The 57,671-nt window shown below is 47.4% G+C and carries 50 protein-coding genes and 1 pseudogene (1 of these 51 running past the window's edge); 28 read left to right on the plus strand and 23 right to left on the minus strand.

Going from position 1 to position 57,671, the window contains the following annotated elements; all coding sequences use genetic code 11:
- Together Q0174_RS02270 and Q0174_RS02275 are read left to right on the plus strand one after the other, a co-directional pair.
- Nucleotides 1-249, plus strand: a pseudogene (locus tag Q0174_RS02270) (hypothetical protein); the annotation flags it as partial.
- A 62-nt stretch (nt 250-311) separates the two neighbouring features.
- Nucleotides 312-515 (plus strand): hypothetical protein, encoded by a 204-nt coding sequence (locus Q0174_RS02275; RefSeq protein ID WP_298041417.1) that lies wholly within the window; start codon nt 312-314, stop codon nt 513-515.
- 245 nt (nt 516-760) lie between these two features.
- On the opposite strand, the gene Q0174_RS02280 is transcribed toward Q0174_RS02275, so the two are convergent.
- A complete protein-coding gene (locus tag Q0174_RS02280; RefSeq protein ID WP_295153100.1) occupies nt 761-1,180 on the minus strand; it encodes an acyl-CoA thioesterase in 420 nt (139 codons plus the stop codon).
- Between the two features lie 185 nt (nt 1,181-1,365).
- On the opposite strand from Q0174_RS02280, the gene ciaB reads away from it, so the two are divergent.
- Entirely contained in the window at nt 1,366-3,180 is a 1,815-nt protein-coding gene (gene ciaB, locus Q0174_RS02285) for an invasion protein CiaB (protein ID WP_298041419.1), read from the plus strand.
- Between the two features lie 194 nt (nt 3,181-3,374).
- Nucleotides 3,375-4,052: a hypothetical protein gene (locus Q0174_RS02290; RefSeq protein ID WP_298041421.1), complete on the plus strand. Its 678-nt coding sequence runs from the start codon at nt 3,375-3,377 to the stop codon at nt 4,050-4,052.
- A 705-nt stretch (nt 4,053-4,757) separates the two neighbouring features.
- Here Q0174_RS02290 and Q0174_RS02295 read toward each other — a convergent pair.
- Entirely contained in the window at nt 4,758-5,285 is a 528-nt protein-coding gene (locus Q0174_RS02295; RefSeq protein WP_298041422.1) for a hypothetical protein, read from the minus strand.
- A gap of 97 nt (nt 5,286-5,382) precedes the next feature.
- On the opposite strand from Q0174_RS02295, the gene Q0174_RS02300 reads away from it, so the two are divergent.
- Complete coding sequence (locus Q0174_RS02300) at nt 5,383-8,826, plus strand: acyl-[ACP]--phospholipid O-acyltransferase (protein WP_298041424.1); 3,444 nt, start codon at nt 5,383-5,385, stop codon at nt 8,824-8,826.
- Between the two features lie 744 nt (nt 8,827-9,570).
- Here Q0174_RS02300 and fldA read toward each other — a convergent pair.
- The 6 genes from fldA to nifJ all read right to left on the minus strand — a co-directional run bounded on the left by fldA (nt 9,571) and on the right by nifJ (nt 17,774).
- Entirely contained in the window at nt 9,571-10,062 is a 492-nt protein-coding gene (fldA, locus tag Q0174_RS02305; protein ID WP_177389208.1) for a flavodoxin FldA, read from the minus strand.
- An 11-nt stretch (nt 10,063-10,073) separates the two neighbouring features.
- The gene (locus Q0174_RS02310) at nt 10,074-11,300 is read right to left on the minus strand and encodes a hypothetical protein (RefSeq protein WP_298041425.1); all 1,227 of its coding nucleotides are present in this window, start codon (nt 11,298-11,300) and stop codon (nt 10,074-10,076) included.
- Nucleotides 11,293-11,616, minus strand: a complete 324-nt coding sequence (locus Q0174_RS02315; protein ID WP_005870807.1) for a DUF2325 domain-containing protein — start codon at nt 11,614-11,616, stop codon at nt 11,293-11,295. Before Q0174_RS02315 ends, Q0174_RS02310 begins: the two co-directional genes overlap by 8 nt.
- 118 nt (nt 11,617-11,734) lie before the next feature.
- Complete coding sequence (locus Q0174_RS02320) at nt 11,735-12,400, minus strand: aspartate/glutamate racemase family protein (RefSeq protein WP_298041428.1); 666 nt, start codon at nt 12,398-12,400, stop codon at nt 11,735-11,737.
- Nucleotides 12,401-12,408: 8 nt separating this feature from the next.
- Complete coding sequence (locus Q0174_RS02325; RefSeq protein WP_298041430.1) at nt 12,409-14,112, minus strand: RNA-directed DNA polymerase; 1,704 nt, start codon at nt 14,110-14,112, stop codon at nt 12,409-12,411.
- A gap of 92 nt (nt 14,113-14,204) precedes the next feature.
- A complete protein-coding gene (nifJ, locus tag Q0174_RS02330; RefSeq protein ID WP_298041432.1) occupies nt 14,205-17,774 on the minus strand; it encodes a pyruvate:ferredoxin (flavodoxin) oxidoreductase in 3,570 nt (1,189 codons plus the stop codon).
- A 790-nt stretch (nt 17,775-18,564) separates the two neighbouring features.
- On the opposite strand from nifJ, the gene Q0174_RS02335 reads away from it, so the two are divergent.
- Nucleotides 18,565-19,728 carry a sugar transporter gene (locus tag Q0174_RS02335; protein ID WP_298041433.1) on the plus strand — a complete coding sequence of 388 codons (1,164 nt, stop codon included), beginning with the start codon at nt 18,565-18,567 and terminating at the stop codon, nt 19,726-19,728.
- Between the two features lie 122 nt (nt 19,729-19,850).
- Here the strand turns inward: Q0174_RS02335 and Q0174_RS02340 are convergent, their stop codons facing one another.
- The 10 genes from Q0174_RS02340 to Q0174_RS02385 form a co-directional block, all read right to left on the minus strand.
- Nucleotides 19,851-21,671: a P-loop NTPase fold protein gene (locus tag Q0174_RS02340; RefSeq protein WP_298041435.1), complete on the minus strand. Its 1,821-nt coding sequence runs from the start codon at nt 21,669-21,671 to the stop codon at nt 19,851-19,853.
- Between the two features lie 100 nt (nt 21,672-21,771).
- The gene (locus Q0174_RS02345; RefSeq protein ID WP_298041438.1) at nt 21,772-22,401 is read right to left on the minus strand and encodes a GDSL-type esterase/lipase family protein; all 630 of its coding nucleotides are present in this window, start codon (nt 22,399-22,401) and stop codon (nt 21,772-21,774) included.
- A gap of 287 nt (nt 22,402-22,688) precedes the next feature.
- Nucleotides 22,689-23,300, minus strand: coding sequence for a L(+)-tartrate dehydratase subunit beta (gene ttdB, locus Q0174_RS02350; RefSeq protein ID WP_298041440.1), 612 nt, complete (start codon nt 23,298-23,300; stop codon nt 22,689-22,691).
- Entirely contained in the window at nt 23,297-24,196 is a 900-nt protein-coding gene (ttdA, locus tag Q0174_RS02355; protein WP_298041443.1) for a L(+)-tartrate dehydratase subunit alpha, read from the minus strand. The genes ttdB and ttdA overlap by 4 nt, the downstream gene beginning before the upstream one ends.
- An 11-nt stretch (nt 24,197-24,207) precedes the next feature.
- On the minus strand, nt 24,208-25,521 hold the full coding sequence (locus Q0174_RS02360) for a DUF2809 domain-containing protein (protein WP_298041445.1): 1,314 nt from the start codon (nt 25,519-25,521) through the stop codon (nt 24,208-24,210).
- Between the two features lie 30 nt (nt 25,522-25,551).
- Complete coding sequence (gene larB / locus Q0174_RS02365; RefSeq protein ID WP_298041540.1) at nt 25,552-26,298, minus strand: nickel pincer cofactor biosynthesis protein LarB; 747 nt, start codon at nt 26,296-26,298, stop codon at nt 25,552-25,554.
- Entirely contained in the window at nt 26,285-27,067 is a 783-nt protein-coding gene (gene larE / locus Q0174_RS02370; RefSeq protein WP_298041448.1) for an ATP-dependent sacrificial sulfur transferase LarE, read from the minus strand. Before larE ends, larB begins: the two co-directional genes overlap by 14 nt.
- Nucleotides 27,039-28,283: a nickel pincer cofactor biosynthesis protein LarC gene (gene larC, locus Q0174_RS02375; protein ID WP_298041450.1), complete on the minus strand. Its 1,245-nt coding sequence runs from the start codon at nt 28,281-28,283 to the stop codon at nt 27,039-27,041. The genes larE and larC overlap by 29 nt, the downstream gene beginning before the upstream one ends.
- A 2-nt stretch (nt 28,284-28,285) precedes the next feature.
- Nucleotides 28,286-29,536, minus strand: coding sequence for a nickel-dependent lactate racemase (gene larA / locus Q0174_RS02380; RefSeq protein ID WP_298041452.1), 1,251 nt, complete (start codon nt 29,534-29,536; stop codon nt 28,286-28,288).
- 209 nt (nt 29,537-29,745) lie between these two features.
- The gene (locus Q0174_RS02385; protein WP_298028947.1) at nt 29,746-31,413 is read right to left on the minus strand and encodes an anaerobic C4-dicarboxylate transporter; all 1,668 of its coding nucleotides are present in this window, start codon (nt 31,411-31,413) and stop codon (nt 29,746-29,748) included.
- A 299-nt stretch (nt 31,414-31,712) separates the two neighbouring features.
- Here Q0174_RS02385 and Q0174_RS02390 point away from each other — a divergent pair, with 299 nt between their 5' ends.
- The 14 genes from Q0174_RS02390 to Q0174_RS02455 all read left to right on the plus strand — a co-directional run bounded on the left by Q0174_RS02390 (nt 31,713) and on the right by Q0174_RS02455 (nt 46,660).
- Nucleotides 31,713-32,870 (plus strand): hypothetical protein, encoded by a 1,158-nt coding sequence (locus tag Q0174_RS02390; RefSeq protein WP_298041455.1) that lies wholly within the window; start codon nt 31,713-31,715, stop codon nt 32,868-32,870.
- Nucleotides 32,871-32,882: 12 nt separating this feature from the next.
- Nucleotides 32,883-35,474 carry a Sec-dependent nitrous-oxide reductase gene (gene nosZ / locus Q0174_RS02395; RefSeq protein WP_005870833.1) on the plus strand — a complete coding sequence of 864 codons (2,592 nt, stop codon included), beginning with the start codon at nt 32,883-32,885 and terminating at the stop codon, nt 35,472-35,474.
- A gap of 42 nt (nt 35,475-35,516) precedes the next feature.
- Complete coding sequence (locus Q0174_RS02400; protein ID WP_005870834.1) at nt 35,517-36,293, plus strand: hypothetical protein; 777 nt, start codon at nt 35,517-35,519, stop codon at nt 36,291-36,293.
- Complete coding sequence (locus tag Q0174_RS02405) at nt 36,290-37,495, plus strand: nitrous oxide reductase family maturation protein NosD (protein ID WP_298041457.1); 1,206 nt, start codon at nt 36,290-36,292, stop codon at nt 37,493-37,495. Before Q0174_RS02400 ends, Q0174_RS02405 begins: the two co-directional genes overlap by 4 nt.
- Entirely contained in the window at nt 37,492-38,316 is an 825-nt protein-coding gene (locus Q0174_RS02410) for a 4Fe-4S dicluster domain-containing protein (protein ID WP_298041459.1), read from the plus strand. The genes Q0174_RS02405 and Q0174_RS02410 overlap by 4 nt, the downstream gene beginning before the upstream one ends.
- Nucleotides 38,313-38,960, plus strand: a complete 648-nt coding sequence (locus tag Q0174_RS02415; protein ID WP_298041461.1) for a hypothetical protein — start codon at nt 38,313-38,315, stop codon at nt 38,958-38,960. Before Q0174_RS02410 ends, Q0174_RS02415 begins: the two co-directional genes overlap by 4 nt.
- Nucleotides 38,957-39,403: a cytochrome C gene (locus Q0174_RS02420; RefSeq protein ID WP_298041463.1), complete on the plus strand. Its 447-nt coding sequence runs from the start codon at nt 38,957-38,959 to the stop codon at nt 39,401-39,403. Before Q0174_RS02415 ends, Q0174_RS02420 begins: the two co-directional genes overlap by 4 nt.
- A 3-nt stretch (nt 39,404-39,406) precedes the next feature.
- On the plus strand, nt 39,407-40,309 hold the full coding sequence (locus Q0174_RS02425) for a NapH/MauN family ferredoxin-type protein (protein ID WP_298041465.1): 903 nt from the start codon (nt 39,407-39,409) through the stop codon (nt 40,307-40,309).
- Nucleotides 40,310-40,317: 8 nt separating this feature from the next.
- A complete protein-coding gene (locus tag Q0174_RS02430; RefSeq protein WP_298041467.1) occupies nt 40,318-40,956 on the plus strand; it encodes an ABC transporter ATP-binding protein in 639 nt (212 codons plus the stop codon).
- A complete protein-coding gene (locus tag Q0174_RS02435; protein WP_298041469.1) occupies nt 40,940-41,605 on the plus strand; it encodes a hypothetical protein in 666 nt (221 codons plus the stop codon). Before Q0174_RS02430 ends, Q0174_RS02435 begins: the two co-directional genes overlap by 17 nt.
- A 7-nt stretch (nt 41,606-41,612) precedes the next feature.
- Nucleotides 41,613-41,783, plus strand: coding sequence for a hypothetical protein (locus Q0174_RS02440; protein ID WP_298041471.1), 171 nt, complete (start codon nt 41,613-41,615; stop codon nt 41,781-41,783).
- A 476-nt stretch (nt 41,784-42,259) separates the two neighbouring features.
- A complete protein-coding gene (locus Q0174_RS02445) occupies nt 42,260-43,087 on the plus strand; it encodes an ABC transporter permease subunit (protein ID WP_005870848.1) in 828 nt (275 codons plus the stop codon).
- Nucleotides 43,084-43,722: a nitrous oxide reductase accessory protein NosL gene (locus Q0174_RS02450; protein WP_298041473.1), complete on the plus strand. Its 639-nt coding sequence runs from the start codon at nt 43,084-43,086 to the stop codon at nt 43,720-43,722. The genes Q0174_RS02445 and Q0174_RS02450 overlap by 4 nt, the downstream gene beginning before the upstream one ends.
- A gap of 217 nt (nt 43,723-43,939) precedes the next feature.
- Entirely contained in the window at nt 43,940-46,660 is a 2,721-nt protein-coding gene (locus Q0174_RS02455; protein WP_298041475.1) for a carbon monoxide dehydrogenase, read from the plus strand.
- A gap of 382 nt (nt 46,661-47,042) precedes the next feature.
- Here Q0174_RS02455 and Q0174_RS02460 read toward each other — a convergent pair whose 3' ends face one another.
- Nucleotides 47,043-47,360, minus strand: coding sequence for a hypothetical protein (locus tag Q0174_RS02460; protein WP_298041477.1), 318 nt, complete (start codon nt 47,358-47,360; stop codon nt 47,043-47,045).
- A 175-nt stretch (nt 47,361-47,535) separates the two neighbouring features.
- On the opposite strand from Q0174_RS02460, the gene Q0174_RS02465 reads away from it, so the two are divergent.
- The 8 genes from Q0174_RS02465 to Q0174_RS02500 all read left to right on the plus strand — a co-directional run bounded on the left by Q0174_RS02465 (nt 47,536) and on the right by Q0174_RS02500 (nt 53,790).
- The gene (locus Q0174_RS02465) at nt 47,536-48,528 is read left to right on the plus strand and encodes an iron ABC transporter permease (RefSeq protein ID WP_298041479.1); all 993 of its coding nucleotides are present in this window, start codon (nt 47,536-47,538) and stop codon (nt 48,526-48,528) included.
- Nucleotides 48,521-49,297: an ABC transporter ATP-binding protein gene (locus tag Q0174_RS02470; RefSeq protein ID WP_298041481.1), complete on the plus strand. Its 777-nt coding sequence runs from the start codon at nt 48,521-48,523 to the stop codon at nt 49,295-49,297. The genes Q0174_RS02465 and Q0174_RS02470 overlap by 8 nt, the downstream gene beginning before the upstream one ends.
- A 331-nt stretch (nt 49,298-49,628) precedes the next feature.
- Nucleotides 49,629-51,065: a DUF4139 domain-containing protein gene (locus Q0174_RS02475; RefSeq protein WP_298041483.1), complete on the plus strand. Its 1,437-nt coding sequence runs from the start codon at nt 49,629-49,631 to the stop codon at nt 51,063-51,065.
- A gap of 322 nt (nt 51,066-51,387) precedes the next feature.
- A complete protein-coding gene (locus Q0174_RS02480; protein WP_298041485.1) occupies nt 51,388-51,549 on the plus strand; it encodes a hypothetical protein in 162 nt (53 codons plus the stop codon).
- Nucleotides 51,546-52,346 (plus strand): hypothetical protein, encoded by an 801-nt coding sequence (locus Q0174_RS02485; RefSeq protein ID WP_298041487.1) that lies wholly within the window; start codon nt 51,546-51,548, stop codon nt 52,344-52,346. Before Q0174_RS02480 ends, Q0174_RS02485 begins: the two co-directional genes overlap by 4 nt.
- 49 nt (nt 52,347-52,395) lie before the next feature.
- Complete coding sequence (locus tag Q0174_RS02490) at nt 52,396-52,545, plus strand: hypothetical protein (RefSeq protein ID WP_298041489.1); 150 nt, start codon at nt 52,396-52,398, stop codon at nt 52,543-52,545.
- On the plus strand, nt 52,542-53,306 hold the full coding sequence (locus tag Q0174_RS02495) for a hypothetical protein (RefSeq protein WP_298041491.1): 765 nt from the start codon (nt 52,542-52,544) through the stop codon (nt 53,304-53,306). Before Q0174_RS02490 ends, Q0174_RS02495 begins: the two co-directional genes overlap by 4 nt.
- 115 nt (nt 53,307-53,421) lie before the next feature.
- On the plus strand, nt 53,422-53,790 hold the full coding sequence (locus Q0174_RS02500) for a hypothetical protein (RefSeq protein WP_298041493.1): 369 nt from the start codon (nt 53,422-53,424) through the stop codon (nt 53,788-53,790).
- Nucleotides 53,791-54,241: 451 nt separating this feature from the next.
- Here the strand turns inward: Q0174_RS02500 and Q0174_RS02505 are convergent, their stop codons facing one another.
- From Q0174_RS02505 to Q0174_RS02520, 4 genes are all read right to left on the minus strand, one after another.
- Nucleotides 54,242-54,925: an alpha/beta hydrolase gene (locus Q0174_RS02505; protein WP_298041495.1), complete on the minus strand. Its 684-nt coding sequence runs from the start codon at nt 54,923-54,925 to the stop codon at nt 54,242-54,244.
- 135 nt (nt 54,926-55,060) lie between these two features.
- Entirely contained in the window at nt 55,061-55,882 is an 822-nt protein-coding gene (locus tag Q0174_RS02510; protein WP_298041497.1) for a DUF364 domain-containing protein, read from the minus strand.
- A 518-nt stretch (nt 55,883-56,400) separates the two neighbouring features.
- Nucleotides 56,401-56,910, minus strand: coding sequence for a hypothetical protein (locus Q0174_RS02515; protein ID WP_005870878.1), 510 nt, complete (start codon nt 56,908-56,910; stop codon nt 56,401-56,403).
- Nucleotides 56,907-57,671, minus strand: the 3' portion of a protein-coding gene (locus Q0174_RS02520) for a hypothetical protein (RefSeq protein ID WP_298041499.1). 189 nt of this gene lie beyond the right edge of the window; only the last 765 of its 954 coding nucleotides appear in the window; its start codon lies beyond the right edge, outside the window; its stop codon occupies nt 56,907-56,909. Before Q0174_RS02520 ends, Q0174_RS02515 begins: the two co-directional genes overlap by 4 nt.

Genomic DNA, 57,671 nt, shown 5'->3' on the forward strand with positions numbered 1-57,671 from the left:
CTCGCCCTGCACCCGGCGTTTTTTTATCTTTATTATTCGCTGCTTTTCATCGACGTCGCGCCAAACGCCCTCTCGCGGCACAAATTCGAGCTTTATTTGCTGGACTACGGCGGATATAAATTTAAAGCCGCCGCATTATGCTTTTACCTGCTATGTTTGGTGCCTATTTTCGGGCTTTTTTTGCAGGTTTTTTTCGTTATTTATTTTTCGCATTTTTTCTTTTTACGCGAGACTTCGCGCTTGACGTAAATCATTTCAAATCGGCGAAAAACTAAATAAAATACGCCCGAATTTTTTACGAAGGAAGCCAAATGAGAACTGAAAATATCGTAGTTTGCAACGTCTGCGGACAAAAAAGTACGGAAAACGAAAACGCCGTGTTCGTCCGCGCTCACAAAAACGGCGAAGAGGTCGATATCTGTACGGCATGCATCCCTAGCGTCATCCACGGCTCAGGCATGGTCGTAAAAAGCAACTCCGAGATCGAAGAAGAGCTTCAAGACGCTGCAAACTAGCTGCTAGCACGACTTACCGCGGCGCGTTTTAATTTGTTTATTAATCTGCGCGCCGCAAAATTCCAAAATTCCAAAATTCCGTCTGCGAGGTTTTCCGCTAAAATACTGTACAGCAAAATTCCGCGCTTAAAATTATAAAATTTTATGCAGTAAATTCTGCGCACTAAGCTTATCCCACATAAAAATTTTCGCGTTATAAGCTTGATACTAAAATTCCTTGAGCTAAAACTAAAGTCTGAGAAATTTTAAAATCCATGCAGCCGCTTGATCTCTGCGCTGATCGGCTTTTTTTGGCCTGATTTGGTCACGCTTACGTAGGTTGCGATCGCGCTGGTTACGTGCAGACACTCGCGAAATCCATCCTCACCAAGCCGCAACGCTGCGACCTCAATCTGCACGCGGATAGAGGTATTTCCTACGCTTAATACTTTTGCGTAGCAGCTGATGACATCGCCGATAAATACGGGCTGCTTGAAAGTTACCTCCTGCATCGAGATCGTCACGACCCGCTCGGGCGCTATCTCGCGCGCCGCCGTCGCGCCCGCTAAATCGATCTGCGCTAGTATCCAGCCGCCGAAAATATTGCCCGAGCTATTCGTATCCTTAGGCAGCGCTACGACCTTTATGCGCGGCTCGCCGAAATCGTCTAAGTTTAAATCGCTCATTTTTACTCCTTAAATTTAAAAATCTCGCATTTTAACCGCGCAAATTTAACACTTTTTCGATACAATCGGCAAAAATCTATGCCGAAATTTTAAAATTTTAAGCGGGCGTGAGGATAAAATTTAGCTCGCGAAGCAGACACATTCCACTCGTAAAAAGACGATAAAAACGGCAAAAAGGATACGCGATGAACGATTTTGCAAAACTTAGCGAGATGGCAGCCGCCGCCAAAGCGCGACTAAACGCCCTCTACGACGAGCCGCACGCCGAGCTGATCGCGCGCGGGCTGGAGATCTGCGGCTTTGAGTCTGGCGATACTGCGCGTATCGCCGTACTGCGCCGCATCGTGGATCTCAAAGAGGATCCGCTACTGCAAGAATTTCGCCGCTTGGGCTACGATGAGGCGCGCCAGCGTGAGCTAAAGAGCAAAATGTATGATTTCACGCGCGAAATACATGAGGGCATGCACGAAGCGCTCATCGCCGAGGCGGGCGCGCAGGGGATTTTGCAGCCCTTTTATCTGGAGCTTTTAAAGGGCGTGCACCGCATCGGGCTCGTGCTAAGCGATATGCAAAAAAGCTGGCAAGCCCTAATCATCGAAGGCACGAACAAGCGCTGGGAAAAGGAATTTAGCTCGCTTGCGCAGGCGAAGGAATTTTTACTGCAAGAGGAGCTGTTTATGCGCACGCCTCACGGCGAGATCTGCGAGCGCTGCTACGGCGCGATAGTGCAGCGCGATGGCGAATCCCAAATGGTGCCCTACGCCGTGGCATTTGCGGATGAGACGGCGAAGCTGCAGAGCGAATTTAGCGATCTTTTGGAGCGCCTTGTGACGCTTGCCGAAGATGAGAGCGAGCTAGCCTACATCGCGTATCTAAGCAAGCTCAAACAGGCCTTTTGCGAAAAGGACGCTAGTGCCGTGATCGGCGCGTGGCGGGATGCGGAGATCGCGTGGATGGATATAAAAACGCCGCTTCAGATCGGTCATCCGCTTGAGTACTACGAGGATGCCTACACGCACGCAGTCGCGCTGGAATGGGACGTCAGGCTTGCAGGCGCGTATGAGTTTAGCGCGGAGGAATTTAAAGCGCGCGTAAGCGAGAGCTTTGAGCGCGCGTATGAAAAAATAGACGCGAACAACGCCGTCATGCACTCGCTCGTGCTCTCAAACATCGCCAAAACCCAGCTTTACGTCTGCGCGCCGCTGATCTACTACGGCGCCGATCTGAACGGACTCTTTTCGGCTCAGGTCGTACCCAACGACGAGTTTGTAAGCACCAACTGCGGCAAGAAAATTTTCGCCTTCGTAAATTTCGTCTATGAAAGCGCCAAGGCTAGACCTTTTATGCGGCTAAGCGGCGAAATTTTTGAGCCTCACTATCTAAATTTCGGACGTGAAATTTTATTTAAAAAGCCGCAAATTTGGCGCCGCGTCTACGAAATATCGACGATCGGACATGAATTCGGGCACATATTTTTTATCGACGCGGACACCGAGGCGCGCATGAACCGCTCGGGGCTTTTCAAGCTCATCGAGGAGTACAAGGCGACCACTGGCGGGCTCGTGAGCTTCTTTTTCCACGAGGAGGCGGAGTTTTGCCTGCCGGTGCTAGATGAGCTGATCCGCCGCGCCGTGGGGCTCATCGCGTGGCAGCGGGTGGAGGAGCTCAAGCCCTACTACTGCGAGGCTCTGATACATCTGAGCTTGCTTTTCGCATCGGGCGTTTTGAAATTTGAGCGCGGGCGTCTGGCAGTTAAATTTGACCGCGCAGGCTATGAGAGCTTCAAAGCCGCGTGCTTGCAAAACTACGAGGAGCTGGCGCGGCTTTATTGCGACAAAAAGGACGCGGCGGAATTTTTGTCGCGCTTTGCAGAGCTTAGCGGCGGCGTGTATCTGCCGCGCGAGACGCAGGTACGGGAGTTTGTGGAGTTTTACTACTCGCGCTACGAAGCGATCGGCAACGAAACGGATCCTAGCAATGAACGAGTAAAGTGGCTTTAAAATTTCAGCTCTGAACCGCGCCTTAAAATAATGGAAAGTGGGCGGGGTTACGTCAAATTTCAAAACCCTATGCCGTAAAATTATAAATTGAGCGATAGAATTTAGCATCTGGAAATTCTAAAATTCTATTCGCAAACTACGCACGCGAAGTTCTTTCGGAATTATAGAATTCCGCGGAATTTTAAGGGGAAAGCATGAGATATTTTAAAAATTTACTCTCCGATTTGCGAAACGGCAGGCTCGCGCTGCACCCGATTTTACTCGCGGCGACGTTTTGCATAGTGAAAATTTCGTGGCCTTTTCTAATAGGGTCTACAGGTGGTGATGGCTCGGGTTGGACAATATTTGGCTATCTCATATTTATGGATTTTACGCAATGCACATGTTTCATAGCGTTAGGCGCACATATTGTCTATGTGGCGGGGCGCGGCGGCAAAAATAAACAAAGTAGTAGCGGTGAAAACAGCGACTATGAAGGCTTTATACAACCCCGCGGGCTGCAATATTTAGCCGTGCTGCGCGCTATCTTATGCGCCCTGTGTATCATCGCGTGCGCGGCGGGCTATCTTAGCGCGGATATAAATCACCAGAAATTAGGCGTTCTGAATTGGTTTTTCCCGACTGCGTTATTAAGCGCTTTCATATATTTGATTGCGATCTGGGTTGTTACGACCGACTCTGAAATAGTAGCTTGGGGTGCCGTCTTTGGGACAAGCTATGTAGTCGCTTGCTATGCGGTTTGCAAATGTTTTTTTTGGTATGGTGGATATGTATTTTGGAAAGGGTTGGAGATAATCTTTCCCCTAATTTGGGCGTTTCATTTCAAGCGCACCTACAAAAAGCTCCTAGCAGAGGAGATGCGCGAGGCGTAACGGCAAGCTGAATGCAGAATTTTAGCCAAAATTTTGCCGCCAGCCGCAGTTTAAAATTAGCGCGAGCGTAGCTCGCCCTTTGAGCGTGCCAGGGGTTGGGGGATTTTAAGGGGGAAGGGGAGCGCCTCGCAAGTAGCGCCCCTTCCCCCTTAAGAGAAAACGCTGCCACGCCCCAAATTCTAGAGGCAAATTCTACATAGAGAAATTTTAAATTTATTACAAAATAAAATTCCGTTTAAATTTTAGCCCGCGATATGTTTCTCTTGGGGCGGGAAGGGGGCTTAAATTGCGAGGTCGCACTTCTCGCGGGCGCCGCCTCCGCAGCACCGCATTGCTCTGCTCGCCCACAAGCCCCACCCATCCCCCGACGACGCTTTAAGCGGTGCAGGCTATGCCTGAGTTTTAGTCTAATGAAACAAACATACTTAAAATTCCTCATGTAGTAATCCAGGTCATATTAAATTTTAACGCGGACGGAGTCGCCCCCCCTGAGCATGCCAGAGGTTAGGAATTTAAGGGGGCTCCTTGTAAAACGAGCGTAGCGACGCAAGGCTTAGTCTGCGGCATTTCTTGCGAGCGCAGCGAAGCAGAGTAAGTAGTGCCACCTAAGAGAAAACGCTGCCATGACTAAATTTCAGAGGCAGAATTCTAGAATTTTAAATTTATATAACGAATTTTACGAGCCTTAAATTTAAAAGCAAAGCTCTAAATTTCAACATCCATATCCACGGGCTCGATCTGCAGCCCGCGCAGATCCGCGAGCTGCTGCACCGCAGAGTCCGTCTCGGCGTTTTTTGGGAGGACGATGTGAAAGCCGCGATCAAACGCCAAGAAAAAATTCTCCCCGCCCGCAGCGATTCGATTTAGTGAGCGCGCGGCAAATTTCTCGCTTGCGCGCGGCTCGCCCTTCGAAAATGAAATTTCATCCTCGCCCGCGATAAATTCCATCTCTATGCCCGAGTCTTGCGCGAGCTTGGTGGCAGAGAGATGTTTTCTTAGCATGCGGCGGTAAAATTTCGGATAAAAAATAAGCCACGCCGCACCCAAAATAACCGACGCCACGCTCGCAATCGGCGCCGTTTTTAAAAGCCCGTCGATGATGATGCCAACGAGCAAAAACTCGAATGGTATGGCGTAGGTGCTGACTAGGCGCTGCTTGCGCGCCTTTTTGCTGTAAAGCAGCATAAATTTATTGAGGTTATCGACGTCGCGATTTGTGATTTGCACTTTCATATTTTTCCTTTAATTTTTGCGTAATTGTAGCGAAGCCGCCTTAAATTTGCGTCTATTAACTTCCGTGAGATAAAATCCCGTTTTTAAAGGAGATAGCTTGAAATCTTTATTAAAAATCAACGGATTTTTGCCGTTTTTGGCGATTATGTTTATCAACGCAAGCGTTGATCTGGGCCATAAGATCACGATCCAAAACGTCCTTGTTAAAAGCGCCGATTCGGGCGCTCTCATCGCCCTTACATCGCTTGTAAATTTGCTAATTTTGCTGCCTTACGTATTTCTTTTTAGCGCCAGCGGCTATCTCAACGACAAATTCTCGCGCACTCGCATCACGCGGATCTGCGCAAAACTCGGCGTCGCGCTTACCGCGCTCATTACGCTAGGTTATCTGTGCGGATGGTTTTATTTCGCGTTTTTTATGACGATCCTGCTTGCGGCGCAAAGCGCGATCTACTCGCCCGCCAAATACGGCCTGATTAAAAAGATCGTCGGCGCGAAAAATTTAGGCGCGGCAAACGGCCTCGTGCAGGCTCTTACCATCATCGCAATTCTACTTTCATCGCTTGCGTTTTCGGTGATTTTCGAGCTGTTTGCGACGCGCAGCAGCGACGCGGGCGAGCTGATGAGCTCGGTTTGGTTCATCGGCGTACTTTTGGTCGCGGGCTCCGTGCTTGAAACATACTACTCGTATAAAATTCCATTCTTCGACGCCGCACAGCCGCAGGCGGAATTTAATAAAGACGACTATCTTAAGCTTCGCTATCTAAGGCAAAATTTAAATTTTGTGCTAAAAGACAAAAACGTCCTGCTCTGTACGCTGGGACTTTCGATGTTTTGGGCAGTCTCACAGCTCGTGATCGCGACCTTCCCAGCTCACTACAAGAGCCTTAGCGGCAGCGATAACGTAATGGTGATCCAGGTGATCTTAGCTCTTAGCGCGATCGGAATCGCGCTAGGCTCGATCTTTGCGGGCAGCTACTGCAAAAAACATATCGAGCTCGGTATCGTGCCGTTTGGCGCATTCGGTCTGGCGCTCGCGCTAATGGTGCTAGCCAACGCGCACTCGGTATTTTGGCTCGGTACGGCGTCGTTTTTCTTCGGATTTAGCGGCGGAATTTTCATCGTGCCGCTCAACGCTGTCATTCAGTTTTTCACCGCCGATGAGCGCATGGGACGGGTGCTCGCGGGCTCAAATTTTATCCAAAATATCTTTATGGTGCTGTTTTTGCTCATCGCCATCATCTTGGTGCATTTTGCGGTCGCCAGCGGCGAAATTTTCGTTATGGCGGCGCTATGCGTACTTATCTGCGGGATCTTCGGCGCAAAATATCTGCCGCAGCTTTTCGTTAGAATTTTACTCATTCCGTTTATGAAATTTGGCTACCAAGTCCACGTAGACGGCATCGAAAACATCCCGCAAAAAGGCGGCGTACTGCTTTTGGGCAACCATATCAGCTGGATCGATTGGGCGGTAGTGCAGCTTGCCTGCCCACGCGGGGTGCGCTTCGTGATGCATCGCAGCTACTACGATCTGTGGTATTTGAAGTGGTTTTTTAAAATTTTCCGCGTCATTCCAATCGGAGCGGGCGTTAGCAAAAGCGCGATCGAAAGCATCCGCGAGGCGCTAAATGCTGGTGAAGTAGTGGGGCTCTTCCCAGAAGGCCACATCAGCTACAACGGCCGCATAGACGAGTTTCAGGGCGGATTTGAGCTAGCCGCGCACGATACGAACTCCGTAATCGTGCCTTTTTACATCAGAGGGCTTTGGGGATCGACGTTTTCGCGCGCCAGCGAGCATTATAAAAGAACGATCTCGCAAAGCGGCAAAAATGCACTTCGCGTAAGCTTCGGCGCGCCGATCGAGGCAAATTCCAAGGCGCACGAGGTAAAGCGCGCGGTAACGGAGCTGTCGTTTTTCAGCTGGGGCAAATACCTCGCAAGCCTAAAGCCGCTTGCCTACAACTGGCTAAATCAAGCCAAAAGATCGCCTTTTAAGCGCGTAGCGGTCGATAGCACGGGAGTGAGCTTCACAAATTTAGCGATGATGAGCGCCGTTTTGATACTTCGCAAAAGGCTAAAGAGCCGCATAGATAGCGAGGAAAACGTAGGTATCGTTTTGCCTAGCTCGGTCATCGCAAGCGCCGTAAATTTAACGCTTTTTGCGATGGGCAAAACGAGCGTAAATTTAAACTACACGCTAAGCGAGGAGAATTTAATATATTGCGCGGATAAGGCAAATATCCGCACGATCATCAGCTCGCGCAAATTCGTAGAAAAGCTCAAATCAAAGGGCTTTGAGCTAGAAAGCTCGATCGGCGATCGACTCGTGTATCTTGAAGATCTAAGCGAGGGCGCCTCTAAAAATGAGCGCATAGCCTGCGCGCTAAAATCGCTGCTGATGCCTAAAATTTTATTTCGCGCGCTGTATTTTAAGCCGCACGCGATAGAGGACGTAGCGACCATTTTATTTAGCAGCGGCAGCGAAGGAAAGCCCAAAGGCGTGGTTCTGACGCACAAAAATATAATGGCGAACGTCAAGCAGATCTCCGAGCTCATAAACGCCACCGAGCATGATGCGATCTTGGCGTCACTACCGATCTTTCATTGCTTCGGGCTTACCGTAACGACGCTCTTTCCGCTAAACGACGGAATTTTAAGCATCCATGTGCCCGATCCTACAGACGCCTTTAGCGTAGGCAAGATGAGCGCAAAATACGGCGCTACGATAATGTTCGGCACTTCGACGTTTTTTAGGCTCTACACCAAAAACAAAAGACTCAATCCGCTTATGCTAGCAAGCATCCGTCTGGCGATTGCTGGCGCGGAGAAACTAAACGAAAACGTCCGAAAGGAATTTAAGATAAAATTCGGCATCGAAATTTACGAGGGCTACGGCACGACCGAGACTGCGCCGGTGGTGAGCGTAAATACGCCGAATGTCCTCGAACCCGACTTTTTCAAAGAGCTTCACTTCAACCGCGAAAAGAGCGTCGGCTTGCCGCTTGCGGGCACGGTCATAAAGATCACCGATCCCGCCTCGCTTCAGCCGCTATCAAACGGGCAGGAGGGGCTTATCTTAATCGGCGGGCATCAGGTTATGAAGGAATACTACGATGAGCCGGCAAAAACCGCCGAAGCGATCGCACAAATAAACGATGTGCGCTACTACAAAAGCGGCGACATCGGCTATATCGACGACGACGGGTTTTTATTTATCACCGACCGCCTCTCGCGCTTTGCTAAAATCGGCGGCGAGATGATCAGCCTGGGCGCGGTAGAAAGCGCCGTGGGCGAAATTTTGGGCGAGAGCGCGATCTATTCGTGCGTGAATCTAAAAGACGAAAAAAAGGGCGAAAAGATCGCTCTGCTTTACGTGGGCGAGACGAGCGAGGATGAAATTTCGCGCCGCCTGAAGGACTCCGCGCTGGCGCCGATAATGCAGCCAAGCGTCGTGAAAAAGGTCGAGCAAATCCCGGTGCTCGGCAGCGGCAAAGTAAATCTCAAAGCGGTAAAGGATCTGGCGATAGAGCTGGGGCTGTAAATTTTAAGCCTTAAAATTTGCGCCCTAAATTTTAAATTTACGCTTTGCCGCGCTATTTGCGCGAAGTAGCGTAAAGAGCAAAATTCCTCTTTTAAATTTATGCTTTGTCGCCGCCGCACGGCTTTGCGGCTTTAGCTCCTAGCGGCGGGCGATCTCGCGGGTTATGCTGCGGTTTATTTAAAGAATGACAGCTGCACGCGGCTGCGGCGCCAAATTTATGCTAAATTTTACGGACAAACGGCAGCCGCTCGATGCGTGGATAGATAAAATTTTACATTAAACGGCGAGCGAAATTTCACGGCGGAGCTGCGGAGAGAATTTTAACGGCGTGTGAGTGGAAAGAAATTTCAATGGCGTATGTGCGGAGAGAAATTTTAGCAACGATGCCTCTCGCTTCGCTTTTTATAAAATTTGCAAATTTTATTTCCCGAACATTCGCCGATTATTATGCCGACGAGGTTTATAAATCCGCTTGTGCTATGCAAACTCTCGGCTTCATTCTTCCGCCGTCACAGAGGCTAAATTTTTTCTAATCACGCTACGTGCGCCTCCAAGCAGGTCTATATTTACATGAGCGCAAAAGTATCGAGCAGCTCTAAATTTAAAAGATAAACTTCATTCTCGCAAATTAAAATTTTAAAATTTAAAAGCCGTTTAAATTTAACCGAAGTCGGCAGAGCTTAAATTTTAAAAAAAGATGAAAGTACCGCGGAGCGTGAGCTCCGCGGCAAATTTAAAGGAGGACTATTTAAAAGATGGAGCGATCTGCGCTACCCACGCTTCGATGCGGCTCTCGGTGAGGTCGCTTTGATTGTCATTGTCTAGCGCGAGACCTACGAATTTACCATCCACTACGGCCTTGCTCTCGTCGAATTCATATCCGTCGGTAGGCACTGCACCTACGATATTTGCACCCGCTTTTTTGAAGTTGTCATATAGCTCGCGCATTGCGTTGCAGTAGGCGTCGCTGTAGCTTGAGCTATCGCCCATGCCAAAAATCGCGACAGTCTTGCCCGCGACATCAAGGGCTGAGAAATCAAAGCCCGCCCAGTCGTCTTGTAGCTCGCCGTCGTTCCACGTGGAGCTGCCGATGATGAGCGCGGTGTATTTATTTAGATCTGCGGGCGCGATGTCCGCAACGTTTTTAAGCTCGTTTTCTATGCCTAGCTTTTCGGAGATCAGCTTCGCGGCGTCCTCAGTATTGCCCATCGAGCTTCCAAAAATAATTCCAACCATTTGATATCCTTTTAATAAATTTTGTCGGTAAGCTTGTATGGTACTAATTTCATAATGAAATTTCCCTTAAAGCATTCGCTTTTTATCTCGACGTGGCGGTTAAAATTTTCATTTTTTGGATAGACAAGATACAGGGCGTCGATGTTTGCTCCGTGACAAAGCTCTAGCGCTTTTTTTATATCATTATCATAAAGCGTATGATTTGAAACGAGCATCGATCTGAAATTTGCTATCACTCCGAGCGAAAATCCGTTTTTTCGCACGATGATGAGCTCGTTTTTAAGCTCAATCTCTGCGCCTGCATTTCGCAGCGCGATCTTTGAAAATACAAAATCGCTAAACGCCTCGCCGGCATTTAGCAGCAAGCCGCTACGCAAGCTCACGATCGCGCGAGTTAGCTTATAAGCGGGCTTGGCGGCAAATACAGGCAGCGGCATATCGCGCAGATAGGCAAAGATTATCGCATTATCCGCCGTACAGAATTTCACGGCGGGCTTGAAACGGTAAATTTTACGAGCCCCGCGCCCAAGCTCGGAGGCGATGAAATTTAAAAATGCCGCTCGAAACTGCGAAGCGCCTTTTAAATTTGCGGGCAGAATTCTATAATCCGCATTAACGTTAAAATTATATAGAGCTAGCATCGCTCGCGCTCGCGAAGCCGCATCATAATCCTGCAGTGCCTCTGGCACAATCTCGCGCCCGTTCGCATCAAAGCCAAAAATTTCGCCACCAAATAATTTTTTATTAAAAGTTTCGGCATTTAAAATTTCATCATCAATAAGCTCATTATCGCGCCGCAGATCCGTTTTTTGGCGTTTTTCGCGCGCCGCGATATCTCGTTTTGGCGCGGCAATATCTCGTAACAAAGCTGATTTCTCGTCCGAACGCTTAGCGCAGAAAAAATTCTTTTGTACTAAGTCAGTGTCGTAAAAAGCCCTTGCTGTAAAATTCCTATTTGCGCCGCCTTTTTGCGCACTCTTTGCAACGCACGGCTTAGAGGCATTACAATTAAGCGCACCCGATTCACCACTTGAAAACTTTTTAAATTTGCCGTTAAATTTCTTGCTTTCGGCGTGCGCAAGGCAAGTAGCGTTAAATTTACTAGAATTTAAAAGATCCTTGAAATTTAGCTCGCCAGCTTCATCGTCGTAAGCATTTGATTGCGACGTAGTGCGCGATTTTTTAACCGCTTGCCTGGGCTTGCCGTCACTACTTAAATTCCTTGGAATTTTAATCATCTTCGCAAGGTCTGCAACCGAATTCTTGATTTAAATTGAAAACCTTACAGTATTCGCAAAATACGCAGCTAACGCTTCTTTTAGCGCATACGAGCGGGATTTTGCGCTTTTTGACTTCGCCTTTGATCTTTTTCATCGTATTGTGGTTCAAAAAGCTCGTAAGCATCACGACGCACTCGGTATCTTGCGGGATCGGCTTACGATTTACGCGATTTTCGTTTCGTGCGTCCCAGTGCTCGATATTGCTCGCGCCAAGATCCTTTAAAACCGCCTTAATGGGCGTAATCTCATCTGCTCCTATAACTAAAACGTTCATTTCATCCCCTTCTATGATTGATAGTCGTTATTATAACAGAGAAAGATTAATTTTAACTGATAATATATATAAAAATTTGAAATTATAAGCTGGAATTTTACCGGCTCATATTTGATATTTATTCGCTTAAAGCTAGACTTACTGCCGCATCGATGTGGATCTGCGTAGTATCGAATAGCTGCGCGGCGGTATCTGCTTGAGATACGAGCAGCCCGATCTCCGTGCAGCCCAGTATCACGCCCTGCGCACCGCGAGCCCTAAGTCCTTCAATGATCTGTAAAAATTTCTTCTTGGAATGTGGTAAAATTTTACCAAAGCAAAGCTCATTAAAAATTACTTCGTTTAGCGCTTCCATTTCGTCCGCATTCGGCACGAGTACCTCTACGCCGCCATCTATTAGGCGCTGTTTGTAAAAATCCTGCGTCATCGTGTAAATCGTGCCGAGCAGCCCTACTTTTTGCACGCCACGTTTTCGCAGCTCACTTAACGTGGCGTCCGCGATATGCACGAAAGGCACGGATATAGCGGCTTTTATCGCCTCGTAGCACTTATGCATCGTATTGGTGCAAAGAAAAATATAATCCGCGCCGCCGCTTTGCAAAACTCGCGCGTGACGAGCTAAAATTTCGCCCGCCCTGCCCCACTCATTATCTCTTTGACACCGCTCGATCTCGTCAAAATTTAGACTACTTAGCAGAATTTCGCCGCTACTTAGCCCGCCTAGACGCTCGTTAATTTTGCGATTGATCCCATCATAATAGGTAATCGTAGATTCGTAACTCATGCCGCTGATTAGTCCGATTTTTTATATTTTATCAAATTTATTTTCTCAAAAAGTACAAAAGAAATCTGATTGTCATGCAATTGTTTCCAATCATTGCATACGTTTAACGCATTCGGGTCCTCCAATCTTAAAACTTCATAAGCAAATAGCCAAAATTCATCATTTAAAACTTTTAAATTTATTGACTCTTGAACTATAAATGACTTTGCTATATTTATATATTCTTGAAATTTGTCCTTATTATTTTTGAAATATTTTTTGTCATAAATATAACAAAGCAACATAAAAATACAATCCTCTTGATGTTTTGCTTCTTTTAATAAATTTTTTTGATTAAGCTTAAAATCGTATTTTAATGAGAAATATATAGCATAAGACATAGCCTCATAATTTTTTGTTTTAAGCCCCAATTGAAAAATATCATCGGAAATTTGTTTTATTTTTAGATACAAAAATTTACTATAAGGATCATCAGAAATTTGTTTTATTTTAAGACCTAAAGATTTACTATCAAAAATATTCTCTAATAAGAATATAAGATATGGGTATATTAAAGTTAAATGATGAACAATATTTATAAAATATTTTTTTGCATTTAGTGACATATCATATCCAAGCAAAATTTTAATAGTGTAATTTAAAATAGACGTATTATTTTTATTTTCTTTCATTAATTCTATTGCTGTATCTAAAAGCAAGGCAACAGTTTTATAATTAATTTTATCAGTCTTGCTGCCTTCATCAGAATAGGTCTCCAATTTAAATAGTTTTAGTTTTCTAGTCCAATCATTATCAAAAGAAATGGGTAATTGTATAATTTCTGTCTTTTTATGATTTAATGATAAATTAAATTTCTTTAACTCTTGCGACAAATCTATTAAAAACTGTTTTGCTTTTTCTTCCGTTTCAACATAGCAAGAATAGTCATCTATGTTTCTTATATACTGATATTTTTTTGATATTTCATTATCTACTGAAACAAGTATAATTTCTGAGATCAAATTTGAAGTATGTGGTCCTATTAATATACCCTGCGTCTCATTGTTATTAAGCCATCTTGTTCTTTTATCTATCTCGTTATACCACACGTCCTTTTTATTTTTATCTTTTTTTGCTTCTTGTTTTCCAATTAAAGCCCAGGGTATAGAATGTGTATAGATGCTAGAAAAGTAGTTAGAAATATCGGCTTTAATTAGATATTTTTTGCCTATGATAATATTTTGCTCTGGGTTTCCATCTTTTTTATGTGGCTTATAGTTCATTCTAAATAGTTCATTTGCTTCTTCATAATGAAAAGAATTCAGCTCAAATATATATTTTTTATTGTATATTTTTCTAATATGTATTCTACTTATTTTGTAATTATTATCTTTTGTTTTATCTCTAAAATATTTTTTGATATGATTCCAGTTATCTTTTAAAATTTGGCATTGTTTATAATAAGCAAATGGATTTGGTATGGCTAATAACCTAGGGACATTAATATTTCGCATGTTTTCATATTTAATGTATAAAAAATTCTTTTGTTTAAAATCGGGGTTATTACTTTTACAAAATTTAAAAAAACTTTCAGACGATAAAAAAGATGGTATTTTTTCAGCAAATAACCCATATCCTAACAAGCCTTCGAACAAACTATTATCAGATATTTCGTCTAAACATTCATGATAACTTTTTAGATTGTCTATGCACATACCATCAATATCCATCATTTTTTATTCCTTACTTAAATAATCATCCAAAAGCACGCGATAAGTAATTTAGCTATCATCATGCGATGGCTAAATTTTAGGTTTTAATAGCTTTAAGCTTGTTTACTTATTATAACCTCATCGCCGAAATCGGCATTCGCAAGCCGTTTGAGCTGACGGTAACGCCTCATCGCATCGGCTTTGTTCGCTTCGTAAAGCTCGCTTGCATGCTGTGGATCGATCTTTTTAAGCGCGTTGTAGCGCACTTCGTTTAGCAAAAATTCCTCATAAAGGCTCCAGTCCGGCTCTTTGGATGAAATTTTAAGCGGATTTTTGCCCTCCGCCGCGAGCCGCGGATCGAAGGTATAGGTCGGCCAATAGCCGCATTTGCTCGCAAGTTCGGCTTGATCGCCGGAGCTGCCCATGCCGCCTTTGATACCGTGCGCGATACACGGCGAATACGCGATGATGAGACTAGGTCCCGGGTAAGCCTCCGCCGCTATGATCGCTTTTAGCGTCGCGGCTTGGTTTGCGTTGGAATTTACCTGTGCGACGAAGATGTTGCCGTAGGTCATCGCGATCTGACCGAGGTCTTTTTTCTGCACCGCCTTACCGCCCGCGGTAAACTGCGCGATCGAGCCGCGACGGCTAGCTTTAGAGCTCTGTCCGCCGGTGTTTGAGTAAACCTCGGTATCTAGCACCAGCACGTTTACGTCCTCGCCGGTAGCTAGCACGTGATCGAGCCCGCCGTAGCCGATGTCGTAGGCCCAGCCGTCGCCGCCGATGATCCACTGCGATTTTTTGTTTAGATACTGCTTCAGCTCTAAAATTTCACGAACTCCGGGCGCGTCCAAATTTTGCTCCAGTAGCGGCACCAGCCTATCTCTGATCTGAGCGGATTTTAGCGTATCGTTTCTGTTTTCGATCCAGTCGTGATAAAGCGCCTTTAGCGCGTTTGGCACGCTTGAGAGCGAGCCTAGCATAAGATCCTCGATTTTATGGCGCAGCGTCTCGCTTGCGATCTTCATTCCCAGCCCAAACTCGGCGTTATCCTCAAAAAGTGAGTTCGCCCACGCGACGCCGCGGCCGTTATCGTCCTTGCGGTACGGCATCGAGGGCGCCGATCCGCCGTAGATTGAGCTACAGCCCGTGGCGTTGGCTACGATCATATGATCGCCGAAAAGTCGCGTGATCAGCGTGATATACGGAGTTTCGCCGCAGCCTGGGCATGCGCCGTGAAATTCAAAATACGGGCGGGCAAAGCCCACGCCCTTGACGCTTGATCTGTCCATCAAATCGTCTTTGTATCTTATGTGCTCGAATAAAAAGTCTGCACTCTCCTGCTCGCCCTTCGCGAGTTCTTCTTCAAGCGGAACCATGACGAGCGATTTTTCCTTACTCGGGCAGTTTTCGGCGCAAAGCGCGCAGCCCGTGCAATCTAGCGGGCTTACTTGGATCTTATATTTTAGCCCCTTCAGCTCCTTGCCCTTGGCTTCTAGCAGGTGATCTTTTAAATTTAAAGGCGCGGCAGCTTCGTCCTTTTCATCTAGCAAAAACGCTCTGATTACGGCGTGCGGGCAGACGAAGGCGCACTGGTTGCACTGGATGCAGTTTTGCTCGATCCATTTAGGCACCGTGACGCCCACGCCGCGCTTTTCAAATCGCGTCGTGCCCGCGTCAAACCCGCCGTCCTCGTGCCCTAAAAACGCCGAGACCGGCAAGCTATCGCCGCGCGCTGCGTTCATCGGTTTTACGATCTTTTCTATAAATTCGTCGCCTTTGTATTTGTCGTCCGCGCCCGCTGGGTCATCTTTTAAATTTGCCCACGCGGGATCGATCGCTACCTGCACTAAAGCGTCCGCTCCCCTATCGATCGCGTCGCAGTTCATCGCCACGACCGCCTCGCCCTTTTTGGCGTAGGTTTTCTTAGCGTATTCTTTCATATAGCTCTGCGCCTGCTCAAACGGGATGATGCCGCTAAGCTTGAAAAACGCCGATTGCATGATCGTATTTGTGCGGCCTCCGAGCCCTATATCGCGTGCCAGCTTAGTGGCGTTTAGGATATAAAATTTTACCCGCCTGGCAGCTAGAATTTTTTTGACCTTATTCGGAAGTTTTGCCGCCGTCTGCTCGGCATCCCAGATGGAATTTAAAAGAAAGGTGCCGCCTTCGCGGATGCCCCCGATGACGTCGTAGATGTCCAGATACGCAGCGACCGAGCAGGCGACGAAATGCGGATTTGAGACGAGATAGGTCGAGCGGATCGGTCTTTTGCCGAAGCGCAGGTGCGAGCGCGTGTAGCCACCCGATTTTTTGCTGTCGTAGGCGAAATACGCCTGCGCATAAAGATCGGTCTTGTCGCCGATGATTTTGACGGAATTTTTATTCGCGCCCACGGTGCCGTCTGCGCCCAAACCGTAAAATAAGCACTCGGTCTCATCCTCGTAGCCGAGCGAAATTTTATCTCCCACGGGTAGAGATAGATGCGTCACGTCGTCGTCGATGCCGATCGTAAAGCCGTTTTTAGGCTCGTCCGCCTTTAAATTTTCATACACGGCGATTAGCTGCGCAGGATCAACGTCCTTGGAGCTTAGACCATACCTGCCGCCCACGATGAGCGGGGCGTCCGCACGTCCGTAAAATGCTGCTTTTATGTCCAGATACAGCGGCTCGCCGAGGCTGCCGGGCTCCTTCGTGCGATCGAGCACGGCGATTTTACGCACACTTTTAGGCATCGCGGCAAAAAGATATTTGAGGCTAAAAGGCCTGTAGAGGTGCACTTTTAGTACGCCCACTTTCTCGCCCTTCGCGTTTAGATAATCGACCACCTCTTCAAGGGCTTGATTGACCGAGCCCATCGCGACGATCACGCGCTGCGGCTCACTTGCGCCGTAATAGACGAAAGGCGCGTACGATCGCCCCGTGATCTTTGAAATTTCGCTCATATACTCCGCGACGATGTCCGGAAGCGCGTCGTAAAATTTATTGGTTAGCTCGCGCGTCTGAAAATACACGTCGTCGTTTTGCGCCGTGCCGCGAGTTTTAGGATGCTCGGAGTTTAGCGCGTCAGCTCTAAATTTACGCACCGCCTCGCGATCGAGCAGGCGATCAAACTCGGCATAATCCATCACCTCGATCTTTTGAATTTCATGGCTCGTGCGAAATCCGTCGAAAAAGTGCAAAAACGGCACGTGCCCCTTAATCGCCGCAAGATGCGCGATACCGCCCAGATCCATCACCTCCTGCACGCTGTCGCTTGCAAGCATCGCAAAGCCGCTTTGGCGACAGGCATAGACGTCTTGATGATCGCCGAAGATGGATAGCGCCTGCGCCGCAAGCGCGCGCGCCGCGACGTGAATGACGCCCGGAAGCATCTGGCCCGCGATCTTGTACATATTTGGAATTTTTAGCAAAAGCCCCTGCGATGCGGTGTACGTCGTCGTAAGCGCACCCGCTTGTAAGGATCCATGCACGGTGCCCGCCGCGCCGCCCTCGCTTTGCATCTCGACTACTTTAACGGGCATGCCGAAGAGATTCTTTTTGCCCTGCGACGCCCAAATATCGGTGTAATCCGCCATAGGCGAGCTAGGCGTGATCGGATAGATGCCCGCGACCTCGGTAAAGGCGTATGAGACGTAAGCCGCTGCCTCGTTTCCGTCCATCGTTTTCATAACTTTTGCCATTTTTCGTTCCTTTGGAATTATCAAATTTCGCTAATTTTACATATTTATTGCTTAAAAATTTAAATGCTTCGCAAACCGAATAAAATTCTAAAGCTTTATCACAGCAGGCGGGCTACAAGCGCGATCTGCTGGCAGTTTTAGACGAGCATTGCGGACGATTTTAGACGGGCTCTTTCACCGCCTTGAAAATAAATTTTGCATACTTTAAGCGCAGATCGCAAGCAGCGGGTAGAGATTAATGCAAATTTAGCCGTCTGGCTTGAAATTCTGACCCAAATATCAAATGACGGGAATACGCGAAAATTAAGAAATTTAAAAATGCACTTGTCACAAGATGAAAAAACCTCATATCGCAACAAGACTGGATAATAAATTTAGCCACCAACAAAGCTTTAACCGCCATACGCATCCAAGCTCAACGTAGCAAAATTTTATTTATGGCTTATAACATCGCGGTATATAAAATTTCGACGCATTCTACCAAACATAAGAAATTTTATTGCCTCCTGCCGAGCGCAGCGCAAATTTCATTTTAAATTTTCATCGATCGCTCGCTGTGTGAATTTTACCACACGCGACCTTGCGTTTTGAGCGTAAATTCTATTTCCGCAAGCTGCGCGGAGGATAAATTTAGCTATAATCCCCCGCTTAGATTTAGCACGAAACGCGGCACGTATATACGGCGCGGAATTTTAAAAATTTTAAAATTCCAAGCAGGACTCGAAAAGCTAAAAACCGCTAAATGCGCTAAATTTAAAGTCTAAATTTAAAAACTGGAAAGAGAAAACCGATGAACGTCCATAAAATCGCTTACACGAGAGTTATCGCGCTGGCGTTTGCCGCCTTTATTTTTAACACGACGGAATTTATCCCCGTGGCTCTGCTAAGCGACATCGCGGCGGATTTTGAGATGGACGTTACAAGTACGGGGCTAATCATCACGATCTACGCGTGGGCGGTGAGTATCCTTTCGCTGCCGTTGATGCTGCTAACCTCAAAGCTTGAGCGCAAGAGGCTACTTTTGCGGCTTTTTGTGCTGTTTACGCTAAGCCACGTCCTGGCTGCCATTGGGTGGAATTTTACCGTTTTGGTAATCGCGCGACTGGGCATCGCGATTTCGCACGCGATCTTTTGGTCGATCACCTCATCGCTCGTCGTGCGCGTAGCGCCGATAAACAAAGGCTCTCAGGCCATCGGCATGCTGGCTTTGGGCACCTCGCTTGCGATGGTTTTAGGGCTTCCTTTGGGACGCGTGGTCGGCGAGCTTTTCGGCTGGAGGATTACGTTTTTTGCGATCGGCGCGCTTGCGGCGGCGGAGGCGCTGTTTCTTTGGAAAATTTTACCGTTTTTGCCAAGCCGCCGCGCGGGCTCTCTTGCGAGTTTGCCGATGCTTGCAAGGCGCCCGATGCTGCTTGCTTTGTATATGCTGACGTTTTTGATCGTAGGCGCGCATTTTACGACCTACAGCTACGTCGAGCCCTTCGTGGCGAAATTTAATCCCGCGGGCGATCACTTCGTAACCTACGTCCTGCTTGCATTCGGTGCTTCGGGAATCGCCGCAAGCGCGCTTTTTTCAAAGCTTTACCGCTCATTTTCGAACGCCTTTTTGATCTGCTCGATCCTTTTTATCCTAGCCTCGGTGCTGACGTTAAAAGCTTTTGTCGCAAATGACGTAGCGCTGCTGCTCGCGGCTTTCGTCTGGGGAGTGGGGATTTTCGGCTTCGGACTCTGCTTGCAGATTAGGGTTTTGGCGCTGGCTCCGGATGCTACCGATGTCGCGATATCGATCTATTCGGCGATCTATAACGTAGGTATCGGCGGCGGAGCGCTTTTGGGGCATCAGATCGCAACGAGATTCGGGCTTGAACACATAGGCGAGGCGGGCGCGATACTGGGCGCGCTAGGGCTTGCAAGCTACCTCTATGCAAGCGTGAAATTCGCGCAGAAAAAATAGAGCGAGCAAAAAACTAAAGATGGCACGAAATGACGCAAGAAATTTTACAAGCCTTCGTCCCGCTTAAAACCTCGCTAAATACGGCAAAAGATTGGGGCGAACTGAAGTAAAAATTTAAAGGCTTATTCTAAATAAGCCTTTTTCTTCAAATCTTCAAGTATAAATTTCATCTTAAGTTTTTGATTTTCGTCGCCGTTTTCTGATATCTTTTTAAATACGTTTAAAATTTTAACTCTTACCTCTTTGTTACTTGAGAGATAAGAAGCATTACTTTGCAAAAATCCTATCGCACTACGAAGAAATTCCAAATTTTCATAGCAATATTTTTCTAAAATTTCTTCCGTTATTTTTGAGGTTAATTCTTTTTGTATCGGCATTCTGGTGTTAAAAATATTTTCTATTATCCTCTCTGCAGATGAGATCTTATATATGTCATTTTGAGCCACAAGGTTATCGTGCAGTTCCTCAACACGCTTATCAAAATTTATCATTTTAACTAAAATATCGGTATATAAATTTTGATATTGGTTGTTTTCGAAAACATCTGTTATATAATCCAGTAAAACTTTAGTCGCAAATTCATGGTATTTTTGCTTATTTTTTTCATCAAATTTTCCCAGCGTCTCTATATATGTAATAAAAGGACTAACCCCGACTATATCTATTATATTCTCTTTATTTGTTTCTAGATGAGTAAAGAGATTGTTTATAAAGACATCGTTGTCGTGCCGTAAATCTAAAACGCCTTTAAAATACTCATCCGAAATTTCCTTTTCGATTTCTTGATATTGCTTATTTTCACTGTTATACTCCCTAGTAATTATATTTCTTGCAATTTTGTTAAACTCCTCAATATCTATAATTGATTTTTTAGTATATGACAATATATTCATACCAAGCTGGTAATAATCTGCATCGTCTAAAAATACAAGCTCATTTTTTGAGTCTCTTATATTTTTTCTGTTTTTGTACGAATCATACACATCCGTTAAATTACTACAGTGGTCTAATTTTCCTAAAAATTGTTTAATCTCGGCGGAAGAATTCATCGCATTGATAATTGATATTCCTAGTATATAAGTTATGGCGTTGTCTTTTATAGGTTGATATTTTTGCAGTTTGTCTTCTAGATGTTGTTTATAATCATTCAGCGCATTTATCGCTCGCCTCATCACTCTAATATTTTTTATGGCATGCTTTGTAAAATACCGCGATACCGCATCCCGGTAAACTTCCTCTAGTTTGTCTGATATGACACTAAAAGATTCCTGCGGAGTCGGATCATAATAAAACTCGTAGTCCATGATTTTATCTTTGTATTCCGATAAAATTTTTTCTAGTTCTGTTTTATCCTCTTTTACTTGGCTAGTATTTTTGGGCTCTTTAGCTTCTAAATTTTCCTCATCTTCTTTTTGTGCTTCATTAGCAAGAGCCGTCATCTTCGAGCGATTTAAAATCATAACTATGTGACAATTTTGCTGCTCTTTATATTCGGAAATTGTCCCTAAAACATCTTTTAAATTTATCTTATTAGACATTCTTTCAAAGTCATCGAAGCAGATTATTGCATCTTTGTACTTATCTGTATACAGGGAGTCCAGCATAATTAAACTAAATTCTGCAATTTTATTATCGGCAAATCTTTTTGTAAAGAAACTAAAAATACCTGCAGGAATAAATTTTTTAAATTTTTCTAATATCTTTAATACGACTTTATTCTTTCTATAAAATTTTAAACTTATCTCTTGTTTGATTTCCTGGATGCTGTCCTTACCAAATAAAGATACATAAACAGAATTTTCCTTAAATTTTTCATTAGAAAAATTTTTCCAAAAAGTTGTTTTTCCTACACCCCATTCACCGTCTAAAACGACGCAGACGGCATTATCTCGCTGCAATATTTCCGTTAATCTTTGTTCGATATTTTCTTTGGCGGTACTCATATTGATCCTTTATCGTTTTAAAATTTTACTAGAACGCTCATAAATTTAAGGTATTCCTCTAAATACTTTAAATTTAATCTCGCAAATCATAGCGCACAACTTACCGCAAAAATCCCTGTTTGCGCATAAATTTTTCCAAGCTCGAGGTAAATTCGGCGTAGCCCGCGGCGTTAGGGTGGATCTGATCGGACATCAGGCGGCTTTGTTTCATCACGTCGCCCCAGGCGTCAGAGAGCAAAGGTACGCCGTGCTCCTTGGCTAGCTCCTTGTACAGCTCGTGATCGCTAAATATCCCCAGAGCCACGCCTAAAGTTAGCTTAGGAACGCCGATCAGCACCGCGCGGCTGCTGCTCTCTTTTACCGTGCACAAGATGGCGGCGATGTTGGCGCGCGCGGCGGAGCTAGGCTGTCTGCGCAAAAAGTCGTTGCCGCCGATGCTAACTATAACGAGCGCGGGCTTATATTCTCGCAAAAGTACTGGCAAACGCGCCAAAGCCTGCGCGCTAGTATCGCCCGAAACTCCCGCGTTTATCACCCGCCAGCCGCTCAAGCGCGCTAAATTTGCCGGCCACGCGCTCTGCTCGCTAGCGCCCACTCCCTGCGTGATCGAATCGCCCAAAGCAACCGCGACGCTGCCGGCCGGTAGCGGGCGTTCTTTGCCCTTGCCGCCGCAAGCCGCGATAGATAGCGCAACCAGCGCGGCAAGCAGTATCGCGTAAATTTTTCTCATAAAAGCTCCGTTGAGTGTCAATTTTAATTTAAAAAATCAAACTGCGCCGCGATAAATTTAATCGCCGCATGTAAGTAAACTCGCTCAAATTTATAAATTTGCGTAAATTTAAGATGCAGGCCGTCGCGTGCAAAAATTTGCACTAAATTTTAAAATTTAACGTAAATTCTAAAGTAAATTTCGTGCGCTCCACTGCGGCGTTTGCCACTCGCCCGCAATACGCCCAAAGCAGTTAAAATTTAGTGACCGATGGCAAAAATTTAAAAGCGCAAGCCACCCAAATTTAGCTACTTTATAAATCCGACCTGCGGTAAAATTTCAGCTAGCGCCGCGTCCTTTTTCTCGTTAAATTTGACCTTATTCTGCTCAAAAAGATTGTTTCCGTGCGCGTCAATCGAGACGATGAGCGGACCAAACTCCTTCACGCGGCACTTCCATAAGGTCTCTGGCATCCCAAGCTCCGTCCAGTCCGCACTCTCGATCTGCTCGACCTGCGTCGCGGCCACTACCGCACAGCCCGCGGGAAATACGCAGTGTATCGCGCCAAACTCCTTGCAGCCGCTCATCGTGCCCTCGCCCATGCCGCCTTTGCCCACGATCAGGCGCACGCCCGTTTTGGCGATAAATTCGCGCTCAAATTTCTCCATCCGCATACTAGTCGTCGGCCCCACGGAGACCATCTCAAAGCTTTTTTCGCCTATTTTTCTGATGATCGGTCCAGCGTGCAGGATCGCGCCGCCTCTGATGTCTAGCGGCAGCTCGCGACCCTCCTGCACGACGCGTCTGTGCGGCACGTCGCGGCAGGTGACGATGTGCCCGCTGAGGTATATGACGTCGCTGATCTTGATATCCGCTAGATCCTCGGCGCTGATCGGTGTGGTTAAAATTTTCTTACTCATAGCGCGAACTCCTTGTGCGATTTTACGGCAAAGCTTAGCTGCTCGTCCCAGACGATATGGCCTTTGCGGTGCGACCAGCAGCCCACGTTTACGGCGACGGCGATGACGCTTGGATGGCGGGCGCAGTTTTCGATATGTACGCCCATAACGGAGCTTGCGCCGCTCATGCCTTGCGGGCCTAGGCCGATTTTATTGATGCCCTCTTCGAGCAGCTTTTCGGTTAGCGCGGCTCGGTCGTTTGGATTGTGCGAGCCTAGCGGCCTCATCAGCGCTTTTTTAGATAGCAAGGATGCCACATCGATCGAGGTGCCCACGCCTACGCCCACTAGCAGCGGTGGACAGGCGTTTATGCCGTAGCTGGTCATGATATCCATGACGAATTTCACGACCCCCTCGTAGCCCATGCCCGGCATCAGCACGGTCGCCTTGCCGGGCAGGCTACAGCCGCCACCCGCCATGTAGGTGTGGATCTCGCACTCGCCGCTATCCGGCACGATATCCCAAAATACGCTCGGCGTGCCCTTGCCGACGTTTTTACCGGTGTTGTACTCGTCAAACGTCTCGACGCTGTTGTGGCGCAGCGGAGCCTCGCGCGTCGCTCGCAGTACGGCCTCGCGCAGCAGCTCCTCAAGCTCGCCGATGAGCGGAAAGTTCGCGCCGCAGCGCACGAAAAACTGGATCACGCCCGTATCCTGGCAGGACGGACGGTCTAGCTGCTTAGCTAGGCGCTGGTTTTCAAACATCGTTTTGTAGATCTCCCTTGCCAGCGGCTGCGTTTCGCGCTCGGCGAGCTCGCTTAGCTTCGCCGTCACGTCGTCAGGCAGCACCTTGCCCGTGTAGCCGACGAATTTCGCCATGATCTCGGTCATCTTTTGCACGGCTTTTTCTTTATCCATCGCTTCTCCTTTTAAATTTCGTCCTCTAAAAACGGCTCGGGATTTTTAAGCAACCAAAGCACGAACAGATATCTAAGCTTACCTACATCTTCGGCACGCCAGCTCTTTCTTAGATCATAAAACATCTTATCAAGCACGCCGTCATTTAGCTCATCTAGCCTATTGCCTAGCTTAAAATATTTTTTGATTTCGACGGCAGCTTCATCGGTATAATCGTCATCCCATAAAATCCAACTTCCGTATTCCCCGTTATAGTCCCAATGCCAATATAAATTAGTAGCCGCATGTATCATTTTATACTGCACGCTATCTTTTTGTCTTAAGAATTTCATCCAAAAATCATAGGTAAATTGACTGTATTCTTGCGGATCGTGTTTTTCCATATCCGTTGGATACTCGGGCACATATAGATATTCCAACCTTTTGCCGAAGCGGCGCCAAATATAAATTTGCGATTTTTTAGGTAGAAGATTGTATATATAGTTATACATTATTCCAAAATCGATATTAACGACTTCATTTACTTGTTCTACATATACCGAAGAAGCATAACCTTGATTGCCTACGATTATTAACTTTTGATACGGTTGTAAATTTTTATATACATACCACATAAAATTTCTAAGGGGCGTCTCGCCCTTTTTATTTTTAGCGTTTATGTCGCCGCCTTGCATGATGATCCATTCGATTAAATTCGCGCCCATATACACATAGGGTGAGTTTGGGTCTTTTTTCTTGATATCTTTGTCCGCATGTAGCATATGAAGTATCGTGTTGCCGTCTTTGTCAGTCGCATTTATATCGAGGGCTTGAAATACCGCTTTGATCTTTTCTTCATCGCCGCTTTGCAAAATTTCATTAAAATTTTTAGGCAACCTTTTACGCCTCCATAGTCGCGCCTTATCATAAATGATACTTTCAGATGCGTAAGCTAAAGCGCAGCCTATCGCGTAGCAGGCAATGTCCGTCCAATCAAACGTTCCACCAAAAATTATCCGCAATATAGAATTTTGGACGCCTAAAATTTCAAGCACTTTAAAATATTGTGCGATTTCGATAACTAGCGAGAGAGTAAAGATTGCTAACGCTAAAGCTTTAGGCGGCAGCCTAAACGCGGCTCGCCCGAATGCATAAAGCATCGCCGCGGCTAGCACATCGCCTAGATAGTAGCGTATGAAGCCGCCTTTGACGTAAATTGCGATAAAAATTTCAAATGCTAAAATAGCAATACCCGCCATCGCCCAGTTCATTCTAGTATCCCGACAATACTCACTTCTAGATGCGTCCGCAGGCGGAAGTATTGCTTTTTTCGTATCCTCTCGCAACTTTGCCCCTTACAAATTTTTTCTAAAATTTTAGAGATGATTTATCAGGCTCGCGTTATACGCGGCGCCGAATCCGTTGTCGATATTTACGACGCTAACGCCGTTTGCGCAGCTGTTTAGCATCGCTAGCAGAGCCGCCAGTCCACCGAAACTCGCGCCGTACCCCACGCTGGTAGGTACCGCGATCACGGGCACGCTCACGAGGCCCGCCAGTACGCTAGCTAGCGCGCCCTCCATGCCCGCCACCGCGATCACGACCTTTGCGCCGAGTATCTGCTCTAAATTTGCGATCAGCCTGTGCAGCCCCGCCACGCCCGCGTCGCTAAATTTGCGCGCGTCGTTGCCTAAAAATCGCGCCGTCTCGTACGCCTCCTCCACGACCGCGCCGTCGGCGGTGCCGGCAGATACTATCGCGATGTAGCTTTGCGTGAGCGCGGGCTCTTTAAATTTGACGCTGATGACGCGGCCGCGAGCGTTAAACTCCGCCTGCGGCAAGATTTCGCGCACTAGCTTAAAAACCCGCTCGTTCGTGCGCGTGATTAGGATATTTTGCCCTCTCGCGCCGATCGCACCAGCAATGCGTAAAATTTCATCATCCGTCTTGCCCTCGCCGTAGATCACCTCGCCCGCGCCGTTTCGCAATGCGCGCTGGGTGTCGATCTTGGCGCAGCCCACGTCCTCGTAGGGGTAGTTTTTTAGGTATTTTAGCGCCTCTTGCTCGCTTACGCGGCCGCTTTTTACCCCTGCGAAAAGCTCTAAAATTTCATCCTCTCTCATGCAAAACATCCTCTCTAAGCCCCTTTAGATCGAGCGTCACATCCGCTGCGCCCAGCGTCACGAGCTGCCTAACGACGCTTTTAAATTTCGCGTCGTTTAGGAAGTCCCGCATGCTAGCAAAGGGCATTTGCAGCTTTATATTTTTGCGGTCGCACCGCGCGCGGACGTTTGCGTAGCCGCTTGCGATGAGTAGATTTTCCGCGGCTTCGATCAAATTTAGCTCGCTCTGATCGATCTTGCGTCCGTGCGGCAGGCGCGTTAGCAAGCACGCGTAGCCTGGTTTTTCGGCGGTAGGCAAATTTAACTCACGTGAGAGCTCGCGGATTTCGGGTTTGGTTAAATTTATCAGTGGCGAGAGCACGCCCAGCTCCTCTTTGGCTTTGAGCCCCGGGCGGTATTCGCCTAGATCATCGCGGTTCGTGCCGTCTGCGACGCGGCTAAAGCCAAGCTCACGGGCGCGCTCGATTAGGCGCGAAAACACCGCTTTTTTGCACAGATAGCAGCGGTTTTCGGGATTGTTTTTGATCTCCTCTGTGACGCCGAGTTCTAAAATTTCGTGGCGGATGCCGTAGGTGCGTGCAAATTCCACGGCTTCTGCGATCTCGCGCGAGGACATGTAGGGCGATCGTATCGTTATGCCAATAGCACGCTCTCCCAGAGCGTCGTGCGCCGCACGCAGTAGCAGCGAGCTGTCCGCGCCACCGCTAAATGCGACCGCCAGCTCGCCCAGCCCGCGCAGATCAGCCTTTAGTTTTTCTAGTTTCGTCATAGATTTCTAGCGCCTCTTTTCGCACCCGCTCGATCGTCGTGCCGTGCGCGAGCGCCGCGGCCTTGCACTCGTCAAATTCAGGCTTTATTTTTTGCGCTTGCCCGTTGCCTGAAATTTTAAGCCCTATCTCGCCGAATTTCGTCTGCACCCGCACAAGCTCGCGCTTTAGCTCGGTTTTAGCAACCTCTACCTCGCGGACGCCGATCGCCGTCGTGTGCGTAAATATCAGATCCTTTAAATTTTGCGCGTCCTGCTTGCGGCACAGCGCGTTTAGCTCAAAGCCCATGCGCCCCTTTTTCATAAAAATAGAGCGGCTAAATACGTCTAGCGCGCCGTTTTCGCGTAAAATTTCGCATGCAAAGGCAAAGCTCTCGGCATCCATATCGTCGATGCTGGTGGAGATCAGAATTTGCTTACAAACCTCGTCGCAGCCCGAGCGCGCGCTTAAATTTCGCTCGTCCCCTTCGCCGCGCTCCTCATTGGTTTCGCAAAGCATCACTCGAAGCACGTTTGCAAAGTCTGCGGCATCTTTATCGCCTGCGCCGTAGCCGATCTTTTCGATTTTAAAGCTCGCATTATCTGCAAACTCGTCCGCGCAAGCCTTTAAAATCGCCGCTCCCGTGGGCGTAGTCATCTCGAAATTTGCGCGTCCGAGGCTTATGGGCACGCCTTTTAAAATTTCGCAGACGGCGGGTGCAGGCACGCTAAGCTCGCCATGATCGCATTTGGCTACGCCGCCGCCAAGCTCGATTTTAGAGCTTAGCACGCGCGAGACGCCTAAATTTTCAAAAAGATACTCAAAGCAGATCGCTGCGCCCGTGACGTCGGCGATGCTATCGATCGCGCCGATCTCGTGAAAATGCACCCGCTCTATCTGTGTGCCGTGGACTTTGGCCTCCGCCTCGGCAACGGTGCGAAATATCGCGCCCGCTCTTTGTTTGCAGCTCTGGCTTAAATTTGAACTCTCTAAAATTTGCCTGATGTTCGCGTAGCTTCTGGCGTGAGGCTGCGATTTTAGCGGTACTACGTCGATTTTTGTCGCGGCGATGCCGTTTTTTAGCACGTTTTTGCGCACGAGCTTAAATTCGCCATGCAAATTTAATTTCTCTAACTCGGCGCAAAGATAGCCAAAATCCACGCCAAGCTCCACCAGCGCGCCTAAATTCATATCGCCGCTGATGCCCGCGCTCGCGTCATAATATAAAATTTTAGCCAAACTTACGCCTTAGGCACCGTCATCGAGCCAAACGGCAGGATGATGATTTTAGCGTCCGCGCCCTTTTGCGCGAGCGCGTCGTCCACGGCTTTTTGGATGTCGTGGTATGGCTTTAGATGCACGGCGCGCATCTCATCGTCGCTAAGATCCGACACCGCCCAGGTCTGCGCCCAGAGCGATATTTCGGCCATCTTAGCTGCCTTGTGATAGCCGAGCTTAAAGCCCGCGCTGATCTTTTCGAGTACCTTTTTAGGCGTGTCGGCGGAGGCCATCAGATCAAAAAACGGCTTTGGTCCGATGCCGGTGCGGCACTTTGCGACCATTATTAAAATTCCGTCCTGCGCGAGTGCTAGTTTGCCGTTATCTAGGGCTTTTTGAGCTTGATAGAGATCGACGTCCATCGGATATGGCGCGACCGAGATCACGATGTCGGCCTTGCGCGGGATATTTACGCAAAATACCTCGTCTGCCTTTTTTACGCAGTCGTAAAAGCTATCGTTTAGATCGCCCGCGCTTGCGTAATACACGCCGTGCTCGCTATCAAGCACCGTCTGGATCGAAAAAACGTCGATGTGCGCTAGCACCTTCATCGCGTCTATCATATCCTCGTGCACTGGGTTGCCCTCTAGGCGCAGCGCCTGCGCGTCGGAGCTAAGAGCTAGTTTATGGTTTTGCGTGATGCTCTCATACGACGCCGTGCCCGGTAAAAATGCCTTTCTGCCGCCGGTGTAGCCTGCGAAATAGTGCGGTTCAACCGAGCCTATGACGATCACTTTTTTCGCCTCGGCTACGATTTTGTTTAGATACATCTGCGTGCCGTTTTTGCTCTCGCCTAAAAAGACCATCTCGTCGTGCTTGGAGTCGTGATCGTGAACTTCGTTTTTGGCTCTGATCTCCGCGTAAATTTCTTTGCCGAAGATCATCTCGTATTCTTCCTGCGTGCCCTCTCTGTGGCAGCCCGTGGCGATGATGAAAATTTTATTTTTCTCGCGGATTTTCGGGTAAATTTGCTTTAAAACTTTTGCGGTAGGCGTAGGCCTCGTGCCGTCGTTTACGATGATTACGATCTTTTCATCGCCTGCGATAAAATCATCGAAACTTTTTTGATTTATCGGATTTGCGAGAGCCTTTGCGATGAGCGCCGTTTCGTCAAATTTAGCCACGGGGTTGGGGTTAAAAACGCCGAGCAAATTTTTCTCGTTTATCTCTAAGCTTAGATGATCATCTTTGCCGTATGCGATAGGGATTTGCATATCTGCCTCCTATGTGGAATTTGGCGGGATTATAACGTAAATTTTATTTAAAACGAATTAGCCTCGCGCGGGTTATGAACGGAATTTAGAAAGCTTTAGAATTTAAAAATTTAGAGCATTTAAAATTTCAAAATTTTATAAAATTTTAAAAAGCCGCTGGGATTTGAAATTTAAAGCTCGCGAGTGTTGAACTCGCGAGCATATAGCTATTATAAATAGCCGTAAATATGAGCGAAGATAAAACCCATCGCGCATGAAGTAAGAACACCTATTAGCCCAGGGAAAATGAAGCTGTGGTTGATGACGAATCTGCCGATGTGCGTAGTGCCGGAGCGGTCGAACTGGATCGCCGCAAGATCGCTCGGATAGGTAGGTAGGATATAGTATCCGTAGCAAGCCGGTGCAAATGCAATAATAAGGCCCGGATCAATACCGATGCTAACCGCTAGCGGTACGAAAGTAGCAACCGCCGCCGCTTGAGAGTTAAGGAATTTACTAATTAGCAGCGAAACGATGACATATGTCCACGGATACGCCATAACGACCTTACCTAGCGACGCTTTAAGCATTTCGATGTGAGCGGTAAACATAGTCTCTGCCATCCATGAAATTCCATAGATCGCCACGAGCGCTATCATACCGCTATGAAAAATTTCATTTTTAGCGATATTGCCCGCTTTTATGCCCGAAGCGATCATCATGATGGATGCTGCAAGAAGCATGAAAATTTGAATGGTTAAGACCATATTTAAATTTGTGGTCTTTTTCATAGTATCTTTTACGACAATGCTTGCATTTGCGATACTTTCGCTCTTATCGCCTGTCGTGATGACGACATTTCCGTCTTGAGAGACGATGCTTTGAGTAAGCTTTTTATCTTTGTCGTAAATTTCGACGCTATTAAATTTCGTCGCATCTTTGGCTTTGGACTCTTTGACGTTTGAGACGACCTTGCCACCGTCTACCATGGAGATAACCTGACCATCTTTAATCGTGATATTTTTGACCGTTTTTTTATCGACGATGATCTCTACGGATTTGCCCGGGACATTTTTAGTCCACGCAGGACGCAAGCTTTTCTCGTAACCTAAAACCGCTACTAGCGCAATAGTGGCTAAGAATATCCACATGCAAACCCACTTAATCCTAGGAAGCTTTTGACCTAACAATGTCGTGCTTTCGCCGTAGATATATTTTTTCTGCTCTGGATCTTTGATCTTTTCTTGAAATTCCGGATCTTTATCTAGATCTTTACCTCTAAAAATCGACCACGTTCCGATCGCAAGCATACCGATGAAAGTAGAAGGGATTGTTAATTTAAGTAGATCCAAATACGTACTAAAGCCCTCGATATGCACGCCTTGACCTAGTAAGATCGCGACCATCGAAACGCCGGCAACCGAAACAGGGCTAGCGATGATAGCAAGCTGCGAGGAGATTGTAGAAGCAGCCATCGGGCGCTCAGGGCGAATCCCATTTTTAATAGCTACGTCATAGATGATCGGAAGCAGCGTATAGACGGTGTGTCCCGTTCCGCATAAGATTGTAAGCGTCCACGCAACAGTTGGAGCGATGATACAAACCATCTTTGGATGCTTACGAAGCAATTTCTCCGCTATTTGAAGCATTACATCAAGCCCTCCCGTAGCCTGTAGCGTTGCACTTGCTACGACAACTGCGAGGATAGTTAAAATAACGTCCACTGCCGGCTTACCCGGCTCTAATCTAAATCCAAACACTAAGATCACTAAGCCTATACCGCCTAGAATTCCCAGCGCCATACCACCTTTTTTAGCACCATAAAACAAACAGCCCAAGACTATAATGAGCTGCAAAAAGAATTGAGTGCTTTCAGACAAACTTGTCAGAAACTCCATAGTTTCTCCTTCAGTAAAATTTAAAACAAACTTTGGCGATTATACTAACTTTTTATTTAAACAAAATTAAAGGAGCGTTGCGAATTTTAAAAATCTGTCAAAATAAAAATTTACTGAAATTATAATTTTAAATGCGGAATTTATATAGCAAAAATGCGAAAAATAAAATTTTACTTAGAGCTATTTTTATATCGTAGAATTTCGTAACTTTTAAGAAATCTTAGAATTTCATTATAGCTCAAGCTTTAAACCGATTTTTAAGCCTTGGAGTAGTATCATTTCGCAAAGAGTGGATTAAGATGAATTTTATAAAATTTTGTATTGCCTTTTTGATTTGTTTATCGCAGATGGCAACAGCTGGCAGCTTTGATCTAAATGCCACGCTGCGTCTGGGTACATTCGACGCAAGCTCGCACCGACTGCTTTTATGCGGTAGTGGCGGCGAGCTTAGGATGTTTGATACTGCTAAATGGAATGTGGAGTTCGCGCAAAAATACAGCGATAATGAAATTACGGCTCTAAATTTCAAAAACGGCAAAATTTATCTAGCTTGGGGCGGAGCCGAAATCGCGGTGCTAAACGATAGATTAAAGTTTTTACGCACGCTTAAGACGGGACGTAGCGGTACAGCCCAAATAGATGCGATCTATGCCGCAAAAGACGTGATTTACGCGGTAGTGGATAAGAATCAACTAATAAGATTAGACGAGGACCCTGATAACAGCGCGGACGGCGGCTACGCCCCAGATGAGAATTCCACCGCGAACGGGCAATCTTTAAATAGAAATTCCATCCCCGATGGGCTGCGCGGAATTTCATTTCATTACGGCAGAATCAATGCCGTTAGCCTGGGCGCTAACGGACTTTGCGTCGCAAGCTGGAGCGGCGTAGCCTGTTTTAGCGCAGATCTCGTCGCGACTAAATTTAGCGGTATCAATGCCGCGCTTAATCGCGCCGCGCAGGGAGAGCTTAGTGGCGTGAAATCTAAAGATGCGGAATTTGATAGCACAAAAAGCGTGCAAGGCTCCGAGCCAAACGAAACTAAAGTTAGCGGCGCAAAGAGCGCGGAATTTCAAAGCTCAGAATTTAAAGGCGCAAAATTTCAAGACGAGGGGCTTAAAACTCAAAGCGAAATTTCAGCCGAAGCTGGCAATAAAAATTTAAGCGGCTCTATAGCCACTGCGCTTGCAGACTGCGACGGGACGCTGTTTGTGGGCGATATAGAGGGGAATTTTATAAATTTAAAAAGCGGCGAGCGCAAAAGCGTGGGCTCTTGGATCAAATCCATCGTGTGCGCCCGCGGCACGCAGTTTATCGCTACTAAAGATAAAATTTACGAAAATCAAAAAGTAGGATTAAAGGAGGTTGTGGATTTAAAAAGCGAATTTTTAGCGATGTACGCAGACGGGGAAGCGATCCTCGTAGTCAGCAAATCAGGTAAAATTTTAAAATTCTAAGAAAGGATTAGTATGTTAAAAAGTTTCAAACCCGTGCTTTTGGGCTCGGTTTTGTTCGCCGCAAGCGCCCTGTGTGCCGCGGATAGCGACCTAGAGCGCGTGATGAAAGAACGAAATTTAAGCGAAAAAGACGTTTTAGCGGCGGCTAAGACCTATCAGCCGACCGGTAGGAAGGACGATTATATGGTCTTCTCTTCCGGCGGTCAAAGCGGACAGGTGATCGTTTACGGCGTGCCGTCGATGAGGATCTACAAATATATCGGCGTATTTACCCCGGAGCCTTGGCAAGGATACGGCTTTGACGAGGAGAGCAAGGCGGTCTTAAGATCGGGCTCCATTAACGGCAAAGAGATCAACTGGGGCGATACTCACCACCCAAATTTCAGCGAAAAAAACGGCGAGTATGTGGGCGATTATCTCTTTATTAACGATAAGGCAAACCCAAGAATCGCGGTTATAAATTTATCAGATTTCGAAACCACTCAAATAGTCGTAAATCCGGTAATCAAAAGCGATCACGGCGGCTCTTTCGTAACGCCTAATACCGAATACGTCATCGAAACCAGCCAATACGCAGCCCCTTTTGATAACGACTGGCACCCAATCGAGGAGTATCAAGCAGTCTATCGCGGTGCAGTAACGCTATGGAAATTTGACTACGATAAAGGTAAAATCGACGTAAATAAATCCTTTTCTCTAGAGCTTCCTCCATATATGCAAGATCTAAGTGACGCAGGTAAGGGCGAAAGCTTCGGCTGGGCGTTTACTAACAGCTTCAACTCCGAAATGTACACAGGCGGCATCGAAAAGGGTCTGCCTCCTATGGAAGCTGGCATGAGCCGCAACGATACCGACTACTTGCACGTTTATAACTGGCAAATTCTAGAAAAGCTTGCTCAAGATAGCAAAAACTACAAGGTCGTAAACGGACACAGAATCGTTACAATAGACGCCGCTGTAAAAGCGGGAGCGCTATTTTTGATCCCTGAGGCTAAATCTCCTCACGGCGTTGACGTTAGCCCTGATGGCCGCTATATCATTATCGGCGGTAAACTAGATACTCACGCTAGCGTTTACGATTTTAAAAAGATCAAAGAGCTAATTGATAAAAAAGAATATGCAGGCAAGGATCCATACGGAATTCCGATCCTAGATATGCAAAAGACGCTTCACGGACAAGCAGAGCTTGGTCTTGGACCTTTGCATAACACCTTCGATTCGCAAGATGGCGTAATCTATACATCGCTTTACGTTGATAGCCAGATCGTAAAATGGAACTACAAGACGCTAAAGGTTTTAGATAGGATCAACGTTCACTACAATATCGGTCACCTTGATTCTATGGAGGGTAAATCCTCTAAGCCTGTCGGCAAATACGTAATCGCGCTGGATAAGCTTTCGATCGATAGATTTAATCCTATCGGACCGCTTCATCCGCAAAATCATCAGCTCATCGACATTACAGGACCTAAAATGGAGATGCTTTACGATCTTCCTATCGGTCTAGGTGAGCCGCACGACGTAGTTTCTATCGCAGCTAGCAAGCTTCATACGAAACCTACCTATACTATGGGAACAAACTCCCGCACCGGCAAGCAACACCCTGCCATGACGTTAGCGGGTCAAGAGCGCATCGAGCGCGACGGCAAAAACGTAAAAGTCTATGCTACGGCGATCCGCAGCCATATTAATCCTGAGCACATCGAGGTTAATAAGGACGATAACGTAACGATCTATATGACAAATTTAGAGCGTGCCGAGGACGAAACTCACGGCTTTACGGTTGATGATTACGATCTGCATATGTCGCTTGAGCCGGGTAAGACTGCGAGCGTAAATTTCATCGCAGATAAAGAGGGCGTATTTCCTTTCTACTGCACGGAATTCTGCTCTGCGCTGCACCTTGAGATGTTTGGATATCTATACGTAAAAGATCCGAATAAAAAATACACTTCAGCTAAAGCTTCTATGCTAAAAGCTCTTAGCCCAGAAGCTCTAAAAGCCGAATACGACAAGGTAGTAGCTACGAATAAAGCCACCGACGACGTTATTCAATCAGTCGTTAAATTCTTAAAAGAGAAAAACTACGAGAAATATCCTAAGGTCAAGGCTTTAGTCGATGACGCGCTGGATCAATACGGCAAAATTCCTGAAACCAAAGCCAAGGCAGACGCCGCGGTAAAAGCCGGCGATATGAACGGCGCGATACTTTGGGAAGGTCAAGTTTGGCAGTACCTAGTAAAAACCGCAGATGTCGGACTTCGCGCTAAAAACAACCTGATCCGCGAGCTCTCCACTCCTATGAGCGAGGCTGCATCTAACGGCGAGAAGGCCTACCTACGCGGAGGCTGCAACGGCTGCCACGTCATCGGTCAAGTAAGCTCCGGTCCTGATCTAACAGGCGTCCTACTCCGCCATGAAAACGGCGAGAAATGGGTAGCTGATTTTATCAAAGACCCTGCTAAATTCTACGAAGACGACTACGTTAAGGCAATGATAAATTACTTCAACCTTCGCATGCCAAATCAGCATATGAAAGACGAAGAGATCAAAGATATCATCGAATACCTAAAATGGGTCGATGAGAACGCGGGTCTTAACTAGCCCCACTCTCCCCCGCAAGGGGGAGAATTTAAAGGAGATGAAATGCCAAAATATAAAATTTACGCGATTTTAGCGCTGCTTATTATGACGGTCGCTTTTACCATCCCTACGCTCGGATTTTTCAAAGTCCAAGGCAAAATCGTATCGGGGCAGGTTAGCAGCGTCTCGCAGCTGCCCGCATACTCCGCACCGATATGGAATTTTTATACGAAAGCATCGTATAAAAATCACCTAATTCCTAGTGATGTTAAAAATGATCTAGGCGCGATGCTGGAGCATAAATTTGAAGTGGGGGTCCCTAGCATACCGGTGTGGAAAATTTCACTCGAAGCGCCGAACTATCCAAAAGAGGCTTTCCCCGATGGAATTCCACTTTACGTCCACGTTGACGGCTTTAGCGGCGATGTCGGCGAGATGAATACCCTAAACCACTATATCGGAATGTATCCCGTCTGGCGCGGCGGCACGCTCGAGCACTCGCTATCGCCGTATTATCTCATAATCGCTACGATCGGCATGCTTGCGTTTTTGTACTATGATGGCAAGGGGCAGACTCTGCTTATGATCCTGCCGATCATTGCGCCGCTTATCTTCATCGGCTGCTATGTGGGTTGGCTGTATTGGTTCGGACACAACCTGCAAGACTGGGGCGCGTTTAAAATAAAGCCTTTTATGCCTACAGCATTTGGCGACGGCAGCGTAGCGCATTTTACTACCCATTCATATCCGGCTCTTGGCTTTTGGCTGATGCTGGCCCTGTCGCTGCTATCGGCGTTAGCTCTACTATCTAAGAAAAAATTCCTACGAGAGCATAGATGAGGCTTTTGCTTCTAGCATTCTCGCTCGCGCTAAGCTTAGGCGCAGGCGAGCTTCAAGACGCGATCGATAGCGCAAAAGCGGGCGATATTATAGAACTAGCCGCGGGCGAATACCACGGCAACGTTTTAATCGATAAGCCCCTTACTATCGACGGACTAGACCGCTCCGCCGTGATCATAGGCGATCGCAACGGAACGGTCATCCGCGTCCGCTCTCCGCATGTTACAATCAAGAATTTAACAATTCAAAACGGAGGCTTCGAGCATCTTAGCGAGGATGCAGGGATCAACGTAAGCGACGTAAACAGCGTAATCATAAAAAATAATCTCATCAAAGACGTGCTCTATGGCGTCGTGCTAAGCAAGGCAAACGACGTAACGATCGAGGGCAATGAAATTTCGAGCAATGCCTACCGCACGAGTTTCAAAGGCGACGGCATCAAGCTTTGGTATTCCAATGCCAATAAAATTTTAAATAACGACGTCCACAACGTCCGCGACACCGTTTTTTACTTCTCAAACGGCAATCTCGTCGCAGGCAATAAAGGCCATAGCTGTCGCTATTCTCTGCACTTTATGAACTCCGGACATAACGTCGTGGAGGATAACTACTACGACGGCAATAGCGTGGGATTATTTTTTATGTTTTCAAGCGATAATATCGCCAGACGTAACGTAGTGCGCAACGCAGACGGCGCTTACGGCGTAGGCATAGGTATGAAGGATAGCTCAAATTTCAGGGTTACGGATAATAAAGTCGTTTACAACGCCCGCGGATTTTATCTGGATCAATCCCCCTATCAGCCGGGCTCACTTAACGTTTTTGAAAACAACGATATCGAATATAACAGCATCGGCGTGCAATTCCACGCCACGCAGCTAAAAAGCGTATTTAAAAACAATAAATTTAAAGGCAATATGGAGATCGTACTGAACGATACGCCCCAATCCAAGCTCTTGCAAAACGAATGGATCGGCAACTACTTCGACGATTACGACGGATTTGACCGCGACGGCGACGGCTACGGCGACGTTAGCTACAGCTCATACGCCTACGCGGATAGGCTTTGGGCGTATAAACCGAATGTGCGGTTTTTTTACGGCTCCAGCGGGATCGCGCTTTTAAATTTCATCTCCAAGCTCGCTCCGTTTTCAGAGCCCGAGCTACTGCTAAAAGATCCAAAACCCAGGATGAGGCAATGATAAAGAATAGACGCGAAGCGATAAAACTACTCGGCGGAGCGCTCGGAGTACTCGGGGCAGCGAGCTTATTTGCGGATGAGAATTCCACAAATTCCGTAAATTTTACGGGCGGCGAAGCGCAGAATTCCGGCGCGTCAAATTCCGTAAATTCTGCGGGGCAAAATTCCGCACCGAATTCTATAAAACAAAATTTTGCGGAAAATTCTAGCGGAGATTCCGCCTCTTTATATCTGCGCCCGCCCGGAGCGCTAGCGGAGCGCGGCTTCCGCAGTAGCTGTATCAAGTGCGGCCAATGCGTGCAGGTCTGCCCCTATCACAGCATCTATCTGCTGGATATTACCCATCTTTTTGACATCGGCACCCCGGTCATTGACGCGAAAGAGCGGGGCTGCTATCTTTGCGGCGCGCTTCCTTGCGTGCTCGCCTGTCCAAGCGGCGCGCTTAGCCACGAGACGAACGAGCCTAAAAAGGTTGCGATGGGTATCGCCGTGATTAAAAATTTAGACGCCTGTTTGGCGTATCGCGGGCAAACTTTAAAGTCTAGCGATCTGCGTCTAAAGCCCGCCAAGACCGAGCAGGAGCGAGAGTTAAACTCCGCGCTGGCGGCAAAAGAGGGCAAGGCCTGCGATCTATGCGCATCGCTGTGCCCTTACCCGCAGCCACTTGATGCCATAGCTATGATAAAAGCGGGCGCGCATTTCGCCCCGCAGATCCGTAGCGCTTGCGTCGGCTGTGGCGCGTGCGCAGAGCTCTGTCCGGCGCGTATCATCGAGATAATCCCGCGGGCGGATTATAAATCAATCTATGAAGGAAAACAATGAAAAACTCTATTAAATTCTACCTCTACTCGCTAGCTGCGGCGCTTTTGCTGTGCGGCTGCGGAGATGATGGCGATTCAGGCTCTGCCGCGACAAGCTCCGCAGGGCAGAATTCCGTTTCACAAGGCTCCGCAGGGCAAAATTCTGCAGATCAGAATTCCGCGAGTGTAAATTCCGCATCGCAGAAAGCGGATCAAAATTCTACCGCCAAGCCTCGCATAAGCGTCAAAAGCGGCGAAGCGCCCAAGAAGGACGATAAGTTCGTAAGCTACGATTTTTACGGCGAGCGAAAGGTAAATTTTAACCTAAACGGCGATGTAAACGAAACGACCAAAAATATCGTGGCGTATTCGAGCATCAAAAATCAATATGAAAAGCTAAATTTCGACCTGATGAAAAAGCGCCTTGGGCACGATTTTATCCTGCGCTGCTCGGCGTGCCACGACGACTACGCAAACGGCATCATCGGTCCGTCGCTTCTGGATAAAACCGACGCGCAGATCGTGGATATGATTAAAAAGTATAAATTCAAAGAAAAGCCTAATCCTCTTATGGTGCAGCTCGTAAACGGCATGAGCGAGCAACAGATAGAGACGATGGCAAAAGAAATTTACGAGTTCAACCGACAATTTAAGGAGCAGAAATGAAACCGGGCAAAATTTTAGCTTTGATTTTGGGTGTAGCACTGATCGCGCTGATGATCTTTATGGCTAGTTCGGACGATTCTAGCGCGCCGCAGCAAGAAGTCAAGCCGCAGGTGCAAGCAAAACCGGCGCCGCAGAGCAAGAGCGTCGATCTCATCGACGATAAGGACGTAAAAAATATTAAAATTTTAGAGCAAAGCGTCAAAGAGCGCGATTTTAAGGTTAGTAGCTCCTATCTGGTAAGCTGCGCGCCCTGCCACGGCGATGACGGACGCGGCAAGATCGCTCCGCCGATCGGCAGCAAGAGCAAGGATCAAATTTTAGCAAGCCTCAAAGATTATAAAGCGGGTAAGATCAAAAACAGCCTGATGAGCGGACTTTTAACTAACGTAAGCGACGAGAACCTAGATAAGCTCGCGGATGAAATTTCAAAATTTAAAGAGTAGCTCTTGGATAAATATAATTCGCGATGCACGATCAAAAATACGAGCTTTTTCTCGACATTCGCGCTTAAAAATAAAAGCGGCAAATGGCGTCCCAGCATTCGGGCGCTGCGCTACGCCACGGTATTTTTGGTGCATCTGCTTTTCGTGCTTTCCTTTCGCGCGGATATTCAAATTTTAGAAGGCGACATCAGCGGCTCGCGAATACTTGGCTTTCACTTAGCAGATCCTTTCGCGACTCTTGAGGTGATCGCCGCGCACAAGGATTTGCCAATAAATTTGCTCATCGGCTCGGGCACGATCTTGCTGTTTTACTTCATCACGGGCGGCAAGGCATTTTGCTCGTGGATTTGCCCTTACGGAGCGCTTAGTGAGATCGGCGAGAAGCTGCATAATACGCTAATTGCCAAGCACGTCATCAAGGAACGCACCCTGCCTCGCGGTATGCGATATGCGATCTGGGCGCTGTTTTTGCTGCTAAGCGCGATTACGGATCTACTCGTTTTTGAAATTTTTAACGTAGTTGGAATTTTATCGCGCCTCATCATCTACGGCTTCTCGCTGGCTGGGCTTTGGATCGTTTTTGTGTTTTTGCTCGAAGTATTTTTTAGCAGACGGGTATGGTGCACGCACCTATGCCCGCTAGGCAGCACCTATTCGCTTGCGGCGAAAGCTAGCCTTAGCAAGATTACTTGGGATAAAAGCAGGTGCGATCACTGCGGCGTTTGCCAAGACGTCTGCTTCGTCTCGCACGTACTGGATATTACCAAAAAAAAGGCATCCGAAAACCTGGGCGATAAGAGCAAATTTATGCTAAAAGGGATCGACTGCACGCTGTGCGGACGCTGTATCGACGTGTGTCATCAAGACGCACTGAGTATCGGTAATAAGCTAAAAGATATGATCTAAGGAAGTCTATGATAGAGATTAAAAACGTAAGCAAGAAATTCGCAGATCAATTCGTTTTAAAAGATATCGATCTAAATATCGCGGACGGCGAGCAGGTGCTTTTCGTCGGGCAAAACGGCGCGGGCAAAAGCTCGCTGATGCGGACGATTTTAGGCGAATACATACCCACAAGCGGCAGCGTCGCTATCGACGGATTTGATTCATTTAAGCAGCGCAGCCGCGCTCTACGCGGTATCAGCTTCGTGCCGCAAACCCCGCCGCCGCTTAAGCTGAGCCTAAATGAGCTCATCTACTTCGCCGAGCGCACGGCGGACGCAAGCAGAGCGGATATAGTAAAATTTTGCGGTGAAATGGAGCTTGATCTGAGTTCAAATTTAAACAAACCCTTTCATAAGCTATCCGGCGGTATGAAGCAGAAATTTTTAATTGCGCTAGCATTCGGCAGAGCTAGCAAGGCGATGATTTTCGACGAACCGACCGCCAATCTCGATCCGAGCGCGCGCGAGCGTTTTAAGACGCTTTTGCACAACTGCGCAAAAGATAAGAGCTTGATCTTTATCTCGCACAGGCTCGAGGAGGTGGGAGGACTGGTAAAAAGAATGATTTCAATGGATCTAGGGAGGATCGTAGATGACAAAAATGTTTAAAATTATGCTTTGTGCGCTTGCGGCACTTACGTTTTTAGGCTGCGGCGACGAGAAAGACTACGGCAACGTCCACTACGACAGAGACGTATGCGAGCACTGCCAGATGGCGATTAGCGACAACCGCTTCAGCGTCGATGTACGCGTGGACGGCAAAAATCACTACTTTGACGACATCGGCTGCTTAGTGGATTTTATGGTGACAAACGATAAACTAAACTGGCTAAAGGATGCCAAAATTTACATCAATGACGCTAGCGGCAACGGCGAGTTTATCAACGCACGCACGGCGCACTTTTATCGCGGTTTTAAAACCCCTATGTCGTTTGGCTGGGGCGCGTTTAAAAACAAGCAAGAGGGCAAGCAAGACTTCAGCTTCGATCAGGTAGTCGCGGCGCTTAAAGCAGGCGGCGGCTCGCACGGCATGGGAATGGGCGATATGGGTCGCGATGCGCACGGCAATATGGGAAGTATGCATGGCGATATGGGCGGCATGAAAGACCCTCACTCCGCAGAGCACGGCATGAGCGAGCCTAAGCATGATATGGGCGGCGGCGATGCAGGCAGCACGGCACATCCTCAAGGCTCGCCGCACGATATGCACGAAAGCGGCGGTGCGACGCACGGTATGCCTTCAGGGCACTCGCATTAAGGACGCTTTGGCTAAGACGAATTTTAAGCGGCTCCGTTTTGTGCTAAATTTAAAGCCTAAATTTCAGCGTGCCGCCCGCACCGTCATAGATGAGGTAAAATTTTACTTCGCGACTTCGGCGCGAGGCAGAGATGGGTCTAGAAAACGACCGCTAAATTTTATCTCGCGATACGGCTAAATTTAACGCACGGCGCGAGATTTCGTTCTGCCGAATTAAAGTTTACGCAGACGCTCCGGTTTAAAATTTCGCCGTAAATTTAAAATTTATCCGGTGCGAAATTTGTCGCTTCGGGATTTTTAGAATTTTAAAATTTATGCCGCGGGATACGCCCGGCTTTGAAATTTTACGAAGCTGAAATTTAAGCGCCCCCGTCAAACGGCTAAATTTAAAACTGCGGCGGACGACGGATAGCGGGCTGCGAACGGCGCGCTGTTTGCAGGCGCCGCAAGCGAGCCGTAAATTTAAAATTTATGCGCGAGGCGCAGTCGCAAGCGGCGGATAAAATTTTTGCCGCCCGTTTAAACGCTCGGCAAGCGAAATTTAAGGCTGTAAAATCCGCGCTGCAAAACGGTGGAGCCGAGCTTAAAAACGCGCATTTAAGCCGCGCGAGAAATCTAAATTTAAAGCGCGCCTAGGCGCAATAAAGGAAAAGAATGAAAAATTTACTCACCATCGCCGCTTTGGATATCAAAGAATCCTTCCGCTCGCGCTGGTTTTTGCTCTATCTACTGATTTTTAGCGGGCTCGTGGCGGCGTTTTTCATCACGGGGGTGACCGACTCGCGCGTGCTCGGTTTCAGCGGGCTTTCGCGACTGCTGCTGCTGTTTATTCAGATATGCATCATCATCCTGCCCGTCTTCGTGCTCGTCACCACCAGCAAGGCGATCCTAGCCGACCGCGACCTAAACATCTTAGAATACCTGCTAAGCTTCCCGATCTCGCAGGCGCAGTATTATTACGGAAAGGCGCTGGGAAGGCTATTTGGAGTGTTCGTGCCGATATTTTTGTCGCTGCTTTTGGCGATCGTTTGGGGCGCGATCAAAGGCACGGGCATTCCGTGGGCGATCTGCCTGCTTTATACGGGGCTGCTTTTTAGCTTGTGCGCGGCGTTTTTGGGGATCGCATTTTTGATCTGCGCCGTTTCAAAAAGCCAAGAGATGGGGCTTGGGCTCGCGTTTTTCGTCTGGCTTTTCTGCCTTGCGTTTTTGGATCTCGTACTGATCGGACTGCTCGCAAAAACAGGCGTGAACGAAAATTTGATCTTTGCGATCGCTCTAGCAAACCCGATGGAGGACTTCCGCATTGCCGCTATCAGCCTGTTTGATCCCGATCTTGCGGTCATCGGTACAACGGCGTATTTTATCCTAGATCACTTCGGGCGCGGGCTTTTCATCGCCTTTTCGCTGCTCTATCCGATCGCGCTGGGCGCGGCAAGCCTGATTTTGGGCTATTTTATCTTTAGATCAAAGGATTTGGCGTGAAATTTCCACTCATTTTAGCGGCATTTATAGCGCTTTGTGGCGCAGCTGAGATGCAAAATTCCGCGGCGCAAAGCTCTAGCTCGGTACATAATTTGAGCGCGCCTGATAGTATAAGCTCTGGCTTGGCGCAGAATTCTAAAAGCGTGCGCGATCTTGCGTGGCTTAAAGACGTAAATCTTACCTGCGCCAAATACGGCATCGATACTAGCACGCACCCTGAATTTCGCGCTTACGCAAGGCTCAAAGACGGCAGTGCGCTCGCGTTTGCTTCGCCCAAGGCGATGTTTGCATATTTTTTCGAGGGCGAAAATTTGAGCGGCAATAACGGCGGCGCCTCCGCAGAGGAAAATTTGATGAGCAAAAATCCCGCTAGCGGCAATTTAGGCGAGTCAAATTCCACGAACTCAAATTTCGGCAGCGCAGAGCTTTACGTCACCGATTACGCAAGCGGCGAAATTTTGCGGGCGCAGGACGCGTTTTATGTTTTCGGCAGCGTGCTACAAAGCGCCAGAGGCGACGATCTCATCACGTTTGCGAGACTGCGTGACGCGCAGGACTTCATGCGCGAGAAAAAGGGGCATAAAATTTTGCAGTTTCGCGAAATTTCCGCCAAGCTAATCGATTATCTAAGATGATTGAGCTGCTTGGCGAAATTTAAATCCAGCTATTTTAGTATATTTTATTCATAAAATTTATCTTTTATTTTAATACGCTATTAAGGGAATTTAAAGCAATTAAAAAATACAATCACGTTAAATTTTATCTATAAGAATTAAATAGTGTAGTCTTTTAGTATATTTATCGAGGGCTGCATTCTCGCTTATTTTTAAAATAAATTTTAAGGAGACAACCATGGCAAACGACAAAATCGCAAAACAAAAAGGCTCACGCAAGAAGGCTGTGACGGATGAAAATTCCACCACGGATACGGGAGAAAATTTCGCCGCAGACGCACTCAAAAGCTCCTCCGCGTCCGTTTTTGATAAAAGCGCAAATATCGCTCAAAATTCCGCTGCAAATTCTACGACTTCCGCCTCACATGCTCGCGACAAAATTTCTAAAAATCGCGCCGCAGGCGAGAATTCCTGCGACGAGTGCGATTGCGAAGCCAAAAATTCCGCGCCGGGCGGCTATGATAGCGCAAGCTCTGCTTCAAGCACGAACTTTGCGGCGTGCTCAAGCGCTCAAGGCGCAAGCAACGCTAAAAATTCCGCGATAGGCTCTACGACAAATTCCATGGCTGATTATTTGACAAATTCCATCTCAAATCCTGCGAAGAGCTCAAGCAGCAAAGACCATATCTCTTACTCGCACGAGCATAGCGATAGCTCCGTAATTCACTCGCATCTATACGACGAAGATCTTGCGACCCACCCATACAATCAAGAAGAGAACCTCGCAGCCTATTTGCACGAATACGGAGCAAATTCTGCGGCGTCTTCGCATGAGCACGACGAGGATTCCTCCATCAGCTCGCATGAGCACGACAAACATTGCCATGATCACAAACCCCACTCTCACCGCGCGATTATCGGATTTGACGAACACGGCATCCCAAAAGTTTTAGTGCCCGCAGAGGCTAGTCCGCACACACATAAAGACGCGCAGGGCAATCTTTTCGAGCATTTTCACGAGGCGGAATTTACGGCGGATTATATGAAGGCGGTGCTTGAATACAAAAAGACCTTCCCCACAAAGCAAGAGGTACTTGAGAAAACCCCTGATCCCGCCGTGCGCGAAATGATGCTTAGGATGGAGCAGATCGGTGTAGATACGGCGTTTGATCGTTTCGACAAACAGATGCCTATGTGTAGCTATGGACTTAGCGGAGTATGCTGTAAGATCTGTAATATGGGACCTTGCAAAATTACTAAAAAGGCTGATCGCGGCACTTGCGGTGCGGACGCCGATCTCATCGTATCGCGCAACCTACTGCGTCAAGTAGCTGCAGGCGTAGCTCAACACGGCGCGCACGCCAGAGAGCTTCTACTGTCGCTAAAATGGGCGGCGCAAGGCAAGCTAGATCTGCCCATAATAGGCGAATACAAAATCATCAATACCGCAAAAGCCTTTGGAATTCCAACTGAAGGCAGAGAGTTAAAAGAGGTAGCGATCGAGCTTGCCGATACGCTTTTGACAGATCTTTCGCAAAGTAGCGGCGAGTATAAAACCATCACTGCGCTCGCACCTAAGGAGCGTCAAGAGGTATGGCGCAAGCTGGATATCTTGCCGATTAGTGCGTATAACGAAGTCTTTGAGGCGTATCACCGAACGGGTGTAGGCACGGACGGAGACTGGCGCAGCGTGATGCAGCATCTTTTGCGCTGCGGGCTTGCTTTTACCTTCACCGGCGTAGTAGCTGCGAATATCGCTACGGATGCACTATTTGGTGTAGGAGATCGCGTAACTTCCAAAAGTAATATGGGCGCGCTTAAAAAAGGCTGGGTCAATATCGCCGTGCACGGACATCTGCCGACATTAGTAAGCCTAATAGTGGAGATCGGAAATTCTAAGGAGTACCAAGACAAGGCTCGCGCAATAGGCGCGCAAGGGATCGCATTTTACGGCGTGTGCTGTTCCGGACTATCGGCGATGTATCGCAACTGGGGCGTCGTGCCGCTCTCAAACGCCGTAACTGCCGAACTCGTCATAGGTACAGGTGCACTTGATCTGTGGGTCGCCGATGTCCAAGATGTCTATCCTGCGATCATGGACGTGGCTAACTGCTTCCAGACCAAGGTCGTTACCACAAGCTCATCAGCTAGGCTTCCCGGAGCCGAGCATATAGGCTACGATCATCACCATAGCAATATCGTCGAGACTAGGAATTTAGCACGTAAAATTCTAGACCGCGCATTGCAATCTCACGAAAAGCGCAAGGGACTGCCGGTATATATCCCGCCGTATGAAGTCGAGGCCGAAGTGGGCTTTTCGGTAGAATTCGTCCATAAACACTACGGCGGTATGGAGCCGTTAGCGCACGCGCTAAAAAGCGGTGAAATTTTAGGCATCGTAAATATGGTCGGCTGCACCAATCCTAAAGTGCCTTATGAGCGCGCTATCATAGATGTCGCACAAACCCTAATCGAAAATAACGTCCTAATCCTAACCAACGGCTGCGCGTCGTTCCCGCTAATGAAGCTGGGCTTTTGCCAAAAAAGCGCGTATAAAAAAGCGGGCGCGTCACTGCGGGCGTTTTTAGAAAAAGATGAGCTTCCGCCGATATGGCACGTGGGCGAGTGCATCGATAATACCCGCTCCAGCGGAATTTTCGCAGGTATCGCAGGAGTGCTAGGCAAAAATCTCTACGAGCTGCCGCTTGCCTTTACCTCTCCCGAGTGGGCGAACGAAAAGGGCGTCGATGCCTCGCTCGGATTCCGCCTGATGGGCATCGACTCGTATCACTGCGTCGAGTATCAAATCCACGGCTCCGCAAATATCATACACTTTTTCAAAGAGGGCACCAGGCGAGCGCTTGGCTCTGTGATGCACGTAGATACCGATCCGGTCGCGCTCGCGCTAAAAATGGTAAGTGATATGCGCTTAAAACGCAGAGCTCTAGGCTGGCAGTAGTGACGGACGGATTCATTTCGCATCGCATTTTAAGCGATGCGAAATTTCATGATAAAATTTAACCCCTTGCGGGCAAATAAAATCCCACAGCTAAACGAGTAGTAAAATTCTACAACTAAGTGGCTAGCAAAACCCGGGTCAAATAAAGAGAAAATTTTCGCACCGCATCCGTTCGTGGAATTTTAAATCATATCTTCAAATCCTACGTAAAATTTCGCCGCGCGCTGCGTCTGCTGCTAAATCGGCGGAATTTAGCCGGGTAAAATTCCGCCATCGGGCTTAAGTCTATCTTTCGCGAAAGGATGAAATTTTAAAATTCCATCTCAGCGTAAATTTCGTAGGCGTTCATCTGAAATCCGCAAGCGAAATTTCGCTAAAAGCCTTATTGCACGGAGCTGCACGCCATTAAATTTTGCTCACGTATATGAAAGCCGAAATCATAAAAATTTAATATGATATGTGCTAAAATGCCACATCTGTTTAAGGATTTAGATGTATAAATCAAAGTCGCCGCAGTCTCTAAGTCATCATCGGTAGGAGATGTTGTGCGAGGCGGAGGCCCTGCTGTCAAGTCCTGCGTTTCGCAGCTTGAGGCGGTGCGGCAAAAGCGCGTCTGTGCTGCGCCTGCAAACATTTTCGGACGGGATCGTACGGGCGCGAGGACGTCACTGCAAAGCTTGCAGGCGGCTAAAATTTTCATCCGGATCTTTTCTGAAATATTGATCTTGGAGCTATCACGAAGGAATTTTGCTGCAAGCCTTTCGCCTACGAGCCGGAAGGCGGAATTTAAAGCGAAATTTTAAGCGTGTTTCAACGAGGCAAAATTTCAAAGATTAAACTTAAGGCAAAAGATAAAATTTAAAGCAAGGGAAGGTATGAAAAATTTTAAATTTATGCTCGTGCTGCTGATACTAGCGACGATCGCGACGATCGCGATATCGCTTTGTATAGGGCGCTTCGGCTTAAGCATCACCGAGGTGCTAAAAGCGCTTAGCGGCGGCGAGGTAGCGCAAAACGTCCACAATGTCGTCATGCAGGTGCGCCTGCCGCGTATCATCGCCGCAGTGCTCGTGGGCGCGGCGCTGGGCATCAGCGGCACGGCATATCAGGGCGTCTTCAAAAACCAGCTCGTCTCGCCCGATCTTTTGGGCGTCAGCGCCGGAGCTTGCGTGGGCGCGGCGATCGCGATCCTGCTTGATCTAAACATCCTTTTAATCCAGCTTTTTGCTTTCGTTTTTGGGCTCGCGGCGGTTTGCATTACGCTTCTGATTACGCGCGCGCTTCGTTCGAGCGCCACCATAATGCTTGTGCTTGCCGGCATCATCGTAAGCGGTTTGATGGGCGCGTTGATCGGATTTTTAAAATTTATGGCAGATCCCGAGACGAAGCTTGCAGACATCGTGTATTGGCAGCTAGGAAGTCTCGCGAAGGTCGATCCCTCCGTGCTAGCGATGATAGCGCCCGTGATGGGGATTTGTATCGTGGTTTTGGTATTGATGAGTTACCGCATAAACGTCCTATCCATGGGTGATGCTACGGCGGCGAAGCTGGGCGTAAACGTCGTGCTGGAGCGGGGCATCATCATCGTCTGCGCGACGCTGCTAACCGCAAGCAGCGTGTGTATCAGCGGCATAGTCGCGTGGGTGGGGCTTTTGATGCCGCATCTAACGCGCATGATCGTGGGCGTGAGCAACACCAAAGCGATCCCCGCGAGCATATTTTTAAGCGCGATCTTCGTGCTCATCGTAGACGACGTAGCGCGCAGTATAAATCAAAGCGAGATCCCATTAGGGGTGCTTACGGGCTTTATCGGCACGCTATTTTTTATATTCATCCTGCTTAAAAACAAAAGGAAGCTAAATGGTTAGAGTTGAGAGCTTAGACTTCGGCTACGTAAAATCCGCCCCTCTGACGCTGCGCGATGTGAATTTCAACCTCGAAGCGGGCGCGATGCTGACGATTTTGGGGCAAAACGGCGCGGGTAAATCGACGCTTTTAAATTTAATCAGCGGCACGCTTGAGCCTCTGCGCGGTAAAATTTCAATCGACGGCAAGGATATGGCAAGTCTTAGCGCCAAAGGGCGCGCCGAGATCATCGGCTACGTCTCGCAAAGCGAGGTCTGCGAGTACGATTACAGCGTCTTTGAGTACGTCCTGATGGGGCGCACGGCGCATATCGGGATCTTTTCGCAGCCGAGCGAAAGCGACTACAAACTCGCGCAGCGCTACATGAAAATGCTTGAAATTTGGCACCTAAAAGACAAGATCATCACGCGCCTAAGCGGCGGTCAGAGGCAGATGGCGTCCATCGCGCGCGCCCTTTGCAGCGAGCCGAAGATCGTGATCTTCGACGAGCCCACCTCGGCGCTGGATTTTGCCAACCAATACAAATTCCTCCGCGCCACGAAGGAGCTTCTCAAAAACGGCTACACCGTCGTTTTAGCCACGCACAATCCGGACTTCGCGCTGCTTTTGGGCGGATACGTCGCGCTCGTAAAAGGCGGCGGCGAGGTCGCATACGGCAAGGCCGAGCAGATCATAAAGAGCGAAATTTTAAGCAAGCTATACGATCTGAAGCTCGATGTCAGCTACAACGAAAAGGTCGGCAGGGTCTGCTGCTTGACGTATCCATTCTAGTTTTTACTTCGCGGACGAGCAAAGCTCGTCCTTGCGACGGGGAGCTTCGCTCCCTCGACCCACCTAAAGTTACAGAAATTTTACTGCGTAAAATTTTAAAATTTATCGGTTTTACTTCTCGGTTCGAACAAGATCCGAGCCTGCGAGCGATAAAGCTTATATGGCGCTAGTAGCGATAAAATTTTAGCCTCTGCGGCGGAGTTTTTACGGCGGCGAAATTTTAAAATTTCAAAGCGGGCGGCGGGGTCGGAATTTTAAAATTCTCTCCGAATTTTAAGCATAAAAATCAAAATTTATCGTTACAATTACGTAAAATTTTTAAGGAGCGAAAATGAAAAAAATAGTTCTTTTAAGCGCAGCTGCAGCGCTTGCCGTAAATTTAAGCGCGCAGGAAAACAGCCTTGAGATCTACGCGAACTCCGCCTTCTTGCATCAAAACTTCGGCGCGCAAAAATCAAACTTCAGCGTGAACGTGCCGGAGTACTTGGATATCCGCAGCATCGAGATTGTGGGCTCTTGCGAAGTGCGCGAATTGTCTTTGGAAGAGAGCGAGCCCGTGAAAAACGCGGAATTCGCCAAAAAAGAGGCGGACGAAAAGAGCTTGCGCGAGCTAAGCGACCGCCTGGTCGCACTTAAGGCGCAGCAGCGCTTTTTAAGCGATTTTGCGAGCTTAAAAGATAGAAGCTTAGCAAGCTTAAAGGCGGATTCGCAAAAAATTTACGACGAGGTCTTGCTCGTAGCGGGCGAAATTTCAAAGACAGACGAGCAAATCGGAAAGCTCAAAGAGAAAATTTCAAAATATCATATCAAAAACGAACGCCGCTTAAACGCGAACTTCAGCTGCGATCCAAGCTTCGTAAAAATAAGCTACCCCGTTGACGTCAGAGCCTACACGCACAACGAGCTCTCTGCCGATCTTGCGAGCGGTAAAATCGAGGTCGCGCAAAAGCTCTCGGTGCAAAATCCGCTAAACGCCGAGCTAACGAATTTAACGATCGCGCTGTATCCTTACGAATACTCCTCACAGACCGCACCGCAGCCTTTTTACCCGTGGTATGAGGGCGAGCCTATGGAGCCTGAGCCCGCGGCGGCTTATAAAAAGGATGCGATGCTAGAGGTGGCGGATATGCAGAGGGCACCTGCGGCGGAGGCGAGATCATCGTATGCAAGGACTGGCTCGAATATCGAAAACTCGCTCTCAAAGGCGTGGAAAATTAGCGGCGTGAGCCTAAAAACGGGCGAGACGGGCGAGTTTAGCTTCGATAAACAGAGTCTGGATGCGAAATTTGATCTACTCATCGACGGCTACGGCAGCGAGGCGGCCTACGTGCGGGCTAAATTTATCCCCGAAAGAAGCATAGAGGAGAGTGAAACGCTAATAAAGCTCGACGGCGTGCAGATCGGGCTCGTGCATCTAGGCTTTGCCGCAAACTCCGAGGCTACGGCATATCTGGGTAAAAACAGCCTGATCGAAGTCAAAAAAGAGCAGGCGAACAACTTCACGAAAAATTCCTTTTTCGGCGGCGAAAGTAAAAATTCCATGGCTTGGGATTACGAGATCAAAAATAGCTCCAAGCGCGCGTGGAACGTGGTTTTGCAAGAGCGAGCGCCCGTTTCGACGCACGAAGACGTAAAGGTCGCGCTGAAAAACTCGCCCGAGCAGAGCAGCCTCGGCAAGGACGGACTACTTAGCTGGGACTTTGAGCTAAAGCCAGGCGAGAGCAAAAAGATCCGCTTCGGCTACGAGCTAAGCAAACCGAAGAAGTAACGAGCTTTAGCGCGGCGCGGTTAAATTTTGCGCAGCGGAGTAGCTTTTTGCGGTGCGGTTAAATTTTATGCGGCACCGTTTTATGAGACGGGCTCCCCTTTCGGCGCGCCGCTGAATTTTACGCGGCAGACTGACCTTTTACGGCGCGATTAAAGCTTGCGGGCATAAAACTAAGGCGCGGCTTTAGAATTTATCTGAAATTTTTGGCGCCGCACCGCTGAATTTTATGCACCGCGCCGAGTAAAATTTAAGCGCCGCGAGAACCAAAATTTAAATGTTGCGGCGATTTAAAATTGGCTAGCGCGGGATATGAAATTTAGCGATGCAAAGAGGTTTTGGCGCGGGTAGAAAAACTTTAAGCGTCGCTAAAATTTATCTCAAATTTAAAAAGCTCAGGGCGATGAATGCGGAGCGAAGGTATAAATTTAGCGCGGTGGCGGGGCGTGAGTTTGCTTCGCTAGCGGCATTTAAAGGATTGTTATGAAATTTCGCAAACTTAAATTTAAAATCCTAGCCGCAGTGCTACTTTTCTGCGCCGTGTTTATCCGCATCGTGCCCGATTACTCCGCTTCGCAAGGCTCCTGCGTAGTTACTATTTTTAGCTATTACAAATATCAAAAGGGATATTGTCTAAAAGAGAATAGAATTCTGAGTAACGAAGAGCTACTTCAAAATGCCGCTATAAATTATTTTAAAAGATATCACGACTATGAGATTCTGCGAAATACCATTATCGATGAGCACGATATAAAAAATTTCGGCCATAGTTTTTATACGGCGCGCATCTCCAAGCTCTATCTAATCGGCGATTTCAATGAAGAAAACTGGTTTGATTTTTTAGTTGAAAATACCGACAGAAAGAGTTTTGATTATGAGATAAAAGACAAGACGCAAATAGATATCTCCGATCTATCAAAATATTTTGTATATAAGGATGAAATTTTGGGCTTTAGACAGCCTATTATCTTATCGGAAGAGAAAAATCCATTTCATAACGGAAAAATGTTTTTAGAAAAATCATTTTTAATTAAAGAAAATCAATTTTTTGTGAATTATGTTGATGTCGATGATATAAGTTTTTACATTGAATATAATGTTATTAAAAATTTAATGGCAATAAAAAGCGGATATGAGAGTTTAGAAAACTTTAACAAAGTCTTGGCTTATACTCATATGAAACATTATAGACGTAAATTCTCATACGATAATTGCGGAAATATAAATTTTGATATCAAAGCTCCGGCGGAACAGGAACTGGATATGTGGATTCACGGTGGATAAGATTGGTTGAAATTTTATCTTAACGAATGTAACCGAAAAAGGATAAGAGATGGGCAAAAAAGAAACTGATTTGAGATTAGAATTAGAGGGTAATTACGGAGCCGATATATTGAGTTATTATTTGTGGGGAAAGAAAACTCCTCCTGGTCCGAAAGAATTAGCCTCTAACGAATGGATGGATAGAAAAGAAATGATATGAAATTCTACAGGTCTATTAAATTTAAAGCCCTAGCGGGCACGCTGCTTCTTATAATACTTTGTGCCGCATTTATCCGTATAATCCCCGATTATTCCACTTCACGAGGCTTTGTAATAGTTTCTCTCTCCGACTACGACAAATACAAGCAAGGATACTGCCTGAAAGAGGATAGAATTTTACCCAAAGAGGAGCTGTATAAAAGAGTAGCAGGGGCATATTTGGACTATGACGTAAAGCTATATTGGATGATTGATAATTATAGGTTGAAAACCTTCGGTAGTCTTTGGTCCAGTAGATACGAGGTTGCATACTATGAACTAGAAAATATAAATTTATCGAATTGTTTTGAAGTATTAGAAAAATATTACCAAGAGGGAAAAACGACCGAGCAGATACTGATGAAAGAGTTAAAGGCTAAAAAAACCGATCCAAAGAAATATTTAAAAATAAATTTGAATGATATGAGCGTTGGATTTGACAGACCGATAGTTATGGTTGACGGTGGCGAGAAAGAAGTCACAGGCACTTTGTTCCTTGATAAATTCGCTATATTTAACGGCAATTATATGCAATTTAACCATTCGGAGTATCTGTGCGATACGAGAGAGAGAGGAAATTTTATTATCGTGAAGAAATACTATAAAGAGAGAAAAAATGCCGTAGTCGGTATTGGAAAAGGTTTTAAATTTGATAACTGCGGCAATATAAATTATCCGCTGGAAGAAAATTATTTGGGCGGTAGAGATATAGAGAGGCGCTAAATTCTCTAAGATGAATTTTGTTAAAAAATTTAAGGGACTTAAGACCGATGAATGCGGAGCAAAGGTATAAATTTCACAGAGCGGCGAGATATTTGCTCGCTTAGTGGGTGTTTTCTTGCTTATTTGGTGGGCGACGTCTTTGATTTTAGAGGTTCTGCCTTTTGCGGGCGCGCTAAGGATTACCGTTTTTGTGGCTATATTTGCGATTTTGGATTGTGCGCCGCTTTGGTATTTGTTCAAAAGGTATAAAAATTTTAAGTCAAGCAAGCTGTTTGTAAAAAATCCAAATCTTAGTTTGCTGCTTTTTGCGGTAGAAAATTTATCGCTCGGCGCTTTTTACGGCGGATTTTTGGCATGCCTCGCAGCAGGGTATTTTTGGGGCGAGCGTGCCGCCGGCTGGAGCGCGGCGTTTGCGTTTGCGTTTGCGCCCGTTTGTCTGATCGTTTTCGTGATCTCGTATATGTTTAACGAAAAGAAAAGCTAAACTTATGCGCCTCGCGCCCGCTAAATTTTATCTCTCGCGTAGCACGGGCTTAGGCACGGATTTAGCCCTCGCAAGCTGGGCGCTATTTAAAATTTAGCTCATCCCGCTTGCCTTAAAATTTTAAAATTCTATCATCGCAAAAGCTCCGCCGCGGACAAAATTTTGCAAACGGATGAAATTCTTACTAGCCGCCATACACACTGCGCTTTAGCACTCGCACGATACGCGCCTATTGCCGCTGCGACATTTACAAAATTTTAAAACGGCGCGGAACTCGCCTCGCAAACGGCGATTGCACCGCGGTCTTATCTATTTATTTATGCGAGCAGCGAACTTCGGGCTAAATACGAGACCCTTATCTTAGCCACAAAGCAAATCCGAGCTCCAGCCGAGAAAATGCGAGCGGCGCGAATGCAGAAGCAAAAACCAAGCGGGCGCATTTGTCCGAAGCCTAGCCCTTTAATTTCATCATTTTTTCTAAGATTTCATACACGAGATCAAACTTTGTAAAGCCGTCTCTATCCAAAAAATGCCCGCCCTTTTGCACCTCGTAAAACTTAGCGTCCATCTGCCCCGCTAACTCGCGACTGAAGCTAAACGGCACGATATAATCGTCCTTTGCGGCAACCACCGCGCGCTGTTTTGCGGCGGCTTTTATGCGCTCAAAATCAAAGCCTTTTTCCATAAACTCGTCTAAAATTTTAAATTGCGGATCGCTAAGCGGCTTTGCAAGCCCCGAGACTAGCACTACGCCCTCTACTGCGCCGCTTGCGGCACTGCTTTGTAAGAAATTTAAGATCGTAGGGCAGCCGAGGCTGTGTCCGACCAGATAAACTTCGCCTTCAAATTTTACGCTTTCTCGCAAGGTTTTCAGCCACTCATCAAGCCTCGGATGCGCAGGCGTGGGCATCGTTAAAATTTCCGCCCTCGCGCCCGATTTTTCGATCTCGCCTTTGAGCCAGGCAAACCAATGGCTTTTAGGCGAAGCATCGTAGCCGTGCACGATATAGACACACTTTTGCATATTTTTCTCCTTCGAATTTAAGCTCGCCCCAAATGAGGCGGTACCGACGCAAAGTAGCGAAGCTGCGCACGCCAAGCTAAATTTCATCGCATTTCGTCTTTTGCTATTCATCTCTAGCTCCTCTCATTTCTAAAGCGGACATTTTACATCGTTTTTTAAAAAAACTTCTTAAGACGTTCGCGCAAATCTATAAAAATTCGCAGTAAAGCCGCTTGCGCGCTAAATTTTAAAATTTCAATCCGCGCCCTAGCCCTTACAGATCGTGATTTTATCGGCAAATTTACCCAAAAAATGATACCCCGAGCCCGCCTGCGCGATGATATCGAGTACCGCGTCCGCATCCCGCACGAGCGTGCCGCCTGCAAAGTCCACGCCGCGCTCAAATAGCGCCTGCGGCAGTAGCGGCGTGGTTGGCCCCACGAGCACGAGCTTGGCGCCGCTTTTTTTCAGGCGCAAAAGTCCATCCAGCGTGTCGTTGATGAGCGTCGTAGCCGTGATTATCACGTTATCTGCGCGCGGCACAACGCTTGCGGCCTCGCTTGCGGGCAGGTAAAACGGCAGCTCCGCCTCTTTAAGCGTGCTTTTGTCAAGCTCTAAAATTTTAAAATCCGCGCCATTTTTCATCAGCGTCTTGATGTAGGGCACCAGTGCGCCCACGACGACGCTAAAGCTGCCGCGCTCGATCCGCAGCTCATCAAAGGGATCGGCGCCGAATTTCACGTCGTAATCGGCGCGGATTTTATCAAAACACGCCCTTCCAAGCGCATTTAGCGCGGCAAGTGCGAGCGTCTTTTTAAGCGGCGCGGCAGAGCCCAGATCGCGCAGCAGATAGCGCACGCTCCTGCCTGCGATATTGCCCGAATCGGGCATCGCGCTTGCTTGCGAGGGGCAGCAAACAGCGCCCGATAGGGACTTTAGTGGCGTATAGCTAAGCCCGCACGCGCCTCCTTGCAGCTTTACGCCGCTAAAAAACAGCCCCACGCCCAGGCGCTGGATCTTAAGATCCAGCGCCTGGGCGCCTAAAATTTCTTTCGCGCACTCCAGCGTCTGATCTAAAATTTCGCTCATTTTCGCTCCTTTGATGTGGAATTTAGCGCCATTATAGCTTAAAATCTCGCCGCCCGTATTGATATAGATTTATTCGGCGGGCGGCGTCCAAGCAGATGCGAGCCAAATTTAAGGCAAGCGGCTAGCGCGAGATAAAATTTTACGTAGCGAGCGCGTATCGTTGCGGCTTGGAATTTTAAACTAATCGGCGGCGGGACGAAGCGGTGGGCGCGAGCTCGGGCAAATACGAGCAAATTTAATAATTGCGAGCGAACGCAAACTCGGACGCAAGCTAAATTTAACGAAAGTGGCGGCAGCGGGCAAAATTAATAAAAGGTGCGGGCGCGGGTAAAATTCAAGCCATACGCGGATAAAATTCAAACGACGAGTCGTATCTGCGACAAGTCGAGCCCGCTGCGGAGTTAAATTTTATTTCCTACCTGCCGCACGGCTAAATTTTATTTCATATCCACCGTAGGGTTAAATTTTATTTCCGATCCATCGAGGGGCTAAATTTCATTTTCCGATCCGGCGAAAGGCTAAATTTTATTTTCCGAAAGCAGGATGTTGATGAGCGGATTTAGCAGCGTCTCGCCGCGAGCAGCGCACAGTACGATCTCGTCGTAGTAGTAGTCGCTCCTGCCGTAGTTATGAAACTCATACGCGCCAAAGCCATATCCCATCGGCGTGATCTCGACGCGCGAGTACCAGGCGTCCTTGGCGATGATGTATTTCTCGGTGTCTTGCGAATAAACCCACACCACGATCTCATCTTTGTTTTTTTGCCGCATCAGCCACATGAAGACGTTTGCGATGTCGTTGAAAAAATATGTATCGCCGTTTGGCATAACGGCCTGAGCGGTGTTATACAGATCGTTTATCACCGTGCCGCTCTCGTGGCATAGGTATTTGCCAAATTCAATCTGCAGCGGCTGCTTATCGGTGTTGCCGTGGCGCACGGAAATTTTGGATTCGGCTATATCCATGGACGATATGAGCAGCCCCATCACGCAGGCAAGCAAAACCGCGGCAAAAATTTTCTTAATCATAGCAGCGCGCCCCGCACGAAGTAGTATTTGACGACGTAGGCGCTGCAGATGAGCGCGTTTAGAATGAGCCAGAACGAGGAGTATTTAAGCAGGTGGGTATAGGCGCGCTTAGTAATGAGCTCCGTTAAAAACGGCACGATGCCGAAAAATATACCCAAAAACAGCGAGCCCCAAATCGCATAGCCGACGAAGTAATAATCCTTCAAAAGCATGCAATACGGGCATTTATGGTTGGGCTGTTCGTAAACGTAAAGCCCGAAAAAATAGGTGATCGCGTAGTATGCGACGAACAAAAAGAGCAAATTCAGAGTAAAGCTCGCCATCGACTGCTTTAAGAAATTTAAGATCAAAATGGCGCCCAATATCGCGTAGAAAAAGGTTGCCAAAAGCGCCTGCGTGTAGCCGAACGGGAGCTTCGGCGCGCGAAATACGACCGAGCAGCAAAACACCGGCACGCGCAGCGGGATATTGGTAAAAAATAGAATTTCTAAAATAAACTCCGCCAAAACGCCCGTAAAAAGGATGGTAAAGATCAGGTATTTGCGCCGCAGATAGGGAAATTTGCCCGCTTTAAGATCGAGGCTATTTAAAATAAGCCAGAGCCCAAAGCCGAAGATCAGTAAAATTTTTAAAAGCAGCAAGATGTTGCCGTAGCGGTTCGAACCCACGACGCCCGCGGAGCACATCGCGCCCGGCACGATCGAAGAGAGCTCGTTTAGGCAGAGCGCGAAAAATATAAACAAAATGATCTTGCACGCTAT

It is taken from the genome of uncultured Campylobacter sp. (assembly GCF_937996225.1).
In the GTDB taxonomy this organism is placed as follows: Bacteria; Campylobacterota; Campylobacteria; order Campylobacterales; family Campylobacteraceae; genus Campylobacter_B.

Coding starts and splice junctions, on each gene's coding strand:
- Q0174_RS02315 (WP_005870807.1), bottom strand. CDS start 11,616: ATGAACGTTTTAGTTATAGGAGCAGATGAGATTACGCCCATTAAGGCG.
- Q0174_RS02470 (WP_298041481.1), top strand. CDS start 48,521: ATGGTTAGAGTTGAGAGCTTAGACTTCGGCTACGTAAAATCCGCCCCT.
- Q0174_RS02490 (WP_298041489.1), top strand. CDS start 52,396: ATGGGCAAAAAAGAAACTGATTTGAGATTAGAATTAGAGGGTAATTAC.
- Q0174_RS02455 (WP_298041475.1), top strand. CDS start 43,940: ATGGCAAACGACAAAATCGCAAAACAAAAAGGCTCACGCAAGAAGGCT.
- Q0174_RS02385 (WP_298028947.1), bottom strand. CDS start 31,413: ATGGAGTTTCTGACAAGTTTGTCTGAAAGCACTCAATTCTTTTTGCAG.
- Q0174_RS02495 (WP_298041491.1), top strand. CDS start 52,542: ATGAAATTCTACAGGTCTATTAAATTTAAAGCCCTAGCGGGCACGCTG.
- Q0174_RS02325 (WP_298041430.1), bottom strand. CDS start 14,112: ATGATGGATATTGATGGTATGTGCATAGACAATCTAAAAAGTTATCAT.
- ciaB (WP_298041419.1), top strand. CDS start 1,366: ATGAACGATTTTGCAAAACTTAGCGAGATGGCAGCCGCCGCCAAAGCG.
- Q0174_RS02310 (WP_298041425.1), bottom strand. CDS start 11,300: ATGATTAAAATTCCAAGGAATTTAAGTAGTGACGGCAAGCCCAGGCAA.
- Q0174_RS02280 (WP_295153100.1), bottom strand. CDS start 1,180: ATGAGCGATTTAAACTTAGACGATTTCGGCGAGCCGCGCATAAAGGTC.
- Q0174_RS02485 (WP_298041487.1), top strand. CDS start 51,546: ATGAAATTTCGCAAACTTAAATTTAAAATCCTAGCCGCAGTGCTACTT.
- nosZ (WP_005870833.1), top strand. CDS start 32,883: ATGTTAAAAAGTTTCAAACCCGTGCTTTTGGGCTCGGTTTTGTTCGCC.
- Q0174_RS02340 (WP_298041435.1), bottom strand. CDS start 21,671: ATGAGTACCGCCAAAGAAAATATCGAACAAAGATTAACGGAAATATTG.
- Q0174_RS02435 (WP_298041469.1), top strand. CDS start 40,940: ATGACAAAAATGTTTAAAATTATGCTTTGTGCGCTTGCGGCACTTACG.
- Q0174_RS02400 (WP_005870834.1), top strand. CDS start 35,517: ATGCCAAAATATAAAATTTACGCGATTTTAGCGCTGCTTATTATGACG.
- Q0174_RS02460 (WP_298041477.1), bottom strand. CDS start 47,360: ATGAAAATTTTAGCCGCCTGCAAGCTTTGCAGTGACGTCCTCGCGCCC.
- Q0174_RS02405 (WP_298041457.1), top strand. CDS start 36,290: ATGAGGCTTTTGCTTCTAGCATTCTCGCTCGCGCTAAGCTTAGGCGCA.
- Q0174_RS02505 (WP_298041495.1), bottom strand. CDS start 54,925: ATGAATAGCAAAAGACGAAATGCGATGAAATTTAGCTTGGCGTGCGCA.
- Q0174_RS02275 (WP_298041417.1), top strand. CDS start 312: ATGAGAACTGAAAATATCGTAGTTTGCAACGTCTGCGGACAAAAAAGT.
- Q0174_RS02415 (WP_298041461.1), top strand. CDS start 38,313: ATGAAAAACTCTATTAAATTCTACCTCTACTCGCTAGCTGCGGCGCTT.
- Q0174_RS02410 (WP_298041459.1), top strand. CDS start 37,492: ATGATAAAGAATAGACGCGAAGCGATAAAACTACTCGGCGGAGCGCTC.
- ttdB (WP_298041440.1), bottom strand. CDS start 23,300: ATGAGTAAGAAAATTTTAACCACACCGATCAGCGCCGAGGATCTAGCG.
- Q0174_RS02390 (WP_298041455.1), top strand. CDS start 31,713: ATGAATTTTATAAAATTTTGTATTGCCTTTTTGATTTGTTTATCGCAG.
- Q0174_RS02510 (WP_298041497.1), bottom strand. CDS start 55,882: ATGAGCGAAATTTTAGATCAGACGCTGGAGTGCGCGAAAGAAATTTTA.
- nifJ (WP_298041432.1), bottom strand. CDS start 17,774: ATGGCAAAAGTTATGAAAACGATGGACGGAAACGAGGCAGCGGCTTAC.
- ttdA (WP_298041443.1), bottom strand. CDS start 24,196: ATGGATAAAGAAAAAGCCGTGCAAAAGATGACCGAGATCATGGCGAAA.
- Q0174_RS02335 (WP_298041433.1), top strand. CDS start 18,565: ATGAACGTCCATAAAATCGCTTACACGAGAGTTATCGCGCTGGCGTTT.
- larE (WP_298041448.1), bottom strand. CDS start 27,067: ATGACGAAACTAGAAAAACTAAAGGCTGATCTGCGCGGGCTGGGCGAG.
- Q0174_RS02430 (WP_298041467.1), top strand. CDS start 40,318: ATGATAGAGATTAAAAACGTAAGCAAGAAATTCGCAGATCAATTCGTT.
- fldA (WP_177389208.1), bottom strand. CDS start 10,062: ATGGTTGGAATTATTTTTGGAAGCTCGATGGGCAATACTGAGGACGCC.
- Q0174_RS02480 (WP_298041485.1), top strand. CDS start 51,388: ATGCAAAGAGGTTTTGGCGCGGGTAGAAAAACTTTAAGCGTCGCTAAA.
- larA (WP_298041452.1), bottom strand. CDS start 29,536: ATGCAAATCCCTATCGCATACGGCAAAGATGATCATCTAAGCTTAGAG.
- Q0174_RS02345 (WP_298041438.1), bottom strand. CDS start 22,401: ATGAGAAAAATTTACGCGATACTGCTTGCCGCGCTGGTTGCGCTATCT.
- Q0174_RS02515 (WP_005870878.1), bottom strand. CDS start 56,910: ATGATTAAGAAAATTTTTGCCGCGGTTTTGCTTGCCTGCGTGATGGGG.
- larB (WP_298041540.1), bottom strand. CDS start 26,298: ATGAGAGAGGATGAAATTTTAGAGCTTTTCGCAGGGGTAAAAAGCGGC.
- Q0174_RS02475 (WP_298041483.1), top strand. CDS start 49,629: ATGAAAAAAATAGTTCTTTTAAGCGCAGCTGCAGCGCTTGCCGTAAAT.
- Q0174_RS02295 (WP_298041422.1), bottom strand. CDS start 5,285: ATGAAAGTGCAAATCACAAATCGCGACGTCGATAACCTCAATAAATTT.
- Q0174_RS02420 (WP_298041463.1), top strand. CDS start 38,957: ATGAAACCGGGCAAAATTTTAGCTTTGATTTTGGGTGTAGCACTGATC.
- Q0174_RS02290 (WP_298041421.1), top strand. CDS start 3,375: ATGAGATATTTTAAAAATTTACTCTCCGATTTGCGAAACGGCAGGCTC.
- Q0174_RS02320 (WP_298041428.1), bottom strand. CDS start 12,400: ATGAGTTACGAATCTACGATTACCTATTATGATGGGATCAATCGCAAA.
- Q0174_RS02445 (WP_005870848.1), top strand. CDS start 42,260: ATGAAAAATTTACTCACCATCGCCGCTTTGGATATCAAAGAATCCTTC.
- Q0174_RS02465 (WP_298041479.1), top strand. CDS start 47,536: ATGAAAAATTTTAAATTTATGCTCGTGCTGCTGATACTAGCGACGATC.